The organism is Curvibacter microcysteis (genome assembly GCF_028649455.1).
Taxonomy (GTDB): Bacteria; Pseudomonadota; Gammaproteobacteria; order Burkholderiales; family Burkholderiaceae_C; genus Curvibacter; species Curvibacter microcysteis.
In genome coordinates this window covers 1-55,988 of sequence record NZ_JAQSIO010000006.1, presented here as the reverse complement: position 1 = coordinate 55,988, position 55,988 = coordinate 1, and the positions used below count along the sequence as shown (strand labels likewise).

Sequence of the window (55,988 nt, the reverse complement as noted above, 5' to 3'; positions counted from 1 at the left end):
CCAACATCGTGGCCGCCCTCAAGCGCTTGTTCCGGCGCGATGGCTACCGCATCGTCACCGCCGCGAGCGGCCTCGAAGGCCTGCAGCGCATGGCCGAGTACGAGGTGGATGTCGTGCTGTCGGACCAGCGCATGCCGGGCATGACCGGGGTCGAATTTCTGCGCCGCGCCAAGGAGCTGTACCCCGACACCGTGCGCATGGTGCTGTCGGGCTACACCGAGCTGCAGTCCATCACCGACGCGGTCAACGAAGGGGCCATCTACCGCTTTCTGACCAAGCCCTGGGACGACGAGCGCCTGCGCGTGCATGTGCAGGAAGGCTTCCACCAAAAAGGCCTGGCGGACGAGAACCGCCGCCTGGCCCTGGAGGTGCGCGGGGCCAATGAAGAACTGGCTGTGCTCAATGGCCGCCTGGAGCGCGTGCTGAGCACCCAGCAAGCGCAATTGGGTCTGGAAGCGTCGCGTGCCACGGCCGCCCGCGACATGCTGGATTTGCTGCCGGTTCCCGCCATGGGCATCGACCCAGCGGGCCTGGTGGTGATGGCCAACCTGGCGGCTCAGCAGTGCTGGGGCGCTGAGCGTCTGCTGCTGGGGCAGTGCGCCGCGAGCGTGCTGCCTGCCGAGCTGGCCCCCCTGTGGGCACAACCGGGTGAGCAGAGCCTCGATTTCGACTGGTCAGGCCGCCGCTGGCGTGCCCGCACCCGGCCTTTTGGCGCATCTGCCCCCCAAGGGCATTTGCTGGTACTCAACGAGTTGGCTTGAAGATCCATGAATGCGGTCATTCCCCCCCCTGTTGACGATGCGGCGGTGCTGCCGGAGGCCCCTGGGCCCGCTGATGCGCCAGCCGCCCCAGAGGACCGTCTGGCCTACCTGTTTCGCCATTGCCCCTCGCACCCCCTGCGCCAGATCCTGGCCGACCACCGCGGAGTCCAAGCATGAAGCTGCCCACCGCCTTGCCACTGGACCGGGCGCATTGCATCCAGCAGGTGCGCGCCTTGCCCTCGCTGCCTGCCGTGGTGGTTCAGCTCATGTCCTTGCTGCAACAGCAGGACGTGAACCTGGACCCCATCGCGGAAACCCTGTCGCTGGACCAGGCCCTGGCCGCCAAGGTCTTGCAACTGGCCAATTCACCTTTCTATGGGATGTCGGGACGCATCACCTCGATCCGGGACGGCATCAACATCCTGGGTTTGCGCCCCGTGGGCACCCTGGTGCTGGCGGCGGTGCTGACCATGCAGTTCGACCAGATGCATGGCAAGGCCCTGCATTTGGACGAGTTCTGGCGCCATTCCATCGCCAGTGCGGTGACGGCGCGCGCCCTGGCCGAGTGCCAAGGCCTGGATGAGGCCTCCGCCTTCACGGCCGGCCTGCTGCACGATGTGGGTCTGTTGGTCCTGGACAGCCTCTACCCCGTCGAGATGGCGCAGGCCCTCGCCTGGGCCACCGAGCACGATGCCCCACACCTTCAGGCCGAGCAGACCTTGCTGGGGGTGTCGCATGCCGAAGTGGGCGCCTGGCTGGCCCAGCATTGGCATTTCGCCCCCGAGGTGGTGGAGGCCATTGCCAGGCACCACAACCCGCCTGACTCGGCACAGCCGAGCCTCACGGACCTGGTCCACGCGGCCAATGCGCTGGCGCATGCCCTGGACCTGGCCGGCGTGGCCCAGGAGGTCGTGCCCGCGCTGCAGCCGCAGGCCTGGGAGCGGCTGGCCCCCATGCGGGCGCAACTGCCCCGCCTGCTGCCGCGCATCGAGCAAGAATTCGAACAACTGCGGGCGATCCTGCGCCCCACTGAGGAGACTCCGGCATGAACACAGCATCCCTCGACAAGGGCCTGCCCGAAGACCTGCTGGACCAGATGTCCATGGCCCAGGTCCGGGCCATGGTGAGCGAACTGCTCAAGGCCAACGAAGAACTCAAGGAGCTCAACGGCAAGTTGTCCGATGCCCGCACCAAGCTGATCCAGTCCGAGAAGCTGGCGTCCATCGGGCAGCTGGCCGCCGGCGTGGCGCATGAGATCAACAACCCGATCGGCTTCATCTTCTCGAACTTCGGCACGCTCGAGAAATACCTGCAGGACCTGTTCCAGATGCTGTCCGCCTACGAGCAGGCCGAGAGCGAACTGGGCAACAGCCCGGTGGCGGGTCGCCTGCGCGCGCTGTACAAAGAGCTGGAGATTGAATACCTCAAGGACGACATTCCCAGCCTGATGAGCGAGTCACGGGACGGCATCCAACGGGTGCGCAAGATCGTGCAGGACCTGAAGGATTTCTCCCGCGTGGATGCACGCCAAGAATGGGAATGGGCCAGCCTGCACAACGGCATCGACTCCACGCTCAACATCGTCAACAACGAAATCAAATACAAGGCCGATGTGGTCAAGCTCTACGGCGAATTGCCGGAGGTCCAATGCCTGTCCTCCGAGTTGAACCAGGTGTTCATGAACCTGCTGGTCAATGCCGCCCATGCGATTGGGACGGAGCGCGGCACCATCACCATCCGGACCGGCGTCTCCGGCCCGGACGTGTGGGTGGAGGTGGCGGACACTGGCTGTGGCATCGCCCCTGAAAACCTCGGGCGCATCTTCGATCCGTTTTTCACCACCAAAGCGGTGGGGCAAGGCACGGGCTTGGGTTTGTCCCTGTCTTATGGCATCGTGCAAAAACACGGTGGCCAGATGACGGTGGCCAGCCAACCCGGGGAGGGCACCACCTTCCGGGTCAAGGTGCCCATCAGCCAGCCCGTCCAGACCTGACAGGAGCGTGACATGAGCAAGGTCGATGACATCGGCGCCGAAGAATCCCTGATGGATGCGCAATCGGGCCTGGCCACTGTGGAAGTGCCCTCGCTGGCCACCCTGGGGGCGGCCGAGGTCCAGCCCTGGACGGTTTTGTGTGTGGATGACGAACCGAGCATTCTGTCGGCACTGCGCCGGGTGCTCCGGGCGGAAGGGTGCCGCCTGCTGGTCGCCCAAGGCGGTGCCGAGGCCTTGGCCGTGCTGGCCACGGAGTCCGTGGATGTGGTGGTCAGCGACATGCGCATGCCTGGCATGGATGGCGCCCAACTGTTGGCCCAGGTGCGCGAGAAGTGGCCTGGCACGGCCCGCATCCTGTTGACCGGCTATGCCGACATCGATGCCACCATCGCCGCCATCAACAACGGCCAGATCTACCGCTACATCCACAAGCCCTGGGATGAACATGAGTTGCGTCTGACGGTGCGTCAGGCGGCCGAGCGTCAACAGCTCGAGCGCGAACGCCAGCGCCTGCAAGACCTGACCCAGGAGCAGAACCAGGCGCTGCAAGAGCTCAACGTGTCGCTGGAGGCCCGCGTCGCCGAGAGGACGGCAGAGCTCAGCGTGGCCAATGACCGCCTCAAGCGCAACTACCTGACCATCATCCGCACCTTCTCAGGCCTGCTCGAGCTGCGCGGCGGTGTGCTGGCGGGCCATGGCAAGCGCGTGGGCGACCTGGCACGGCGCATGGGCGTGGCCTTGGAGCTGCCGACCGAGCAGATCCAGGACCTGTTCGTGGCCGGCTTGCTGCATGACCTGGGCTTCACCGCCATCCCGGAAAACGTGCTGACCATCCCCCAGATGCTGCTGGCCCCGGCAGAGATGAATGCCTACCGCCGGCACCCGGTGCTGGCGGCCCAGGCGCTCATGGCACTGGAAGACATGCAGGGGGTGATCCCCATTGTCCGGGGCCATCACGAGCGTTTTGACGGCAAAGGCTTCCCCGACCGCCTGATGGGCGCCGACATCCCGCTGGGCGCGCGCATTCTGGCCGTGGCAGACCACTACGACGACCTGGTGCATGGACACATCACCGGCAAGCCGCTGAAGCCGGACCAGGCCAAAAGCCTGCTGCAACGGGGCGCTGGGGAGCAATTCGACCCCGAGATGCTGGCCTTGCTGCTGCGTCTGACCGACGAGCAACCCACCCAATACCCGCTCAAGGAAGTGGCCGCCCGTGAACTCAAGCCCGGCATGGTCATCGGGCGTGACCTCAAAACCGCCGAAAACGTGGTGCTGCTGGCCATCGGCCAGGTCCTGAGCACCGGCTTGATCCAGCGCATCCAGCGCTTTGAAGAACGCGAAGGCACCCCCGTGACCTTGTGGGTGCGCGGCAGCTCGGCCCCAGCCAAGGCGCCGGCCAAGGCCACCAGCGCGGCCCGTTGACGCGGCCCGTGACCGGCGGGCCTGCGCGGCTCAACCGCGCAGCAGCTTGTCCTCGGCCAGGGCCAGCGGCTCGGGCCGGCCCGACAGCACCAGGGTGTCGCCCCCGCTGAGCACGGTGTCGTCGGCCACCGTGACCGGGTGGCCATTGCTGCGCCGCAAGCTGACCACCCGCACGCCCATGGCATGCAAGGCCAGCGAGCCCAGCGGACGCCCCACCGTGCGCGCGGCCTCAGCCAGGCTGACGGTGTGCAGGCGCTCGTGGTCTCGCTCGTGGCCGCCGTCGTCGTCAGCGCCGTGGAAGTAACCGCGCAGCATGTTGTAGCGCGCATCCCGCTGGTCCTGCACCACCCGGATCACGCGCCGCATGGGCACGCCCACCAAGGCCAGCGCGTGGCTGGCCAGCATCAGCGAGCCCTCGATCGCCTCGGGCACCACCTCGGTAGCGCCCGCCGCCTGCAGCTTCTCCAGGTCATGGTCGTCCTGGGTGCGCACGATCACTGGCACATGGGCCGCATGGGAGCGCGCATTGGCCAGCACCTTCATGGCACCGGGCACGTCGAGGTAGGTCACCACCACCGCACTGGCGCGCGCCAGACCGGCGGCCATCAGGGCCTGCAGCCGAGCGGCATCGCCAAACACCACCGAGTCACCTGCGGCCGCGGCCTTGCGCACACGGTCTGGGTCCAGGTCCAGCGCCATGTAGGGAATGCCTTCGCGCTCCAGGATGCGGGCCAGGTTCTGGCCGCAACGCCCGTAACCGCAAATGATGACGTGCTTGCTGGTGTTGATGGACTTGCGCGCAATGGTGGTCATCTGCAGCGACTGCTGCAGCCACTCGCTGGACACCAGCTTCATCACGATGCGGTTGCTGTACATGATGAGGAAGGGCGTGGCCAGCATGGACAGCACCATGGCCGCCAGGATGGGGTTGATCAGCTCGGGCGCCAGCAGGTTGCGGTTCTGTGCCAGCGACAACAGCACAAAGCCGAACTCCCCCGCCTGCGCCAGGTACAGGCCCGTGCGCAGCGACACCCCGGTGGTGGCGCCCAGGCTGCGCGCCATCAGCGTCACCAGGCCCAGCTTGAAGAACACCGGCAACAACAACAGCGCCAGCACCAGGCCCCAACGCTCCAGCACGATGTGCCAGTCCAGCATCATGCCGATGGTGATGAAGAACAGGCCCAGCAGCACGTCGTGGAAGGGTCGGATGTCGGTCTCCACCTGGTGCTTGTACTCGGTCTCGGAGACCAGCATGCCGGCGATGAAAGCGCCCAGGGCCAGGCTCAGGCCGGCTATTTCGGTCAGCCAGGCCAGGCCCAGGGTGATCAGCAACAGGTTGAGCATGAACAGCTCGTCGCTCTTGCGCCGTGCCACCAGGGTCAACCACCAGCGCATCACCTTCTGGCCGCCAAACAGCAGCAAGGTGACCAGCACCGCGGCCTTGAACAAGGCCAGGCCCAATTCGGCCAGCAACTGGTTGGGCGGGCTGCCCAGGGCCGGGATCAGCACCAACAAGGGCACCACGGCCAAATCCTGGAACAACAGCACGCCCATGACACGCTTGCCGTGCTCGCTTTCCAGCTCCAGGCGCTCGGACATCAGTTTGACCACGATGGCCGTGCTGCTCATGGCCATGGCGCCGGACAAGGCCAGCGCGGTCTGCCAGCTCATCTTCCACAAGGTGGGGGCCATGACGCTCAAAAACACCGAACCCAGCGTGGCCAGGCCAATGGTCAGCATCACCTGCAGCAGGCCCAGCCCAAACACATGGCGGCGCATGGCGCGCAGCTTGGGCAGGCTGAACTCCAGGCCGATGGCAAACATCAGGAACACCACGCCAAACTCGCCCAGGTGGCGCACGCCTTCGGAATTTTGAGCCAGGGCCAGGGCGTGCGGGCCAATCAACACCCCCGCGATCAGGTAGCCCAGCATCGGGGGCAGCTTGAGGGTGCGACAGCCGACCACGCCCAGCACTGCCGCCAACAGGTAGAGCAGGGTGAGTTCGAGTGAGGTCATAGCCATTGATACTAGCCCAGTGGTCAAGGCTTACGCAGCTTTCAGGCCAGCTTTTGCGGGGGGCGCCGATAGAATCGCCGCATGACTTTCGACCCCACCCAGGTGCTGCGCCGGGCTCAGCAGACTTACGACATCGAGGCCGCGGCCGTGCTAGGCCTCAAGGCCCGCACCGGCGACAGCTTTGTGGAAGCGGTGCGCCGCGTGCTCGCCAGCCAGGGCCGCGTGGTCGTGACCGGCATGGGCAAGAGCGGCCATGTGGGCCGCAAGATCGCCGCCACCCTGGCCTCCACCGGCACACCGGCCCTGTTCGTGCACCCGGCCGAGGCCAGCCATGGCGACCTGGGCATGATCACCGCCGCCGATGTGGTGCTGGCCATTTCCAACAGCGGCGAATCGGCTGAACTCGACGCCATCTTGCCCGTGGTCAAACGCCTGGGCGCCTTGCTGATCGGCATGACCGGGGGCGCCCAGTCCTCGCTGGCGCGCCACGCCGACATCGTGCTCGACAGCGGCGTCGAAAAAGAAGCCTGCCCGCTCAACCTGGCCCCCACCGCCAGCACCACCGCCCAAATGGCGCTGGGCGACGCCCTGGCCGTGGCCCTGCTGGAAGCGCGCGGTTTTGGCACCGAAGACTTCGCCCGCTCCCACCCGGGCGGCGCGCTGGGCCGCAAGCTGCTGACCCATGTCAGTGACGTGATGCGCAGCGGCGCTGCCGTGCCCCAGGTGGCGCCCGACACCCCCTTCATCGAGTTGATGCGCGAGATGAGCGCCAAGGGCCTGGGCGCCTCCGCCGTGGTCGACGAAGCCGGCCGGGTGCTGGGCATCTTCACCGACGGCGACCTGCGCCGCCTGATCGAAAACGGGGTTGACCTGCTCAGCATTCGCGCCCGCGATGTGATGCACCCCCAGCCGCGCCGCACCCGCGCCGATGCCCTGGCCGTGGACGCCGCCGACCTGATGGAACAGCACCGCATCACCTGCGTGCTGGTCTGCGACAGCGACGATCGACTGGTGGGCGTGGTGCACATCGGCGACCTGATGCGCGCCAAAGTGATTTGAAAGCCCCCATGAGCCAGCCCAACGCCTCCCCTGCGCTGCCCCCGCTGCGGCCCGCCCTGCAGTTCGACCCCGAGCTGCTGCTGGCGGCCCAAAACGTGAAAGTGGCCTTTTTTGACGTCGACGGCGTGCTCACCGACGGCGGCCTGTACTTCTCCGAACACGGCGAAAGCCTCAAGCGCTTCCACACCCTGGACGGCCACGGGCTGAAGCTGCTGGCCCGCGTGGGCATCACGCCGGTGGTGATCACCGGGCGGGACTCCAAGCCGTTGCGCCACCGCCTGCAGGCCCTGGGGATCGAGCATGTGCATTACGGCACCGAAGACAAGCGCCCAGCCGCAGAACACACCTTGCAGGCCCTGGGCCTGGACTGGTCGCAAGCGGCGGCGATTGGCGACGACTGGCCGGACCTGCCCGTGCTGCGCCGCTGCGCACTGCCCGTGGCCCCGCCCAACGCCCACCCCGAGGTGCTGGCCTGTGCGCGCCATGTGACGCAAAAACGCGGCGGGGAGGGCGCCGGCCGCGAACTGGCCGACCTCCTGCTGGTCGCCAGCGGCCACTATGCCCGGCTGTTGCAGGACCACGCCGCATGAGCCCCACGGCCGCCCCCCCCCCCCCTGCGCCGAATCGCCCGCGGCCACCCGCGCTGCGCGTGGCCCGGCTGTGCGCGGACCACCTGTCCATTTACCTCCCGGTGATCCTGATGGCCGTGCTGGCCCTGGGCACCTACTGGCTGGTGCGCACCACGCCGGTCTTTGCGCCGGCGGGTCCAGCCCAAGCGGTGCGCCACGACCCGGACTACTTCATGCGCGACTTCGCCGTGAAGACCTTTGCCCCGGATGGCCGCCTGAAGAGCGAGGTGCGCGGCACCGAGGGCCGCCATTACCCCGACACCGACACGCTGGAGATCGACCAGGTCCACATGCGCTCCTACAGCGCCGAGGGCCATGTCACCGTGGCCACGGCCAAACGCGCTCTGAGCAACAGCGACAGCTCCGAAGTCCAACTGTTTGGCAATGCTGTGGTGGTGCGCGAGCCCATCACCCAGGCCAACGGGCGAGAAATCCCGCGCATGGAGTTCCGCAGCGAGTTCCTGCACGCCTTCACCGACACCGAGCGCGTCAAAAGCCACCTGCCGGTCGAACTGATCCGGGGCAACGACCGCTTCACGGGCGACGCCATGGACTTTGACAACCTGGAGCGCGTGATCGAACTGCGCGGCCGCGTGCACGGCACCCTGGTGCCCACGCCCGCCGCAGGTGCCGCGCCCAAACCCGCCCGCTGACCCGGCATGTCCGTCAACAAGCCCCTGGTCTTCATCACCGGTGCCTCCAGTGGCCTGGGTCAGGCCCTGGCCTGGCGCTACCACCAAGCGGGCTGGCGCCTGGCCCTGGTGGCGCGGCGCCGCGAAGCCATCGAAGCCTGGGCTCAAGACAAAGGCCTGCCCGCCAGCGACTGGGTGGCTTACCGGGCCGACGTGGCGCAGCGCGAGCAGATCATTGCCGCCGCCCAACAATGCCTGTTGCAACAAGGCCTGCCCGACGTGGTGATTGCCAATGCCGGCATCAGCGTGGGGGTGGACAGCGCGGAGCGCGACGACCTCGAGGTGCTGGCCCACATCTTTGCCACCAACAACCTCGGGATGGCGGCCACCTTCCATCCCTTTATTCACCCCATGGTCGCCCAGCGCCGAGGCACCCTGGTCGGTATCGCCAGCGTGGCGGGCATCCGCGGCTTGCCAGGCCATGGCGGCTACTGCGCCAGCAAAGCCGGGGTGATCAGCTACTGCGAAAGCCTGCGCGGCGAAATGCGCCCCCACGGCGTGCGCGTGGTGACCTTGAGCCCTGGCTATGTGGACACGCCGTTGACCCAGCAAAACCGCTACGGCATGCCTTTTCTGATGAGCCCCGAGGCCTTTGCCGAGCAAGCCTTTCGAGCCATCGCTGCCGGGGTCAGCTACCGCGTGATCCCCTGGCCCATGGGCGTGGTGGCCAAGCTGATGCGCGCCCTGCCCAATGCCTGGTTCGACCGCTTGCTCAGCGGCCGGCCCCGCAAGCACCGGCACGGCGAAGGCCGCTGAACCAGCCCGCCAGGCCCCCTCGGCGGCACCGCCCCCGCGAGTCGGTGTCGCCCGCGGGCTCTGCTCGGCCACGCCAGAGGCCACATCCAATCAAAAGGCGCCCATGAAAAAAGGCCCCGAGGGGCCTTTGTTATTGCCTTGGCAGCGCGCTGCCAAGGACTTAAGGGCTGTGAAGCCGAGGGCTTGATCAGTAGCCGTTGCCGCCGCCGTAGCCGCCGCCACCACCACCGTAGCCGCCGCCACCACCGCCGCCGCCGTAACCACCACGGCCACCGCCGTTACCGCCACGGGGACCCGCGCCGTAGGGGCTGCGGAAACCGCCTTCGCCACCACCGCCGCCACCGCTGCGGCCACCGCCGAAGCCGCCGCCACCACTGCGGCCACCGCCGCCGTAGCCGCCGCCACCACCACCACCGCCGAAGCCGCCACCGCTGCGCGGGGGACGGGGCTCCATCGGACGGGCTTCATTGACCACCACGCTGCGGCCACCCAGGGATTGACCGTTCATGCCATTGATGGCGGCCTGGGCTTCTGCATCGCTGCCCATTTCAACGAAACCAAAGCCCTTGGAACGACCCGTGTCGCGCTCCATCATGACCTTGGCACTGGCCACGGCACCGAACTGACCAAAAGCCTGTTCGAGATCGTTGTCGCGCACCGAATAAGGCAGGTTGCCGACGTACAGTTTGTTGCCCATCAAGGGACTCCTCAAAAACACATGAACAAAGCGATGGAGTCCCGAAAACGCACACTTCGGACGCGAACCTGACCGATCACCGCAAGCTTGCATGGCTTGAAAACCATGCTTTGATATTAAAACCGTGGAATATTCAAAAAAGCAAGCTTTTTTTCATCTGTTTCTTCGCCACCACTCAAAACCAACAAGGGCAAGGGGTTTGGCCTGCCAGCCAAGGCAAAAATACCCTTTTTCGGTGCACCGCAGCGGCCCATTTCACCGCCCGCGCCCCAGTTCAGGGCTGGCGATCGGTTGGCTCGGTGTCCCCGCCTTGGTCGGCCTGATGCCGCCACTGGGTGAAGGCATTGCGCATGGTCAGCACCTGTTTGGCGAACAGCGGACACGCCTCGCACATGGCCAGGTGCAGGCGCAGGGCCAGGCGCTCCTCCAAAGTCAGAGAGCGGTCTTCGCGGGCCAGCAACAGGGCGGCTGTTTGTTGGCAGGTTCGTTTCAGGATCATGGCTGAGTCGCTCGGGGCAGGGCAAACCAGTGGATTTCAAGGCATTCACGCAAGCGCAAACGCGCCCGGTGCAGTTGCACGTAGAGATTGGTCGCACTGAGGTTCAATTCCTTGCAAATTTCTTCGCAAGACAACTCCAGCCATTCACGCATCAGGAAAACCCGTCCCATGGTGGGTGGCAGGCGCTCCGTGCAGGTCTCCAGCACCTCGATGAATTGGCGCGACTGCAAATGCTGCTCCGGGCTGCCCCAGTCAGCAGGGCGCTGTGCGAAATGCCCATCGGCTTGGAAGGTCAGGGCCTCCAGGGCCTCGCCCTCCGGATCCGAGGCGTCCCAGGACACCTCTCGGGTGCGCTGGCGCAACTGGTCAATCACCTTGTGCTTGAGGATGCCCACCAGCCAGGTCTTGAGCTGGGACTGCTGTTGAAACGCCTGGGGCCGGTTCAATGCGGCCAACAGGGTTTCAGAGACCGCATCCTCGGCCCAAGCCTCGTTGCGCAGCTGCAAGCGCGCAAAACGCAGCAGGTAAGGGCGGTGCTCAGCGAGCTGGTGTTCAAAACTCATGGGGGGCAGTGTATTGAAAGTGCGCCGATGTGGCGGTCTGACTAAGGTGGGGCAGCGCTGTGACACCGTCAAGGCTAAAAAATTTCCGAGACCGCTGTAAGAATGCGTGCGGTGGTCTGACTAAAGCTCAACCCGACCTGCTTGGCCCTCAAGCGACGGGTTGTGAAATCCACTTCAACCTTCAGGAGATCCCCCATGAACCAACGCGCCCTCTTCGCCGCTGCTGCCGCCACCGTGCTGTCCTCCGCCCTGCTCAACATGGCTCCCGCGGCCGCCCAGGACATGGGCAAAGACATGAGCAAGGAGAAGTGCTACGGCATCGCCAAGGCCGGCCAAAACGACTGCGCCAACCTCAGCGGCAGCCACTCCTGCGCAGGCCAGGCCAAGACCGACATGAGCAAGGACGAATGGAAGTACGTGGCCAAGGGCACTTGCAAGCAAATGTCCGGGCTGAGCAGCGACGAAGCCAAGATGAGCATGACCAAGAAGATGTGATTCCCGGCCACCCCTGCCCCGCCTGCCCACCATGAGCGCCAACCCCACCGCCCAGGGCCCAGCGATGACCGAATGGGTCGGCATCGGCTGGCGCCAGCCGCACTACCGAGAAGTGCTGGAGACGCCGCCGCCCCTGGGGTTTCTGGAGGTGCACTCCGAGAACTTTTTTGGCGGGGGCGGCGCGGCGCTCGGGGTGTTGATGCAAGCCCGAGCGCACTACCCCATCAGCCTGCACGGTGTGGGGCTGTCGCTGGGCTCGGCCTGCGGGCTGGACCCCTGGCACCTGGACCAGCTCGCGCAGCTGGTCCGGCAAGTCGACCCTGTGCGGGTGAGCGAGCACGCCAGCTTCGCCCGCGCGGCCTGGCCCGGCCAAAGCACACTGACCCACGGCGCCGACCTGTTGCCCTTGCCCTGGACCCAGGCCGCACTGACGGTGATGGCCCAGCATGTGGACCAGGTTCAGGACCGCCTGCAACGCCCACTGGCGATTGAAAACCTCAGCGCCTACGTGCGCTGGCCCGAACAAGACATGGACGAGGTGGACTTCCTCGTCACCCTGTGTCGACGCACCGGTTGCCAACTGCTGGTCGACCTGAACAACCTGCATGTGAATGCGCAAAACGCCTGGCGCGCCCAACACGGCGCCCAGACGCCCGCTGCGCTCGAGGCCTTGCTGGCCCCCTCGCGCGACTGGCTGGCTGCCGTGCCAGCCGACTGCGTGGCCGAAATCCACTTGGCAGGCCACAGCGACAGCGGATCCCTGGTGATTGACGACCACAGCCGCGCCGTCGCGCCTGCCGTCTGGAGCCTGTACCGCGAGGCCCTGCAGCGCTGGGGGCCGCGTCCCACCTTGCTGGAATGGGACCACGACCTGCCCGAGCTGGCCACCTTGCTGGCCGAGGCCGACCAGGCCCGCCAGCACCTGGCCCGCCTGCCCGTGCCTGAAGAGGCTGCGCCATGAGCACCGACACCCAAGCCCTGGCCGAGCAGCAGGCCCAGCTGTTGGCCGCGATCTGGCAAGCCTCGGCGGCGGACGACCCAGGTCCCTGGAGTCCCACCGGCTTGCAGGCGTACCGAGGCAATGCCCAAGCCCTGGCCGAACGCGTGTTCAGCGCCGCCTACCCGGTGCTGCGCCAATGCCTGGGCGAGGACAGCTGGGCCGCACTGGCGCGCGATCACGGCCGGGACGTCCCGCCACGCTGCGGCGACCTGGCGCATTGGGGCGAGGGCTTGGCCGACTGGCTCGAGCCCCGGCTGCAGGCCCATGACCTGCCGCAGTGGATGCCCGAGCTGGCGCGCGCCGAATGGCAGCTGCACCGCCTGGCCGCCTGGCCCGATGGCACGGCCGACCCGGCCAGTCTGGCGCGCCTGCTGCATGAAGCCCCCGAGGCCCTGGCCTTGCGCCTGGCACCCGGCACCGCGCTGCGGACCAGCCGCTGGCCACTGGCCAGCCTCTTGCACGCGCACGGCGCGGGCACCGGCCAGGGTTCAGCCGAGCCCGCCGCCAAGCCCGATCCCCAGGCCCTGCAAGCGGTCGGTGAGTTGCTGCGCCAAGGGGTGGGCGAAACGGTGTTGTTCTGGCGGGCGGGCTGGCGACCGCGGGCCCAGGCCCTGTCCCCCAGCGAGGCCGCTTGGTTTGAGTCCTTGCTGAGCCAGCCCCACCTGGGCGCGGCGCTGGATGCCTTCGGCCAGACCGGCCTGGCGCTGGACCTGAGCGCCTGGCTGGAGCAAGCCCTTCACCAGCAATGGCTGATCGCGGTCCAGGACGCGCCCGCGTCCACGCCCCCACCCTGATACCCCTCCCCCTAAAAGGAAGCGCTATGCCCTGCCTATGGCAAATGATGTTGTCGACCCATGACCGGCTGGTGCGCGGTCTGGAAGCCCTGCGCCCCCTGGCCGCGCTGATCGCCAGGCTGTACGTGGCCCAGGTGTTTTGGCAGTCGGGGCTGACCAAGCTGCGCGATTGGGACACCACCCTGGCCCTGTTTGTCGACGAGTACCACGTCCCGCTGCTGCCCAGCCACTGGGCCGCCGTGCTGGGCACCGGGGGCGAACTGGTGCTGCCCGTGCTGCTGGTGCTGGGCCTGGGCGGCCGCATACCGGCCCTGGGCCTGAGCGTGGTCAACGCGGTGGCGGTGCTGTCGCTCAGTGAAATCGCCCCTGCGGCTTGGCAAGGGCACCTGCTGTGGGGCAGCCTGCTGGCCGCTCTGGCGATGTGGAGCGTCGGCCCCTGGAGCGCCGACGCCTGGCTGGCGCCGCGCCTGCGCGCCCGTCTGAGCGCCCGCCCTGTCGGCCGGGCCTGAACCGACGTTCAGGCCGCTGGCTGAAGCGCGCGGCTTACCAGCTGACCTCGCGGTCCGGGGTCGAGCGGATCTTGTGGATGCTCAGGTCAGCGCCTTCAAACTCTTCTTCCTGCGACAGGCGCAGGCCCACGGTGACCTTCAGCAGCCCATAGACCACCAGGCCGCCCAAAGCCGCCCACACCACGCCCAAGGCGGTGCCCATCAACTGCGCACTGAAGGCCACGCCGCCCAGGCCACCCAGGGCCTTGCTGCCGAACAGGCCTGCCGCCAAACCACCCCAGGTGCCGCACAGGCCGTGCAGAGGCCAGACCCCCAACACGTCATCGATCTTCCATTTGTTCTGCGTCAGCGTGAACATGAACACGAAGATGGCGCCGGCCACCGCGCCCACCACCAGCGCCCCCAGCGGGTGCATCAGGTCGGAGCCAGCGCAGACCGCGACCAGGCCGGCCAAGGGGCCGTTGTGCACAAAGCCCGGGTCGTTCTTGCCCAGCAGCAAGGCGGCCAAGGTGCCCCCCACCATGGCCATCAAGGAGTTCACGGCCACCAGACCGGAAATTTTGTCCAGGGTCTGCGCGCTCATCACATTGAAGCCAAACCAGCCCACCACCAGGATCCAGGCGCCCAAGGCCAGGAAAGGGATGTTCGAGGGCGGGTGGGCCGAGATGGCGCCGTCCTTGCGGTAGCGGTTGGCGCGCGAACCCAGCAACACCACCGCGGGCAGGGCAATCCAGCCGCCGACCGCGTGCACCACCACCGAGCCGGCAAAGTCATGGAACTCCTCGCCCGTCACGCTCTTGATCCAGGCCTGCACACCAAAGTGCTGATTCCAGGCGATGCCTTCAAAGAAGGGGTAAACAAAGCCCACGATGACAGCGGTTGCAATCAGTTGCGGCCAGAAGCGGGCCCGCTCGGCAATGCCGCCCGAGATGATGGCGGGGATGGCGGCGGCAAAGGTCAGCAAAAAGAAGAACTTCACCAGGTCATAGCCGTTGCGGGCCGCCAGCTCTTCGGCGCCCACGAAGAAGTGCGTGCCATACGCCACGCCATAGCCAACCAAAAAGTACACCACGGTCGAGACCGAGAAGTCGACCAGGATCTTGACCAAGGCATTGACCTGGTTTTTTTGCCGGACCGTGCCCAGCTCCAGAAATGCGAAGCCGGCGTGCATGGCCAAGACCATGACCGCGCCCAGCAAAATGAACAGCGCATCTGCGCCCTGTTTTAGTGCATCCATAGCCACCTCGTGGAGAGAATTGAATCATTCTGGTGCACCATGCCGGTGCCACACAGATTTGCACCACAACAAAGCAAAATATGCGCCAGAACAGGGTGCCCTGCCTTTTTATGGTGCCAAGGGGCGTCTTTGGTGCATGGGCGATCACTCTCTGAATCGACTAAACTCGCGGCCTGTTCAAGGGGGAGTAGCCTCCCTTCATTTCTGAGAGGGGTTTGCGTCAACAGACTTGCGCGTGCACTGCAACAGTGCCTGGGCATGGCGCAAACGGTTGTCCGGATCTGGCGAGACCTTTGACTGCGCAGCCTCCGTTTTTGGCCGGAGGGTGCTGTGCAGTCATGGGTTTTTTCCGGCCGGAGTGTTTTTTCTTGGAAGCCTTCCTCATCTCCACTGGCATCGTCGCGCTCGCCGAAATGGGCGACAAGACGCAGTTGCTGTCCCTCGTGCTCGCGGCACGCTTTCGCAAACCCTGGCCCATCGTGCTGGGCATCCTGGTGGCCACGGTGGTCAACCACGGCCTGGCCGGCGCAGTGGGCGCCTGGGTCACCACCTTCTTGGGCCCGCAGTGGCTGCGCTGGATCCTTGGCGGCTCCTTCCTGGCCATGGCCGTCTGGATGCTGATCCCCGACAAACTGGACGACGACGAGACCCCCTCCGCACCCCGCTTTGGCATCTTCGGCACCACCGTGGTGGCCTTCTTCCTCGCCGAGATGGGCGACAAGACCCAGATCGCCACCGTCATGCTGGCCGCCCAGTACCAAGCCTGGTTCGCTGTGGTGGCCGGCACCACCCTGGGGATGATGCTGGCCAATGCCCCGGTGGTCTGGCTGGGCGACCGGCTGACCCGGCGCGTGCCCATCCGCCTGGTGCACCTGGTGTCGGCCGGTATCTTTGCGGTGCTGGGCTTGGTGGCCTTGTTCGCGCCGGCCTGAAGGCTTTGGCTGAACCCGGCGCAGCAGCCGCTTGCTATACTTTGCGCACCTGGTCACAGGGCGCCGATTTGATTTCTGCTTGCGGGCGCCGGAACTTTCAAGTTCCGAAATTCAGCTAAAGACGACATCAACCCGGTTTCGTTTTTGGCGAACCGGGTTTTTTGTTGCCATGAGTTTTCTAGCCACACCACAGTTCCTGACCTTCGACGCGCCGCTGGCTTTGCAAAGTGGCGCCTCGATCCGCGACTACACGCTTGCCTACGAGACCTACGGCACGCTGAACGCCGACCGCAGCAACGCCGTGCTGATTTGCCACGCCCTCAACGCCTCGCACCATGTGGCTGGCGTCTATGAGGGCCAGCCCAAGTCCGAAGGCTGGTGGGACAACATGATTGGCCCAGGCAAGTCGGTCGACACCAACCGCTTCTTTGTCATCGGCATCAACAACCTGGGCTCCTGCTTTGGCAGCACCGGCCCCATGCACACCCACCCGGACACCGGCCGGGTCTATGGCGCTGACTTCCCGGTGATCACCGTGGAAGACTGGGTCAATGCCCAGGCCCGCTTGCTGGATGCTTTGGGCATCCAACAACTGGCCGCCGTGATGGGCGGCAGCCTGGGCGGCATGCAGGCCCTGAGCTGGACCTTGCAATACCCCGAGCGCATGCGCCACGCCGTGGTGGTGGCCAGCGCGCCCAACCTGAACGCCGAGAACATCGCCTTCAACGAGGTGGCGCGGCGCGCCATCGTGACCGACCCCGACTTCCATGGCGGGCACTTCTACGAGCACAACGTGGTGCCCAAGCGCGGCCTGCGCATCGCCCGCATGATTGGCCACATCACCTACCTCAGCGACGACGTGATGAACGAAAAGTTCGGCCGCGAGCTGCGCGAGGCCGTGGTCGACAGCGCGACCGGCTACCGCTACTCGACCCAGGACGTGGAGTTCCAGATCGAGAGCTACCTGCGCTACCAGGGCGACAAATTCAGCGAGTACTTTGACGCCAACACCTACTTGCTGATCACCCGCGCGCTCGACTACTTCGACCCCGCGCGCGCCTTCGGCGGCAGCCTCAGTGCGGCGCTGGCCCAGGCACGCTGCCGCTTCTTGCTGGTGAGCTTCAGCACCGACTGGCGCTTCTCGCCCCAGCGCAGCCGGGAAATCGTCAAGGGCCTGCTCGACAACCGCCGCGACGTCAGTTACGCCGAAATCGACGCCCCGCACGGCCACGACGCCTTCTTGCTGGACGACCCGCGCTACCTGAACGTGGTGCGCGCCTACTTTGAACGCGAGGTGGCCGCATGAGCGACGCCCAAAACCTGCGCAGTCTCGCCGCCCTGGTGCCCGAGGGCGCCCGCGTGCTGGACCTGGGCTGCGGCGACGGCGCCCTGCTCGACCTGCTGCAGCGCGAACGCGGCTGCAGCGGCTACGGCATCGAGATCGACGACGCCAACGTGCTGGCCTGCGTGAAGCGCGGCGTCAACGTGATCCAGCTCAACCTGGACGAAGGCCTGTCCATGTTCGACGACGCGTCTTTTGACGTGGTGCTGCAGATCGACACCTTGCAGCACCTGCGCAATGCCGAGGTCATGCTGCGCGAAACCGCCCGCGTGGGCAAGACCGGCATCGTGGCCTTCCCGAACTTTGGCCACTGGCCGAACCGGCTGAGCGTCCTCAAGGGCCGCATGCCCGTGACCAAGCGCCTGCCGTACCAGTGGTACGACACGCCCAACATCCGCGTCGGCACCTACGCCGACTTCATCGACCTGGCGCACAAGAACGCGCTGCGCATCGTCGACGCCTTCGGTCTGGAGCAGGGGCGCGAGGTGCGCTGGCTGCCCAATGCCCGAGCGGGCACGGCGGTGTTCAAGTTCGTGCAGCGCTGAAGCCGGCCCGACCCTGCCAACCCGGGTAAACCGCATCCTGCTCAGGGCAGACCCTGGGGTAAAGTTGTACGACCAATTTTTACCCTGTCTGTTTGTCCATGCCCTCCCGGTTCCAATCCGTCACCCCTGGCGCGCGCCTGTCTGATCAAGTCGCTGATGCGCTGGCCGCCGAAATCAAGGCGGGGCGCTTGGCCGTGGGTGCCAAACTGCCCACCGAAGCGGTGCTGGTGGAGCAGTTCGCGGTCAGCCGCACCGTGGTGCGCGAGGCCGTGTCCCGCCTCAAGTCCCTGGGCCTGGTGGACTCACGCCAGGGCAGTGGTGTGTATGTGCGGCCGCAGGGGATTGCGCCGCTGAACTTTGACGCCGGCCACACCGCCTCCAAGAGTGCCGTGGTGCAGATGGTCGAAGTGCGCCGCGCACTGGAAGCCGAAGTCGCTGGCCTGGCCGCCCAACGCCGCAGCGCCGAGGATGTGCAGCGCGTGCGCGAAGCCATTGACGCCTTGCACGCCGCCGTGCGGGCCGGCGGTGACGGGGTCAACGAGGACGTGCAATTCCACCGCGCCATCGCCGACGCAGCCAGCAACCCCTTTTTGATCAGCACGCTCGAGTACCTGAGCCAGTTCCTGCGCGGCGCCACCCAGGTCACGCGCGCCAACGAGGCACGCCGGGCCGACTTTGCGCGCCAGGTGGCCGAAGAACACGAGCGGATCTACCAGGCCATCGCGGCGGGCGACCCGGTGGCCGCCCGCGCGGCGGCCGCGGGCCACATGGACAACGCCATCGGCCGCATCGAGCAAGCCGACCCCGCATTCTGGCAACAACAAGGGGAGGCTTTGGCCCGCCCATTGACCACCGCCCTGGCCTCCGACACCCCGCGCTGAGCCGGCCGGGGACCCTGGGGTTTACCCGCTGTCTGACAATTTGTCATAATTTGTATGATAACCATATGACTTTGGCGGCCATGCCGCCACATCCCCCCTCTCTCGGAGACCTCTTTCCATGACCACCACCACCCTGGTCGGCCAGGCGTCCGCGCCCGCCGACTTTGAGCAACAGACCTACAGCAAGGTGTTTTGGCGCCTGGTGCCCTTCCTGATGCTGTGCTACGTGATCGCCTACCTTGACCGCGTCAACGTGGGCTTTGCCAAGCTGCAAATGGCGCAGGACCTGGGTTTCAGCGAAACCGTGTTCGGCCTGGGCGCTGGCATCTTCTTCCTGGGCTACTTCCTGTTTGAAGTGCCCAGCAACCTGCTGATGAGCAAGGTCGGTGCGCGCCTCTGGATCGCCCGCATCATGGTCACCTGGGGCCTGCTGTCGGCCGCTTTTGTGTTTGTGCAGACGCCCACGCAGTTCTATGTGCTGCGCTTTTTGCTGGGCCTGGCCGAAGCCGGCTTCTACCCCGGCGTGATCCTGTACCTGACGCTGTGGTACCCCGCGCACCGCCGCGCCCGCATCGTGGCCGTGTTCATGTCGGCGATCCCCGTGGCCGGCATTTTTGGCAACCCGCTGTCGGGCTGGATCATGGACAGCATGCACAGCGCCGCCTCGCTGCACGGCTGGCAATGGATGTTCCTGATCGAGGCCCTGCCAGCCCTGCTGATCGGCGTGGCCGTGCTGGTCTACCTGGACAACAACATCGCCCAGGCCAAGTGGCTCAGCGCTGACGAGAAGAAGCTGCTGCAGTCGGAGATCGACAAAGACCAGGCGCATGGCGCCAAGGGCCCCCACTCGGTGGCCGAGGTGTTCAAGGACGGCCGCATCTGGTGGATGGCCGCGATCTACTTCGCCTTCGTGATGGGCCAATACGCGCTGACTTTCTGGCTGCCCAGCCTGGTCAAGGCCACCGGCGTGCAGGGCAACCTGAACGTGGGTCTGCTGAGCGCCATTCCCTTCCTGTGCGCCATCGTGGCCATGAACCTGTTTGGCCGCAGCGCCGACCAGCGCCGTGAACGTCGCTGGCACCTGATCATTCCGGCCGCCATGGGCGCCGTGGGCTTCACCGTGGCGGCGTCCTTCGCGCACAACACCACCGTGTCCCTGGTCTTCCTGTCGCTGGCCGCCGCCGGTGTGCTGACCTGCGCACCGCTGTTCTGGTCGCTGCCCACGGCCTTCCTGTCGGGCACGGCGGCGGCGGCGGGCATTGCCGCCATCAACTCCGTGGGCAACCTGGCCGGCTTCGCCAGCCCCTACCTGATCGGCTACCTCAAGGACAGCACCGGCAGCACCGCCATTGGCATGTACGTGCTGGCCGGCGCCCTGGTGGTGGGCGCCGTGCTGGTTTGGCTGACCCCGCGCGAGCTGGTCAACCGCTGAGCCCCACCCCCTCTTTTTTCTCCCTCACCCCTCCCAAGTACAAGGACCACCGCCATGACCAAGACCATCGGCTTCATCGGTTTGGGCGCCATGGGCGCCGGCATGGCCGGCTCGCTGCGCCGCGCCGGCCACCAACTGCAAGTGTTTGACGTGCGCCGCGAAGTCGCGGACGCTTTCGCGGCCCAGGGCGGCCTGGCCTGCGCTTCGCCGGCCGAGGCCGCACGCGGCGCCGACGTGGTGGTGTCGGTGGTGGTGAACGCCGCCCAGACCGAATCGGTGTTGTTTGGCGAGGGCGGCTGCGCCGCAGCCATGTCGCCGGGCGCGGTCTTCATCATGTGCTCGACCGTGGACCCCAACTGGTCGGCCGCGCTGGAGCAACGCCTGCAGGCCCTGGGCCTGGGCTACCTGGACGCGCCCATCTCGGGCGGCGCCGCCAAGGCCGCCAGCGGCCAAATGACCATGATGACCTCGGGCCTGCCCTCGGCCTACGAGCGCTGCGGCGACCTGCTCGACGCCATGGCCGCCAAGGTCTACCGCCTGGGCGACCAGGCCGGTGCCGGCAGCAAGGTGAAGATCATCAACCAGCTGCTGGCCGGGGTGCACATCGCCGCCGCCGCCGAAGCCATGGCCCTGGGCCTGCGCGAAGGCGTCAAGGCAGAAGCGCTGTACGAAGTCATCACCAACAGCGCCGGCAACAGCTGGATGTTCGAAAACCGCATGGCCCACGTGCTGGCCGCCGACTACACGCCGCTGTCGGCGGTGGACATCTTCGTCAAGGACCTGGGCCTGGTGCTGGACACCGCGCGCGCCAGCAAATTCCCGCTGCCCCTGTCGAGCACCGCACACCAGATGTTCATGCAGGCCTCGACCGCGGGCTTTGGCCGTGAAGACGACAGCGCCGTGATCAAGATCTTCCCGGGCATCGAACTGCCCACCAAGCCGGAGTCGACGTCGTGAGCCGCGCCCCGCTCAAGCTCGGCTGCATCGCCGACGACTTCACCGGCGCCACCGACCTGGCCAACAACCTGGTGCGCGCCGGCATGCGCGTGGTGCAAACCATTGGCGTGCCCAGCGAGCCCCTGGCTGCCGACGTGGACGCCGTGGTCGTGGCCCTCAAGTCCCGCACCATCGCCCCGGCGGACGCCGTGGCCCAGTCGTTGGACGCCTTGGCCTGGCTGCAGGCGCAGGGCGCCAAGCAGTTCTACTTCAAGTACTGCTCGACGTTTGACAGCACCGCCCAAGGCAACATCGGCCCCGTGGCCGAAGCCCTGATGGACGCGCTGGGCACCGACTTCACCATCGCCACGCCGGCCTTCCCGGACAACAAGCGCACGGTGTTCAAGGGCTATTTGTTTGCCGGTGAGGGCCTGCTCAACGAGAGCGGCATGCAAAACCACCCGCTCACCCCCATGACCGACCCGAACCTGGTGCGCGTGCTGCAAGCCCAGACGAAACGCCGCGTCGGCCTGATCGACTACAGCGTGGTGGCGCAGGGCGCGGACGCCGTGCGCGCGCGCATCGCCGCGCTGCGCGCCGAGGACGTGGGCCTGGCGGTGGTGGACGCCATCTCCAACGCCGACCTGCTGCGCATGGGCCCGGCCCTGGCCGATTTGCCCCTGCTGACGGCCGGCTCGGGTGTGGCGATTGCGCTGCCGGCCAACTTTGGCCTGGCCCCCTCGCCGCAAGCGGCCGCCTTGCCGGCCGCCCAAGGCCTGCAGGCCGTGGTCTCGGGCAGCTGCTCGGTGGCCACCAACCAGCAGGTGGCGCACTTCATCGCCAGCGGTCGACCGGCCCGCGCCATCGACCCGCTGCAACTCGCCGGCGGCCCCGAAGCCAGCACCCGCGTGGTCGCCGACGCCCTGGCCTGGGCGCAACCGCTGCTGGCCAGCGGCCCGGTGCTGGTCTACTCGACCGCCGAACCGGCCGCCGTCAAGGCGATCCAGGACCAGCTCGGCGTGGCCGAAGCCGGCGCCCTGGTGGAGCACACCGTGGCAGCCATTGCGCGCGGCCTGGTGGCCCTGGGCGTGCGCCAGCTGCTGGTGGCCGGTGGCGAGACCTCGGGCGCCTGCGTGCAGGCCCTGGAGATCAGCCAGATGCAGATCGGCCCGCAGATCGACCCCGGCGTGCCCTGGTGCCATGCGGCTTCGCCCGTGGCCCCCGAGGCCGGCTTGCACCTGACGCTGAAGTCGGGCAACTTCGGCAGCGTCGACTTCTTCAGCAAGGCCTTTGGCCAACTGACCACGGCCTGAACCCGGAGACCCCGCCCATGACCGAAAACCAGGCCCGCGAGGCCATTTGCCAAGTGGGCCGCAGCTTGTTTGAGCGCGGCTACGTCCATGCCACCGCCGGCAACATCAGCGTGCGCCTGGACGACGGCTTCCTGATCACGCCCACCGACGCCTGCCTGGGCTTTCTGGACCCAGCGCGCCTGGCGCGCCTGGACGCCGGCCTGAACCAGGTCTCGGGCGACCGCGCCAGCAAGACCATCCAGCTGCACCGCCGCATCTACGAAGCGGCCGTGCCATTCGACAGTGCCACGCGCTGCGTGATCCACACCCACAGCACGCATTGCGTGGCGCTGTCGCTGCAAGACAACACCGGCCCGGAATTGCTGCCGCCGATCACGCCCTACTTTGTGATGAAAGTGGGCCGCGTGCCCGTGATCCCCTACCACCGCCCCGGGGCGCCCGCCGCCGCCGAAGCCGTGGCCCAGGCCATTGCCCAGTACGGCTCGCAAGGCCAGCCCATCCGCGCGGTCATGCTGCAGCGCCTGGGCCCCAATGTGTGGCACGACAGCCCAGGTGCGGCCATGGCCACGCTGGAAGAATTGGAAGAAACCGCTCGCCTGTGGCTGCTGTCCCAGCCGCGCCCCGCGCCGCTGGCGGCCGCCCAGATCGACGAACTGCGCACCACTTTCGGCGCCCGCTGGTGAACCCAGCCCGCACGCCCTGACCTGAACCGACCGGAGACCCCCATGCCCCGTTTTGCCGCCAACCTGTCCATGCTCTACCCCGAGCTGCCCTTCCTCGACCGCTTTGCCGCTGCCGCGCGCGACGGCTTCAAGGCCGTGGAATACCTCTTCCCCTACGCCTTCCCGGCCGAGCAAGTGCGCGAACAACTGCAAGCCAATGGCCTGCAGCAAGTGCTGTTCAACGCCCCCCCCGGCGGCACCGATGCGGCCTCCATCGCCCACGCCTGGGACGTGGCGGGCATGCGCGGCACGGCCTCGCTGCCTGGCCGTGAAGAAGAGTTCCGCACGGGCGTGCAGCTGGCCCTTCAGTACGCGGCCGTGCTGGATTGCCCGCGCATCCACCTGATGGCCGGTCTGTTGCCCGCAGGCGCCGACCGCGCCGCGCACCGCCAGGTCTATGTGGACAACCTGCGCTGGGCCGCCGCCCAAGCCGCCGAGGCCGGCCGCGATGTGTTGATCGAACCCATCAACACGCGCGACATCCCCGGCTTCTTCCTGAACCGCCAGGACGACGCCCATGCCGTGATCGCCGAGGTGGGCGCCACCAACCTCAAGGTGCAGATGGACCTGTACCACCTGCAGATCGTGGAAGGCGATGTGGCCATGAAGCTGCGCCAGTACCTGCCCACCGGCCGCGTCGGCCACCTGCAGATCGCCGGCGTGCCGCAACGCCACGAACCGGACCTGGGCGAGCTGAACTTCCCCTACCTGTTCAGCGTCATCGACGAGCTGGGTTTTGACGGCTGGGTGGGCTGCGAATACCGCCCCGCGCGCGGTCCTGTGCCCAACGGCACCTCGGACGGTCTGGGCTGGCTGCGCCAAGCCACCGGCACCTGAAAAGCGCCTCGCCAGGCCCAAAGCGGGCCTTGACCGGCCCCTCCAGCGGGGCTGTTCGACCTGTGTTGAACAGCCCTGAATTGATTTCCACCGTCAAAAATATCCGGTTAATTTATTGAAATCGATTCTTTAAAGTGATAGATTGGCTATCAAAAGACCCTTCATCGTCGGGATAAACCGCTGGTCATCCCGACCGAATCCGTCTAAATTGCCAAATATGGCGCCCATTTCGGTGCCAACGATCACAGGGAATCGCATGTCCAAGCTCAACGGTCAAAACCAATCCGTGGCCCGCCAGGTGAGCCTGCTGGCCATTGCCATGCTGGCCCTGGTGCTGGTGCTGGCGTCTTGGGGCATCAACCACATCACGGCCAAAAGCGCGCGCAACCAGGTCCAGGCCCTGGCCAAGGACAAGGCCGACAACGTGGTGGCGGTGCTGGACTCACAAGACCGCACCATGCGCGAACTGGTCAAGCGCTCGTTTCGCAGCTTCAAACTGGCCTTCCAGCCCACCATGACGCTGGAGGAAGGCTCGGGCGAATTGCAAAGCTACGGCATCGCGCTGAACAACGACTTCAGCCACGTCGACAAATTCACCAAAGACACCGCCGGGGTGGCCACCGTGTTCGCGCGCCAGGGGGATGACTTCAAACGCATCACCACCTCGCTGAAAAACGCCCAGGGTGAACGGGCCCTGGGCACCTTGCTGGACCGTGCCCATCCGGCCTACAAGCTGCTCATCAGCGGCCAGCCCTACACCGGTCGTGCGGTGCTGTTCGGCAAGCCTTACATGACGCACTACGAGCCGGTGAAGAACGATGCCGGCAAGGTGGTGGGCATTCTGTTCGTGGGCAATGACATTTCGATCTTTGAAGATGCCCTGGTCAAGCAGGTCAACGAGACCCGCTTCTTTGACAACGGCGGCCTCTACGTGATCAACCCGGGCAGCAAGCTGGAAGACGCCCGCTTCCTGGCCCACCCCACCGCGGCGGGCAAGAAAGTGCTGGAGGCCTACCCTCAGGCGGCCGAATTTCTGAGCCGCCTGGCCGAGAGCAAAGGCGAGGCGGTGCACGATGCCTTGCCGCTGCGCGGCGTGGAACTGACCCACCCCTGGGCCATCCTGGACAAGTCCGAAGCCCACGGCTGGTGGGTGGTGGCCGAGGTCTCCGACACCGAAGCCATGAGCGATCACCGTTCCACCATGGTCATGGTGTGGATCATCATCGCCGTGGCGTTGGTGGGCTTGGGTGGCGGCCTGTTCTGGCTGCTGCGCCAACGCGTGAGCCGCCCCCTGCAAGAGCTGACCGCCGCCGTCACCACCGTGGCCCAGGGCGACCTGACCCGCGCTTTCAGCACCGACCGCAACGATGAACTGGGCGCCCTGGTGCGTGAGGTGGACGGCATGCGCCAGCTCTACCTGCGCCTGCTGTTGGAGGTGCGCACCGCGGTGGAAGGCATCACCACCGCCAGCGTGGAAATCGCCACCGGCAACCAGGACCTGAGCGCGCGCACTGAGCAGACAGCCAGCAGCCTGCAGTCCACCGCCCAGAGCATGGAAGAAATCACCTCCACCGTGCAGCAGTCCGCCGACGCGGCGCGCCAGGCCACGCAAATGGCCAGCTCGGCCGCCGAGGTCGCCGCCCGGGGCGGCGCGGTGGTGGGCGAAGTGGTCAAGACCATGCAGGACATCAACCACAGCTCCAAGAAGATCGCGGACATCATCGGCGTCATCGACGGCATCGCCTTCCAGACCAACATCCTGGCGCTCAACGCCGCGGTCGAGGCGGCTCGCGCGGGCGAGCAGGGCCGGGGCTTTGCGGTGGTGGCCGGCGAAGTGCGCTCGCTGGCCGGGCGCAGCGCCCAGGCCGCACGCGAGATCAAGTCGCTGATCGGCACCTCGGTGGAACGCGTCGAAGCTGGGGCCCAGTTGGTGGGTTCGGCCGGCACCACCATGGCGGAAATCGTCCACTCGGTGCAGCGCGTGGGCGACATCATTGGCGAGATTTCCTCGGCCGCCGTGGAGCAGTCCAACGGCATTGGCCAGGTCAACGGCGCCGTCAACCAGCTGGACCAGATGACCCAACAGAATGCGGCCTTGGTGGAACAGTCCGCCGCCGCCGCCGCCAGCTTGCGCGACCAGGCCACGCGCCTGTCTGAAGCGATCCAGGCCTTCAAGCTCAGCGACGAACCAGGACAGCGCTCGCGCGCCCTGACACACGGTTGATGCTGCGCCCACTGTGGCGCGCCTGACGCTCGGCACAGACCGAAGCCACCCCCACCAGGGGCTGCCTCTACCCGCGGCAGCCTCACACATTGGCGCTGCCCCGGACCTCGGAGGCGGTGCCGCTGCGACCCTCGAAAGGAACGAAATGAACACCCCCCATGCCGGCGCCCGCCGCCCCAAGGCCCACAACGGCCACGCCCAAGACCTGCTGGGTGACCGCGTCATGCTGGCCGCCATCGGCCTGAGTGCGGTGGCGGCCCTGATCCTGGGCCAGACCTTTGACGCCCTGGGCCTGGCCTTGGGCGCCAGTGTGGGTTTGCTGCTGCTGGCCGGCCTGGGCTACGCCGGCTGGCGCGGCCAGCGACCCGCGCGCGTGGCGCTGACGGTGGCCCTGGTGGGCTTTGTGGTGCTGCACATCCAGCTGTCGCGCGGCATGTCCGAGTTTCACTTTGGCGTGTTTGTCACCCTGGCCCTGTTGCTGGTCTACCGCGACTGGCGCCCGGTGGTGCTGGCGGCCGTGCTCTTTGCCGTGCACCACATCGGTTTTGACCGTCTGCAAGCCGCCGGCTTTGGCGTGTACTGCACGTCCGAGGCCAACTTTGGACGCATCCTGCTGCACGCCACCTATGTGGTGATCCAGACGGCCCTGGAGGTGCAACTGGCCATCTGGCTCAAACGCGCGGGTGACGAGGGCGACGAACTGACCGCCTTGGTGGCCGCGGTGAACCAAAGCGACCACATCCACCTGGACTTGTCGCATGTGGACGTGCACACCCCGCCCGGCCTGGCCCTGCAATCGGCCTTGCTGCGCATGCACGAGGCCGTGACCCAGGTGCAGTCGGCCAGCGCCAACATCGAAACCGCCTGCCGCGAAATCGCCTCGGGCAACATGGACTTGAGCAACCGCACCGAGCAGACTGCCGGCAATCTGGCGCAAGCGGCGTCCAACATGGGCGAGCTGACCAACACCGTGCAACAGTCGGCCGACTCGGCCAGCCAGGCCAAGCAGCTCGCCAGCACCGCCGCCCAGGTGGCCGAGCAGGGCGGGGTGGCGGTGCGCCAGGTGGTGCACACCATGGAAGCGATCCAGACCAGCGCCACCCGCATCGCCGACATCACCACCGTGATCGACGGCATTGCCTTCCAAACCAATTTGCTGGCCCTCAACGCGGCGGTCGAAGCCGCGCGCGCAGGCGAACAAGGGCGAGGCTTTGCGGTGGTGGCGGGCGAAGTGCGGGCGCTGGCCCAGCGCAGCGCCGGCGCGGCGCGCGAGATCAAGTCGCTGATCAGCCAGTCGCTGGAGACCGTCGAGGCGGGCCGCGTGCAAGTGCATGCGGCGGGCAACACCATGGCCGACATCGTCAGCTCGGTGCAGCGCGTGAGCCACATCATTGCCGACATCTCGACCGCCGCCATCGAGCAGTCGCAAGGCATCGGCCAGGTCAATGCCGCCGTCAACGAACTGGACCAGATGACGCAGCAAAACGCCGCCCTGGTCGAAGAGTCCGCCGCTGCGGCCACCAACCTCAGCGAGCAGGCCCAGCGCCTGATGGGCTCGGTGGCGGTGTTCCAGGTGCGCTGAGGCGGCGGCGCCCCGGCGCGCCCCTGCAAAGGCCTTTACTTCAGGGCCTTGCCCACGCTGGCGCCCAGCGGCGTGTGCAGTTGCGAGGGCACAAAGCGGCCCGAATTGTCGTCACGCCCTTGCAGCAGGTAGCGCGTGCTGGGCTGGCCGTACTGCTGCACCGCCTGGGCCGAGAACTGGCCAATGGCGGACTTGGGGTCGCGCAGGCGGTTCACGATCAGCACCTTCTGGGTGTCGGCAAAATCGGCCATCATGTTCTGATCGCCTTCGCTGTCGCCGGCGATGAAGGACGGGCCGTAGCCATAGCGGCTGACCAAAAAGCGCTGGATGCTGCGCGTCTTGCCCGGGCCCTGGGTCTGGTCGTAGCCACGGCGGTATTCGGGCTGGATGCGGCCCTGGGCGTCACGCTCCAGCTCCATGGCCAGCACATTCCCTTCCTTGACGTGGTAGCCAAAGGCCGGGTTGGAGGAGATCTCCTTGATCACATCCACAAAAGACGCCGAGCAGACCCAGATGTCAAAACCAGCGGCCTTGAAGCGGGCGTACAGGTCCTGCATTTCGGGCACCAGGCGCAGGCCGTTCTTCCAGCTCACCGAGACCAGGCCGGCCCGGCCCGGCAATTCGGCTGGGGTGCTCCACTTCACCTTTTCGACCGGCTGGGTTTGCTGCCACTTCACGGTGTCGACCGTGAGCTGACGCACCTGGGCTTCGGTCATGCCGGCGAACAAATAAGTCACCCAGGGGTAGGCGGTGTCGTGGTCAAAGGTATCGCCGATCGCCTCGTAGAGGTAGCGCACCTTGGTCACGAAGGCCTGGTAGTGCGGGTTGCGCCGCACCTCGGCCAGGGATTGGGTACCTTGGAAGCCGCTGTAGTGGCGGTACAGCCAGCGGTAGCTGTCCAGGATGTCGGGAACGATGCTGTCGATGTGGACGGCCTGGCCGGCGGCGTTGTTGTTGGCGGGCTTGAAGGGCGTGCTGGGGATGTTGCGGCGCAGGGCCACTTCGAGCTGCTCGGGCGTGGCGCCAAAGCGCAGGTTTTCGAGTTGGTAGATCAGCGCGGCCTCTTCGATGTCGAGGAAGACGCTGGTGTTGTCCCAGTCGAACACCACATAGGGCGGCTTGGCCGGGTTGTAGCCCGCGCTGCCCCGGCCCAGGCGGGCGATGAGCTGGTCGATCTGCTGGCGGTTGAAGCTGTCCCACTGACCGGCGGCCAGGGGCTGCAAGGCGGGGGTCGCCGGGGTGTTGGCGCAGCCGCTGCTGAACACAGCCAGGCTGCTCACCGCGAAGGCAGCGCTCAAGGGGGCCAGGCGCAGGACTTGGCGGCGGTTGGGGGTGGGGTTCATGGGCATCTCTCCTTCAAGAAAGGGCAGGGGTCAGGGCAGGGGGGAATCGGACCAGTCGGTGGATTGGGGCGGCAGGGCCGGGCGGACGGCGTCGGCGTCCAGCGCCGCGTCGGCATCGCTTTCGTCTTTCAGCGCCACGCCGGTCTGGCCCAGTTGCAGCGCGCGCTGCATCAGCCAGGCCAGCTTGAAAGCGGCTTGTTCGTAGGACAGGCCCTCGGGGCGCACATTCGAGATGCAGTTGCGCTCGGCGTCGTGGCGGCCCCGGCGCGGGCCGTGGGTCAGGTACAGGCCCAGGCTGTCGGGGGAGCTGAGGCCGGGGCGCTCACCGATCAGGATCACGCACTGGCGCGCGCCCAGCAGCTCGCCCACCTCGTCGGCCACGGCCACCCGGGCCTGCTGCACCAGCACCAAGGGCGCCAGCCGTGTGCCTGGCGCCAGGCGCGGCTGCAGCGCCGCCAGCAAGGGCGCGGTGTGGCGCTGCACCGCCAGCGAAGACAGGCCATCGCCCACCACCACGCACAGGTCGGGGGCGGGGCCGGCCTGGGCGGCCCAGGCGCGCAGCGACTCGGCGGCGGCGGGGTCCAATTGGCGGCCCAGATCAGGCCGTCGCAAGTAGGTGGTGCGGTCGCTGGCGCGGCTGTGTGCGCGCAGGGTGGCGTGGCCGGCGGCGTGCAGCTCGGCCTCCAGCGCGGCCAGGTCCAGCGGGGTGTGAATCGCGTCGCGCGCCATGGCGTGGGCCCAGCCAAAGCGCAGCGCCTCGTCGGTGGGGATGGCCACGCCGGCGCGGCCCAGGGCAATGCGTGCCGAGGTGGCACGGCGCCAGTCCTGCCAGGGCATGGCGGTGACCGGGGACTCGCTGGCCTCGCCCGGGTAGCGCTCGGGGGCGTCGGGCCGGGCCTCAGGCGACCGGGGCGGCGGGGCCCTCATGGCGCATCTGCCTGGCCGAACTGGCCCAGGCCTGCCAGCAAGGGGTGGCCCGCGCCTGGGCTCAACAGCCGCGCGTCACCCGCAGTGATGTGCTGAGCCTGCAGCCAGGCCTCGAATTCGGGGGCGCGCTGCAGGCCCAGGGTCTCACGCAGGAACAGCGCGTCATGGAAGGAGGTGCTCTGGTAATTGAGCATGATGTCGTCCGCGCCGGGCACGCCAATCATGAAGTTGAGCCCGGCCGTGGCCAGCAGCACGCTCAGGCTGTCCATGTCGTCCTGATCGGCCTCGGCGTGGTTGGTGTAGCAGATGTCGCAGCCCATGGGCAGGCCCAGCAGCTTGCCGCAGAAGTGGTCCTCCAGACCGGCCCGGATGATTTGCTTGCCGTCGTACAGGTACTCCGGGCCGATGAAGCCGACCACGGTGTTGACCAGCAGAGGCTGGTAGCGCCGCGCCAGGCCATAGGCCCGGGCCTCGCAGGTCTGCTGGTCCACGCCACCGTGGCCGTTGGCCGACAGGGCGCTGCCTTGGCCGGTCTCGAAGTACATGACGTGATCACCCAGCGGGCCACGGCCCAGGGAGCGGGCGGCGGCGCAGGCCTCGTCCAGCACCTCGGGCGTGACACCAAAAGAGCGATTGGTGATCTCGGTGCCGCCAATCGACTGGAACACCAGGTCCACCGGCACGCCGCTGTCCATCAGCTGCAAGGTGTTGGTGACATGGGTCAGCACACAGGCCTGGGTAGGGATCTGAAAGCGCTGGATCAGCTCATCAAACAGATGGCACAGGCGCGCCAGCGTGGCCATGCTGTCGGACACCGGGTTGATGCCCAGCACCGCGTCACCCGCGCCCATCATCAAGCCGTCGAGCAAAGACGCGGCCACGCCGCGCACATCGTCGGTGGGGTGGTTGGGCTGCAGGCGCACCGCCAAGGTGCCGGGCAGGCCCAGGGTGTTGCGAAAACGGGTCACGACGCGGCATTTGCGCGCCACCGCGATCAGGTCCTGCTGGCGCATGAGCTTGCTCACTGCGGCCACCATTTCGGGCGTCAGGCCGGGTGCCAGGCGCGCCAGCACCGCGCTGCTGGCCGCCGGGCTGAGCAACCAGTTGCGGAAGTCGCCCACTGTCAGGTGCGCCACCGGGGCAAAGGCCTGGGCGTCGTGGCTGTCCAGGATGAGGCGGGTGATGTTGTCCTGCTCGTAAGGCACCAGGGCCTCGTTCAAAAAGGTCTTCAGCGGCAGGTCGGCCAGCACGTGGCGCGCGGCCATGCGCTGCTGCGCGCTGTCGGCCAGCAAACCGGCCAGGGCGTCGCCCGAGCGCGGCGGGCTGGCACAGGCCATGAGCTGCTTCAAATCGGCGAAGGCAAAGCCCTGGCCGCCCAGGGTGGTGTGGTAGCGCATGGGGTGGGGCTCCGCTCAGGGGGCGCTGTCCAGCAGGGCGTCGGGCGCCGCGGCGGCGCGCTGGTCGGCGGTGCAGGCGAAGTAGACCCAGCCCACGCCCATCAGGCCAACGAAGATCGCCGCCAGCACCGGGTTGAACCACACCATGGCGCCCAGGCAGACCAGGCCCAGCCCCAGGGCCACCAACGGAAACACCGGGTAGCAGGGCGCGCGGTAGCTGCGCGGCAGGTCGGGCTCGGTGTGGCGCAGGCGCAGCAGGGCGGCCATGGACATCACGTACATCACGATGGCACCAAACACGGACATGGTGACGATGTTGGCGGTCAGGGTCTGGCCCCCGAACTGGATCCACTGATCACTGAACACCGCCGCCACGCCCACCGCCCCCCCCGCCAACAAAGCCCGGTGCGGGGTCTGGAAGCGGGGGCTGAGCACCGCGAAGCTGCGCGGCAGGTAGCCCGCGCGGGCCAGCGCAAAAATCTGCCGCGAGTAGCCCATCAAAATGCCGTGGAAGGAAGCCACCAGGCCGAACAAACCGATCCACACCATCATGTGCAGCCAGCCGCTGTTGCCGCCCAGCACGGCCTTCATGGCCTGGGGCAGCGGGTCGTTGAGGTTGGCCAAGGTACGCCAGTCGCCCACGCCGCCGGCCATGATCATCACGCCAAAGGCCAGGGTGACCAGGGTCAGGATGCCGGCGATGTAGGCACGCGGGATGGTGCGCTGCGGGTCGCGCGCTTCTTCGGCCGCCATGGCCGCGCCCTCGATGGCCAGGAAGAACCAGATGGCAAAGGGAATGGACGCCAGGATGCCCGCCAAAGCCGCGCCACTGAACTGGTCCGAGCCCGCCCAGCCCAGTGCCGTGAACTGCGCCCAGGACCAGCCGGGGCTGACCACGCCCATGAACACCAGCAGCTCAAAAATGGCCAGCAAGGTGACCACCAACTCAAAGGCCGCCGCGATGCCCACGCCCACCCAATTCAGGGCGATGAAGACGATGTAGGCGCCCAAGGCGATGTATTTGGGGTCGATGGCCGGGAACTGCACGTTCAGGTAAGACCCAATCGCCAGCGCGATGGCGGGCGGCGCAAACACAAACTCGATCAAGGTGGCAAAGCCCGCCACAAAGCCGCCCAGAGGCCCGAAGGCGCGGCGCGCATAGGCAAACGGCCCGCCCGCATGGGGGATGGCCGTGGACAGCTCGGTGAAGCTGAAGATGAAGGTGGTGTACATGGTCGCCACCAGCGCCGTGGCCACCAAAAAGCCCAGCGTGCCGGCGCTGGCCCAGCCGTAGCTCCAGCCAAAGTACTCGCCTGAAATCACCAGGCCCACGGCAATGCCCCACAGCTGGAAGGTGCCCAGAACTTTGGGCAGGTGCGTCGCAGAAGGAGTGGTCATGGCGGGCTCGCTGGCTGGTGAACAACAGAAGCCCGATTGCAGCAAAGGCCAGGCCACGGTCCTATCCCGAATCGGCAATTGCGCAGCCAGGGGGCCGGACAGGCGTGTTTTTTTCCGATTTGGGACAGGCACCCCGGGACGGGCCCCCTGTTGGCCTTGGCATTTTTCTTGCACGATCGCCCGCAACTTGCACTGCGCGGGCTGCGGCCTGCACCTGTTTCGCCCATGGCATCCCTTTTTGGCCCCGGTGGCCACGCCTGTCCCGACGCGCCCGCTCTGGCCTCGCCCGAGCGGGCCCGGTTTCGCCTGCGCCACAGCGCGGACGTGGACGAGCACGCCGCGCAGCTGTCGGCCTGGGACCAGGAGTACGACCAGCTCTCCAGTGGGCGGTTTGCCGGACGGGTGCGCGAGCTGTGGCTGGACGGGCCGCGCCTGCAGGTCTTTCACGAACACACGTCGCAAGAGACCAGCCAGCAATGCGCCCCCTGGCAGGGCTCGGTGTGGTTTGGCCTGCCCGACCTGCGCTGCCAGCAGCCGCTGCACTTTTGCGGCCACGCCCAGGACGCCCAACGCGGCCACGCCCTGCTGAGCGCGCGCGCCAGCGACGGCTTTGCGCTGCGCACCCCGGCCGACTTCGGCATTTACGGCGTGGTGCTGGACCAGACCTGGCTGCAGGAACAAGCCGATGCCCTGGGCCTGAAGCTGAGCCCCCGCCTGGACCGCCCCGCCCAGGCCACGCCACTGAGCGCCAGCCGCCACGCCGAGCTGTGCCAGACCCTCGAAACCCTGCTCAGCCTGGCCCAGTCCGGCGACGCCCAGCAGCGCTGGGGCCAGGCCACCTTGCAAGCCCTGCTCACGCAGCTGTTGCAAGGCCTGTGCGGCGACCTGGCCGAGGCCGGCCCCAGCCCAGCGCAGCGCGCCAGCCAACGCCGCCTGGCCCTGGTGATGGCCGCGCGCGAGCTGGCCCGCCAGCCCAGCGGCGAAGCCCTCAGCGTGGACGCGCTGTGCCAACAGCTGCACCTGACCCGGCGCACCTTGCAAAACCACTTCCAGAGCGTGCTGGGCGAGTCGCCGGCCGACTTCCTCAAGTCCGTGCGCCTGAATGCCTGCCGGCGCCGCCTGCGCGAACCCAGCGCGCCCGACAAGGTGCAGGACGTGGCCGCGCAATGGGGGTTTTTCCACATGGGCCACTTCTCACAAGACTACAAAGACCTGTTTGGCGAGCTGCCCTCACAGACCCTGCGCCAACGCGCGCCCAGCCACGGCCACGCCTGAAAGCCCCACCGCCCGGCATGGCGCACCTGGGTGACCGCCCCGCGATGCGCCCCTCAGGCAAAATCAAACCCGCTGCGCCCCGGCCCCAGCCAGGAGGCGCCCGCCCCGATTTCAGGAGAGCCCCATGAACGCCCGCATTCCGAACCTTGCCTTCCAAGCCGACACCGCCCTGACCGAGGTCAGCGAGCGCTGGGACCGCGACCTGGTGCGCCAGATCAGCGACTACATCGCCATCCCGGCCAAGTCGCCCGCCTTCGCCAGCGACTGGGCTGCGCAAGGCCTGCTCGACACCGTGCTGCGCAACGCCGCCACCTGGGTGGAAGCGCAAAAAGTGCCGGGCCTGACGCTGGAAATCATCCGCCTGCCGGGCCGCACCCCGGTGCTGTTCTTTGAAGTCGAAGCCACCCAGGCCCACAGCAGCCAGACCGTGCTGATGTACGGCCACCTGGACAAGCAGCCCGAGTTCAGCGGCTGGCGCCGCGACCTGGGCCCCTGGACGCCCAAGTACGAGGACGGCAAGCTCTATGGCCGCGGCGGCGCCGACGACGGCTACGCGGTCTACGCCAGCATCGCCGCCATCCAGGCCCTGAAGAGCCAGAACACGCCACACCCGCGCATCGTCGGCCTGATCGAAACCTGCGAAGAAAGCGGCTCCTACGACCTGCTGCCCTATGTCGATGCGCTGCGCACACGGCTGGGCGAGGTGGCGCTGGTGATCTGCCTGGATTCGGGCGCCGGCAACTACGACCAGCTGTGGCTGACCACCAGCCTGCGCGGCATGGCCAGCGGCACGCTGAAGGTCGAGATCCTCACCGAAGGCGTGCACTCGGGCGATGCCTCGGGCCTGGTGCCGTCGAGCTTTCGCATCATGCGCCAGGTGCTGGACCGCCTGGAAGACAGCGCCACGGGCCGCCTGCTGCCGGCCAGCTTCCACTGCGAAGTGCCAGCCGAGCGCCTGGCCCAGGCCCAAGCCACCGCCGCCATCCTGGGCGAAGAGCTGTACAAGCGCTTCCCCTGGGCCCACTACGACTGCGGCGGCGCCACCGCCTTTGCCCTGCCCACCACCACCGACCCGGTGCAGGCCCTGCTCAACCGCACCTGGACGCCCACCCTCAGCGTGACCGGTGCGGACGGCTTTCCGACGCTGGAAAACGCCGGCAACGTGCTGCGCCCTTACACGGCCTTCAAGCTCAGCCTGCGCCTGCCGCCCCTGGTCGAAGCCGACCAGGCCGTGGCCGAGATGAAGCGCCTGCTCGAAGACAACGCGCCCTACCAGGCCCGCGTCACCTTCGAGAGCAACGGCGGCGCCACCGGCTGGAACGCCCCCAGCACCGCACCTTGGTTTGAACAGGCCCTGAACGCGGCCTCACAGTCGCACTTTGGTGCCTCCTGCGGCTACATCGGCCAGGGCGGCACCATCCCGCTGATGAACATGCTGTCGGCCGGCTTCCCGAAGGCGCAGATGATGGTCTGCGGCGTGCTGGGCCCCAAGAGCAATGCGCACGGCCCCAACGAGTTCCTGCATGTGCCCTATGCCAAGAAGCTGACCGCGGCCGTGGCGCAAGTGATCGCCAGCCTGCCGGCCAGCCCTTCGGCAGAGGCCACCCCCGCCTGAGTGCGCCCCGCACCGCCCCCGCCATGGACCCCGAAAGTCGACTCTCCACCTTCACCGCCAGCGATGGCGACAACCTGGCGGTGCAGGACTGGCCGCTGGCCGAGGACGCGCCCTTGCGCGGCCAGGTGCTGCTGGTGCACGGCCTGGGCGAGCACGCGGGGCGCTACGCCGCCCTGGCCCAGCGGCTCAACCAGTGGGGTTTCGCCGTGCGCGGTTACGACCATTACGGCCACGGCGAATCGGGCGGCCCACGCGGCGGGCTGAACCACGATTTACGCCTGCTGGAAGACCTGGGCGACGTGATCGAAAGCACCCGCAGCCGCACGCCGCGCGACACCCCGCTGATCCTGCTTGGCCACAGCCTGGGCGGCCTGGTGGCCAGCAGCTTTGTGGCGCGCCGACTGGCCCAGGTCGACGGGCTGGTGCTGTCCTCGCCCGCGCTGGACATCGGCCTGAGCCCACTGCAAACCTGGCTGCTGCGCGGCCTGGCCCGGGCCCTGCCTGACCTGCGCGTGGCCAACGGCCTGAAGCTGAAGTACCTGTCGCACGACGCCGCCACGGTGCGCGCCTACCAGGCCGACCCGCACTGCCACAACCGCATCTCGACGCGCCTGGTGCGCTTCATGGCCGAGCACGGCCCGGCCACCGTCGCGGCCGCCTCGCGCTGGCGCGTGCCCACCTTGCTGCTGTACGCGGGTGACGACCACCTGGTGCGACCTGCCGGCAGCCAGGCTTTTGCCGCGGCCGCCCCCTCCTGCGTGGAAAGCCGCTGCTTTGACACGCTCTACCACGAGCTGTTCAACGAATCGCCCGAGCTGGCCGAACCCGTCTTCGAGCGCCTGCGCGAGTGGCTGGACAAGCACTTCGCGCCGCTGCCGGGTTGAGCCAACAACCGTCGCCGAGTGACCTCAGGCCGGGGCGACCGGGCGGCGACGCCACAGCGCCAGCCAACCCAAGGCCAGCGCGGTGATGACGATGGGCAGGGTGGAGCCCCAGTTCAGCCAGGTCCAACCCTGGGTGGTGACCAGGGCGCCCGAGGCGAACGAGGTCACGGCCATGGTGCCAAAAACACAGAAGTTGATCGCCGCCTGGGCGCGGTCTTTTTCTTCGGGGCGGTAGGCCTCGAGCGCCAGCGTGGTGCTGCCGGTGAAGAGGAAGTTCCAGCCCACGCCGAGCAGGAACAAGGCCACCAGGAACTGGTGCAGGTCCACGCCGCTGAGCGCCACCACGACACAGGCCACGTTCAGCAACACGCCCACCCCCATGACCGACAGCACGCCGAAGCGCTTGATCAGGTGGCCGGTGAAAAAGCCGGGGGCAAACATGCCGATCACATGCCACTCCAGCACCAGGGCCGCGTCGTCAAACCCCAGGCCGCAGACCTGCATGGCCAGCGGCGTGGCGGCCATCAGCAGGTTCATCACGCCATAGCCCAGGGCGGCACTGAGCGCTGCCACCACAAACACTGGCTGGCGCATGATCTCGCCCAAGGGCCGGCCTGGGCCGACCGGGACGGCGCCCGGCGCCGGGCGGGTGTCGGGGAAGCGGATCAGCGCCATGCAGCCCATGGACAGCAGCGCCACCCCCATCAAGGCCACATAGGCGCCCATGAAGGGCAGCTCGGTCAGGGTACGGGTGTACTTGGCCAGGTTGGGCCCGGCGATGGCGCCAATCAAGCCGCCAGCCAACACCAGGGAGACGGCTTTTTCACGGAAGGCGGGGGCTGCCAGCTCGGCCGCCGCAAAGCGGTACAGCTGGCCATTGGCGCTGTAGTAGCCAGCCACCAAGGTGGCGCAGCACAGCAGCCAGAACTGCCGCATGGCCAGGGCCAGCACGCACAGCCCGGCCGACCCCAGGGCCACCGCCAACCCGATCAGGAACGAGCGCTGCCGCCCCCAGCGCGCCTGGGCCCGTGCCACCAGGGCCGTGGACAAAGCCCCGCCTACCACATAGCCCATGACGGGCAAGGTGGCCATCCAGCTGACCGGGGCCAGGCTCAGGCCGACCAGGCCATTGATGGCAATGAAGACCACGTTGTTGGTCAAAAACAAGCCCTGGCACAGGGTGAGCAACAACAGGTGGCGGTTCATCAGGTGAGCACTCAAAGAGGGGCGTAACCCACCATCGTAGCGGCTATCGCCACCCCAATGCCGTCCCGTGGCGACACCCCAGGCCCGCGGGCGTCGCTCAGCCCAGCCCCCCGGTCCACCCGGCTCAGGCCGGCGCGGCCGCCCCCTCGGCCTGGACCTCCGCCAGCAACCAGGCCTGGAAGGCCTGCACCAGGGGGTTGTGGGCGCGCGCATCGGGCACCACCAGGTGGTAGGCCTCGGGGCCTTGCAGCTGCGGGCCGGGCAGCACGACCAGGGCCCCGCTGCTGATCTCGTCCTGCACCAAAAAGCGCGGCAGCAAGGCCGCCCCCAGGCCATGCACGGCGGCCTGGGCCATCATGGCGAACTGCTCGAAGCGCGGGCCGCGCGCGGCCTGCTCCACGGGTTGTCCGGCGGCGGCAAACCACTCGGCCCACAGCAGGGGGCGGGTGGTCTGTTGCAGGCGCACCGCGCGCGCCAGGTCGGCGCTGCGGCGCAGGCGCTGCGCGCGCTGGTAGGCCGGGCTGCACAAAGCCACCACCTCCTCGTGCATCAGTGGGTGGCACGCCGCACCGGCCCAGTGCGGGGCCCCGAAGTGGATGGCGGCGTCAAAAGGCTCGGTGTCAAAGTCAAAGGGCTCGGTGCGCGTGGCCACGTTCAGGCCGGCCTGCGGGTGCAGGGCCAGAAAGCGGCCCAGGCGCGGCGCCAGCCAGCGCGTGCCAAAAGTGGGCAGCACGGCCAGGTTGAGCACACCGCCCGCACCGGCAAAACTCATCACCTTCTGCGTGGTTTCGCCCAACTGGCGCAGCAGCGGGCGCAGCTCGCCGGCGTAGATGCGGCCTGGGTCGGTCAACACCACACGCTGGCGCACCCGGTGGAACAATGCCACGCCGAGCTGCTCTTCGAGCTGGTGGATCTGGCGCGACACCGCGCCCTGGGTCAGGTGCAGCTCGGCCGCCGCGCGCGAGATGCTGGCGTGGCGCGCCGCCGCTTCAAAAGCCAGCAGGCCGGGCAGGGCGGGGAGCAGGTTGCGACGCAGCATGTGATGACCTCGGGGCATGAAGCAAGCCGCTACCTTAGCGCAGATCACAGGGCCTGCCACCCTGCGGGCGGGGCACTTGATGTTGAAACGGCATCAAGTCTTCAGGTTTTTTCAGTATCGCGCCGACCCGTTTTGCCCCACCATCGCCCAGCCGCCACCCGGCCGGGGGCGCGCTGTCCTGTTGTTTTCAAAAGCCCTTATGACAAGCCCTCAAGCCCTCACTCCCCGCACCGGTGGCCAGGTTCTGGTGGACCAGCTGATCCTGCACGGGGTGCAGCAACTGTTTTGCGTGCCCGGCGAAAGCTACCTGGCTGTGCTGGATGCCCTGCACGACGCCGACATCGCGGTCACTGTGTGCCGCCAAGAAGGGGGCGCGGCCATGATGGCCGAAGCCCAGGGCAAGCTGACCGGCCAGCCGGGCATCTGCTTTGTGACACGCGGCCCCGGCGCCACCAACGCCGCCGCCGGGGTGCACATCGCGCACCAGGATTCCACGCCGCTGATCCTGTTCGTTGGCCAGGTGGCGCGTGAGGCCCTGGGGCGTGAGGCCTTCCAGGAACTGGACTACGGCGCCGTCTTCGGCACCATGAGCAAGTGGGTGGTGCAGATCGACGACCCGGCGCGCCTGCCCGAGCTGATCTCGCGCGCCTTCCACGTCGCCACCTCAGGCCGCCCCGGCCCCGTGGTGGTGGCCCTGCCCGAGGACATGCTGACCGAGGCCTGCAGCGTGGCCAACGCCCAGCCGTACCGCGTGGCTGAGACCCACCCCGGCGCGGCCGACCTGGCCGAGCTGCAGACCCGCTTGCAGGCCGCAGAACGGCCGGTGCTGATCGTCGGCGGCAGCCGCTGGTCGGCCCCAGCGGTGCAGGACCTGGCGCGCTTTGCCAGCGCCTGGCAGCTGCCAGTGTTTTGCTCCTTCCGCCGCCAGATGCTGTTCCCGGCCGACCACCCCTGCTACGGCGGCGACTTGGGCCTGGGGGCCAACCCGCAGTTGCTGGCGCGCATCCGCGACTCCGATCTGGTGGTGCTGCTGGGCGGGCGCCTGTCCGAGGTGCCGTCGCAGGGCTACACCCTGCTGGACATCCCCAACCCGCGCCAAGCCCTGGTGCACGCCCACGCCGACGCCGACGAGCTGGGCCGCCTGTACCGCCCCAGTCTGGCCCTGCACGCCACGCCCCAGGCCCTGGCCGCCGCGCTGGCCGCCCTGCCGGCCCCTGAACAACGCCCCTGGAGCGCCCAGACCGAGGCCATCCACGCCGACTACCTGCGCTGGAGCGACCCGGCCGCCATCCGCATTCCCGGCCCGCTGCAAATGGGCGAGGTGATGCAGCAGCTGCGCGCCGAGCTGCCCGCCGACACCATCTTCTGCAACGGCGCCGGCAACTTTGCCACCTGGGTGCACCGCTTCTGGCCCTTCCGCCACTACGCCAGCCAGCTGGCCCCCACCAGCGGCTCCATGGGCTACGGCCTGCCCGCCGGGGTGGGCGCCAAGCGCCTGTGGCCACAACGCGACGTGGTGGTGTTTGCCGGCGACGGCGACTTCATGATGCACGGCCAGGAGTTCGCCACCGCCGTGCAGTACGGCCTGCCCCTGCTGGTGGTGCTGCTGGACAACGCCATGTACGGCACCATCCGCATGCACCAGGAACGTGAGTACCCGGGCCGCGTCAGCGCCACCGCACTGAAGAACCCGGACTTCTGCGCCTATGCCCGCGCCTTTGGCGGCCACGGCGAGCGCGTGGAACGCACCGAAGACTTTGCCCCCGCCCTGGCGCGCGCCCGCGCCAGCGGCCTGCCCGCCGTGCTGCACTGCCTGCTGGACCCCGAAGCCATCACGCCCACGGGCACTTTGCAGGGCCTGCGCCAGGCCGCGCTGGCGCGGCGCTGACCCGCCCCAGCGCCCCCGCTGGCCCCCTGCGCGGGTTGGGCCGGCCGGGGGCGGACGGGGTGCGAAGCCGGTCTGGCTACACTGCAAGGCCCGAACTCCTGCCCCGATTGCCCCATGCGTGTTTTGCTTGTGCTGCTGCTGTGCAGCCTGGGACCTGGCGCCTGGGGCGCCATGACCGCCGTGCGCGGCCCCTGGCCGCTGCGCCCCATGCCGCAGCCCGACAGCCGCGCCACGGCGCACGCCGAAGCGCCCCGCCATTGGTGGCGCAACGAACAGGGACAGTACTTTGTCGGCACCGTGGCCCGCGGTCACCCAGGCCCCGAGCAGCCCAGCCCTGCCCAGCTGTGGGCGCTGGAGCCGCCCAGCAGCCCACGCGCCTGCCCGGCGCTCAAGCCCTGGGCCGCTGAGCGCCTGCTCGAGGCCGAGCTGCTGCCCTGGCCCGACACCGAACGCGCCCTGCCGGCCGACTGCCTGAGCGGCCTGCAAGGCCAGTGCCTGAGCCACGACGGTGCCCTGCGCCTGCGCCTGAGCTTTGAAGGCCAGACTCGGCGCGTCCCCCCCAGCAAAGTGGCGGACAGCGCACTGCGCTACAGCGGGCAGCGGCGCCTGGTGATCGAACATGTGCTCAGCGGGGTGCAGGCGGTGTTTGAAGAGACGCTCAAGGACAGCCCGCACTACAGCGCGCTCGGCCCGGCCAGCGTGGTCTACCTGCCCGAGCTCGGCAGCGTGGTGCTGCAAGGCCTGGCGCCCGCCACCTCGGCCCGGGGTGCGCCCAGCGCACTGCACTGCCTGCCCATGCCTTGAGGTCACCCCCGGCTCATTGCCACAGCCGGTAGCTCCAAAAGCCTTCGTCGTGCGTCATGCGCTGCATCAGCTCCTGCGGTGCAAAGCCAGTGATGCGTCGGGTTTCACGGCACAGGTGGGATTGATCGGCGTAGCCGCTGGCCTCGGCCAGCTCGGCCCAGCGCGGGCGTTGGCCTTCGTCGGCTTCGGCCAGGGCCTGGAAGAAAACCTGCTCGGAGCGCCCAAAGCCACGCAGCTCGCGCATGGGCTGGCCCGCCCAGTGTTTGATGCGGCGCTCCACCTGGCGCAGGCTGCGCCCGACCGATGAGGTGGCGGCGCGCATCGCCATCGACTGCGCCCAGTCTTGGTAGCGCTGGGCCTGCAAAAGCCGCTGGGGCCGCACCGCCTGCCAGCGCGGCTCAAGGAAGTCCTCCACACAGGCCACGCGGCGTGCGTCGTCGGGCTGGGCCAGCACGGCTTCGGCCATGGCCACCCAGTCAGCGGGCAGGGCTTCGCGCAGGTCGCCGATGCGGTCCACCCAAGCCCCCACGTCCAGCCCGGTGAGACTTTGCAACGCGTCCGGCATGATCATCACCATCATGCCGTGGGCGGGACCAGGGTTCCAGGTGATGGAGGGGCCGGTCTGCGGCCCGCCAAACACCAGGCGCGAGCCATAGGGCCGACGCGGTGAGTGCAGGGCCGCCGGTGCGCCCCGCGCCAGCAGCTCGCCACTGCCTTCAAACCACCAGCCCAGGCTGCACAAGGGGGTGGCCGGGAAGTGGTTGAAACGCTGCTCATCGGCCCAGTCCAGGCCCACGGTGCTGCGCACCATGGTGCCGCGAACGCAGGCCACCAGCGAAGGGCGGGGCAGGTACAGGCGGGTCGGCGCGCCCAGCAAGGAGGGGGTTGGCAGCATGAGCGGAGTCTAAAACGGCGCCGCCGCCCGGGCCACCAAGCCCCTGCGATGTCGAATTTGTTCTATACCCCCGGCGCCGGTGCCGGCACGCTGGCGGACATGAACCACGCCACATCGACCTCCCACCCCACCCGCACCGCCCCTACCCAGGCCCAGCCCGCCCCACGGGCCGGTGATCCGCCCGGCCCCCGCGCCGGTTGGTTCGGTCTGCCGCTGCTGCGCGCCATGCGCCGCGACTACCTGGGCTTTGTCACCGGCCTGCAGCGCGACCATGGCGACCTGAGCCTGATGCACATCGCCAACGAACGCGCCTACGACCTGAACAGCCCGGAGCTGGTGCGCGAGGCCCTGGTCGACCAGGCCGAGCACCTGGTGCGCTGGGAGCGCGGGGTGGCGGTGTTCGAGCAGGTGTTCGGCCGCAGCGTGCTGGTCACCGAGGGGGCCACCTGGCAACGCCAGCGCCGCCTGCTGATGCCGGCCTTCACCCCCAAGCGCGTGGCCGGCTATGCGCGGCTCATGACCGAGGCCGCCGCCCAAGGCCTGGACCAGGCCCTGCCCGCAGGGCAGCAGCAGGGCACGGTGGCGATGGACGCGTTGTTCTCGCAGCTGACCATGGATGTGATCATGCGCACCCTGTTCAGCCACGCGGCCACGCCGGAGGAGGTTCACAGCGCCAGCGGGGCGACCCAGACCCTGAGCGAAACCGCCATGCGCGAGATGTTCTACCCCCTGACCCTGCCCGACTGGCTGCCCCTGCCGGGCAAGGCCGCCAAGCGGCAGGCCCTGCACCGCCTGCGCAGCCTGATCGGGCGCCACATCGAGGCGCGCCGCCAGGCCCCGGCCGCGCCCGAGCGCGAGGACCTGCTGGCCCGGCTGCTGGCCGCGCGCGATGAGAGCGACGGCGCCGCGCTCAGCCCGCGCGAAGTCTTTGACCAGTGCATGGTGAGTTTTCAGGCCGGCCATGAAACCTCGGCCACGGCCTTGCTGTGGTGGAGCCTGCTGCTGGCCCGCCACCCCGAGCTGGCGCAGCGCCTGCACGCCGAGGTGGACCAGGTGCTGGGCACGCGCGAGCCCACGGCAGACGATGTGCCGCAACTGGTCTGGCTCAACGCCAGCCTGAAGGAGGCGCTGCGCCTGTACCCGCCCGTGGGCGCGCTGATGAGCCGACGCACCACGGCCAACATCACCCTGGGCGGCTGGCAGATCCCGCGCGGCGCGCTGCTGCGCATCAGCCCCTGGGTGCTGCACCGCGATCCGCGCTGGTTCAGCGAGCCCGAAGCCTTCCGCCCCGAACGCTTTCTGCCCGACGCGCCACCGCTGCCGCGCAGCGCCTGGATGCCTTTTGGCGTGGGCCCCCGGGTCTGTCTGGGCCAGCACTTTGCGCTGATGGAGATGGGCCTGGTGGCGGCCATGCTGCTGCAGCGCTACACCCTGGCGCTGGGCCAGCCCGAGCCCCAGGGCCTGCCGGACATGAATGTGACCCTGCGCCCCCGGGGGGGTGTCCGCTTGCGGCTGCAGCGGCGTCAGGGGGGGGCGGGGGGGCGCGTGGGCTCATCCGACCCGGCGGCCATTTCCGCCTGCGCCTGAGCCACCCATTGGTCCAGCAAGGCGAGGCTGGCGGGGCTTTCGAGCAGGGCGTCCCAGTCCGGGGCCTTGGGGGCGGCCAGGGTGTCGGGCTCAGCCGGGGCTGGGGGTTGGGCTTGGGATGGGGGTTGGGGTGGAAGCGGGCTCATGGTCTCAGCCCAAAAGGCGTTCCATGCGCCGCGCCACGCTTTCCTTGGGGTGGCAGCTGAGCAGGCGCGCCTGCTCGGCCGCCGGCGGGTAACCCAGGTCGCCGTGTTCAAAGGTCAGCACAAAAGGCGCTTGCCCTTCGACCGGGGCCTGAAGCCGGCGCGCCGGCACCTGCCACTCGAAGAATCGGATCTGCACCGACAGCCCACTGAGCCCCGCCTGGGTACACAGGCGGTCGGCCAGCGCCGGGGTCAAGACCATGCCCGCCTCGGGCAGCACGGCCTGCCAACAACGCAGCAGCTGGCGCGTGGCCTGCTCGGCGGGACTGGCGCGCCAGCGCTGACGCAGCGCGAACACGCCCACGCCCAAGGCCAGCGCCCACAGGCACCAGCCCACAAGCAGCAACGCCTCTTGGTACGGGAACAGCACGCGGACCATGGCCGCCAAGCGGGGCATCAGCACGGGCCAAAGCCAGGCCGCCAGCCACAGGGCGCCGGCCACACGGGCCGGGGTGCGCGCGCGGTCACGGCGGGCGTCGCGCAGCGCTTGCAGCTTGTCCTGCAGCCAGCCCAGCGCCTGGGCCGTGCTTTGGCAGCACAGGTCTGGCATCGGGGTCGGGACAGGGGCGGCGCTCGGCGCTGGCGCCTGCGAGCGCAGGCGGGTGGGGTGAGGCACCGGCGCGCTGCCCGAGGGGCTGGGTTGGGCCTGGGCTTCGTCCGCCCGGCCTTGGTCCTCTGCTTGCTGGTGTTCGCGCCGCAGCACGTTGTCCATGGCGACCACGGCCAGGGCCGTGGGCATGCCGGGCATCACGCCCGCGCGCACTTGCAGCGACGTGTCGGTGTAGTGGCCCCACAGCGGCAACTCGGGCAAAGGGGGCGGGGGCGGCGCACAGTCGAAAGTCGACGGGGTGTAGGGCGTGGCGCCCTGCGCGTCCAAAGGGTTGTGCTCTTGAAAGCCCGACATCGGCCTTCTCCTGGTTCAAATGGAATGAGGTGAAAGATCGATGGGCCCGCACGCGCTGGCGCAGCGCAAACGAAGTGGGCCTCAGCCACCTGGCTGACACCCCATCTCGGCGACGATTGTGCCAGGGTTGCCCCCCACCCTGACCGGTGTGAAGGGGCAGGCTGGCCTCGCCCCTGTCAAGCCGAGGTCGGTGCCTGCCCCCAGGGCTGCAGCAAGCGCGCCAGTTGCCGTGCCAGCGGGGTGATGAGGTAGCGGCGCTGCCCGCCTTCCCAGGCCAGCAGGCCACTGACGCGCAGGCGATGGAGCGCCCGGTCCAGGGCTTCATGGGGCTGGTCCGGGCAGAGCTGTGCGATCTGCGCTCGGCTGAGCCGGGGGCCATCTTGCTCGGCCAGGGTCAGGAACAGGCCCATGCGCTGCGGCAAGCCTGCCGCAGGGCCCTGGCACAGCCGCCGCCAAGCCTCCAGCACGGCGGCCTGCCGCGCCAGGCGGGGGGCCCAAGGCGCCTGTGGCTCGGCGGGGGCGGACGCAAAGAACTCGGATTGCGGCGCGCTGGTGGCCCGGGGCAGGTCGGCCCCCACAGCGGCCTGGCTGGCCGGGGGCTGGTGGGTCAGCGTGGGCAGGTTCAGGTCGGGAAGGTCAAAGTCAAGCAGCGAAAAATCAAGCATCAGTCTGGCAGGCCCGCCAACACCGCCAGGGGCGCGGTTTCGGCGCGCAGTACGCGCGCGCCCAGGGTGACGGGCACAAAGCCGGCGGCCACGGCGGCGTCTTCTTCTTCGCGGTTGAGCCCGCCCTCGGGCCCGTTGAGCACGGTCAGCGCGCCTGGGTGCTGGGCCCAGGGCAGGGCCGCCAGGGGGCGGGTGCCTTCGCGCAGCGAGAGCAGCACGCGGGTCTGCTCGGGCGCCACGGGGCCGGCGCGGCGCAGCCAGTCGGCCAGGTCCAGCACCGGGTGCAGCAGGGGCACGCGGTTGCGCCCGCACTGCTCGCAAGCGCCCACGGCCACGGCCTGCCAATGCGCCACCTTTTTGTCGGCGCGCTCTCCCTTGAGGCGCAGCACGTTGTGCGCCGCCATCACGGGCTGGATGCTGGCCGCGCCCAGTTCGGTGGCTTTTTCGACCAACCAGTCCATGCGGTCGTTGGCGGGCATGGCCACCACCAGGTGCACGGCGCGGCTCAGCTCGCGTTCGATGGCGTGGTGGAGACCCACCTCCACGTCGACGTCGGAGCGGCCCATGCGGGTCACGGTGGCTTCGAACTCGCCGCCCTCGCCGTTGAAGAGGATGATGGTGTGGCCCGGTTGCAGGCGCAGCACCTGCACATGGCGCGCGGTGCCGGCCGGCAGGCTCAGGGCAGTGCCGGTGGCGAGGGGGGCAGGGCAGTGGAAGCGGGGCATGGTCAACAGCAGTCAGAAAGCCGCCGGCCGCCCCAGGGGCAGCCGGCAGCAGGGGCTGGAAATAGAAGCGGCGGTGCCCGCCGGGGCAGCGCCGCAGAACCGAATCAGACGCTCAACAGGCTGGCTGGGCTCAGACCCGGCCATAAGCGTAGCCGCTGACGGTCTGGATGTTCTCCACCTGGTCAATGAACTTGAGCAGGGGGCCCAGGGCGCGGTAGCGGTTGGCGGTGGAGCGGATGTAATGGATGAAGCGCGGCGTGTCGGCCAGGTAGCGCGGCTTGCCGTCGCGCAGGGTCAGGCGGGCAAAGATGCCGGCCACCTTGAGGTGGCGCTGCAGGCCCATCCATTCGACGCCACGGTAGAAGGCGCCAAAGTCGCTGTGCCAGTCTTCAAAGTCCATCAGGCCGGCCTTGCGGGCCTTTTCCCAGTAGCGCACGGTGACGTCGATGACGAAGTCTTCTTCCCAGGTCAGGAAGGCGTCGCGCATCAGGCTGGCGATGTCGTAAGTGATGGGGCCGTAGACCGCGTCCTGGAAGTCGAGCACGCCCAAAGGCCCGGGCAGGGCGCCGGGCTCGGCCTGGCCCAGCATCAGGTTGCGCGCCATGAAGTCACGGTGCACAAACACCTGGGGGGCGGCCAGGTTGTGCTGGACGATGGTGCTGAAGGCCTTGTCCAGCACGTTGCGCTGGCTGTCGTCCATCTGGAACTGGCGGTACTGACCCAGGTACCAGTCGGGGAACAGGGCCAGTTCACGGCGCAGCAAGGCCTCGTCATACACCGGCAGCACGCCCGGACGGGAGGCTTTTTGCCACTGCACCAGGGCGTCGGTGGCCTGGCTGTAGAGCGGGGCGGCGGCTTGCGGCTGCTGCGGGTCGAGCACGCTCATCATGGTGTGCGCGCCCAGGTCGCTGAGCAGCATGAAACCCTGGGCCTGTTGCCAGGCCAGCACCTGGGGCACGTTCAGGCCGGCAGCGGCCATCAATTCGGCGACCTGCACAAAGGGAACGCAGTTCTCCTTGTCGGGCGGCGCGTCCATGATGATGCGGGGGCCCGCGACGCTGTCCACCCGCAGGTAGCGGCGGAAGCTGGCGTCTGCCGAGGCCAGGCTCAGGCTGGCCGGGTGCAGGCCGTGGCGGGGCGCCTCGTCAGCCAGCCAGGCCGTGAAGGCAGCGGCTCGGGCCGGGTCGGCCCAGGTCACGGGCTGGGGATGTGTGGGGGCGGGGGAGGAAGTCACAGGCTGGGTCATGGATAATCGAATTCTACAAACCCGGCTGCGTCCTGCGCGGCTCGGGCCGCCCCTTGAGCGCCAGCCCACCCCCCAATTGCCTGCGATGGATGTCCCGAACGATGCGTGAACCGAGACCTGTAGCCCGGCGGCCGTTCGTTCGGACCCCCTTGGCCGTGCTGGCCGCCCTGTTGTGCCAAGGCACTTGGGCCCAGAGTGATGCCGCTGACACGGCCTCGCCCCGGCTCAAAAGCAGCATTCAGCTGCAAGACAAAATCCCGCCGCTGTCCCGCCCTGAGCGCCCGACCTTCGTCACAGGGGACCAGATCACCGGGCAAAACGAATTGCAGACCGCCGTCGAAGGCCATGGCGAACTGCGCCGGGCCGACACCGTGATCCGCGGCGACCGGCTGGAGTACTTCCAGTCCACCGACACCGCCAAGGCGCGTGGCAATGTGTTCATCAACCGGGCCGGCAACACCTACCGGGGCAAGGAGCTGGAACTGAAGGTCGACGCCTTCGAAGGCTTCTTCACCGAGCCGCACTACGAGTTTCTGGCCACCAAGGCCTACGGCGATGCGCAGCGCATCGACTTCGTCGGTGAGAACAACATGGTGGTGCAAAACGGCACCTACAGCACCTGCCGGCCCACCGGCGGCCCGGACTGGATGCCGGCCTGGCTGCTACGCGCCGATGCGGTCAAGCTGGACCAGGAAAACAGCATTGGCGTGGCGCAAAACGGGGTGCTGGAGTTCTACGGCAAGCCGGTGCTCAGCGCCTCGTCCCTGAGCTTCCCGCTGAGCGACGCGCGCAAATCGGGCTGGCTGCCGCCCTCGGTGGGCATGTCCTCGCGCGACGGCTTGGAGTACACCCAGCCCTACTACTGGAACATCGCGCCCAACCGCGACGCCACCTTCTACCCCACGCTGATGTCCAAGCGCGGCCTGGACCTGGCGGGTGACTTCCGCTACCTGGAAAACGGCTACCGCGGCCAAATGTGGGGCAATTACATGCCCAGCGACAAGCTGCGCGAAAGCTCGCGCTGGGGCTATGCGGTGACGCATAACGGGGCCATCGACACCGGGATCACCAACATCGGCGCGCTGGGCCTGGGCTTGAACCTGAACCGGGTCAGCGACAACAACTACTGGCGCGACTTCAACCGCAGCATCCCCACGCTGACCCAGCGCCTGCTGCCCAACGACGTCAGCCTGAGCTGGAGCCGGGACGAGTTCTTCGCCCAGTTCCGCCGCCTGAAGTGGCAGACCCTGCAAGACGTGACCTCGCCGATCACGCCCCCGTATGACCAGGCGCCCAAACTGTTGGGCCGCTACACGCGCAACAACCTGGCGGGTTTTGACGTGATGATCGAAGGCGACCACACGCAGTTCCAGGCCGACCCCACGCTGACCAACCAGCCCAACACCCAGCGCCGCTACGCGCAGGCCGTGGTCAGCCGCCCGGTGCTGGCGCCCGGCTGGTTCATCACGCCCAAGCTGCAGCTCTACCGCAGCGACTACAGCTTCAGTGCGCCGCTGGCCAATGGCATGAGCCAGGCCTCGGTGTCCGTGCCCACCTTCAGCCTGGACGGCGGCCTGTTCTTTGAACGCGACGCCAGCTTCTTCGGTCGCGCCTACCGCCAGACGCTGGAGCCGCGGGCCATGTACGTCAACACCCCGTACCGCAACCAGAGCGCGATCCCGGTGTACGACACGGCGCTCAACGACTTCAACTTCGCCACCATCTACACCGAGAACGCCTTCGGGGGCCGCGACCGGATTGCCGACGCCAACAAGCTCACGCTGGGTGTGACCAGCCGCCTGCTGGCGCCCGAAACCGGCGCCGAAATCGCCCGCTTCGGGGTGGCCCAGCGCCTGCTGTTCCGCGACCAACTGGTCACCCTGCCCGGCGGCACCCCGGTGACCAACCGCGCCAGCGACCTGCTGCTGGGGGCGGCCATCAACTGGACGCCGCAGTGGATGTTCGACTCCACGGTCTCGGTCAGCCCGGAGTCCAAGACCACCAACACCTCGTCCATCAGCGCGCGCTACAGCCCCAGCAATTACCGCGTCATCAACGCGGCCTACCGCTTCCAGCGCGACAACAGCGAGCAAATCGACATCGGCTGGCAATGGCCGCTCAACGATTTGTGGGGCGACAAAGGCGTGGACAAAGGTCCGGGCCGCGGTTTGGGCCCGGGTCGCTGGTACGGCGTGGGTCGGCTCAACTACGACATGATGAACAAGCGCATGGTCGACGCCATCGTCGGCTTTGAGTACGATGCCGACTGCTGGATTGGCCGCGTGGTGCTGGACCGCTTGAACACCACCCTGGTGACCGCCAACACCCGCATCCTGTTCCAAATTGAATTCGTGGGCTTCTCCCGCATCGGGGCCAGCCCGCTCCAGACCTTGCGGCAAAGCATCCCGCGCTACCAATACCTGCGCGAGCAGGTCACGGCGCCGAGCCGCTTCAGCAACTACGACTAAGGCCTTGGCCAGAGCTTTTTCCCATGACGATCAAACGTGTTTCTGTGCTGGCGCTGGCTTGCCTGACCCTTCTGACCACCCAGAGCCAGGCCCAGGGCATCCGCTTGAAAAACAGCGCCCAGCCGAGCTCCATCGGCATGCCGGCCCCCAATGCAGCGCCTGCACTCAGCGGCCCGCAGCCAGCCGACTTCATCGTGGCGGTGGTGAACTCCGAACCCATCACCAACAACGAAGTGCGCGCACGCGCCGCGCGCGCGCTGCAACAACTGGCCCAACAAGGCGTGAGACCTCCGCCCGAGTCGGAACTGATCGCCCAGGTGTTGGAACGCATGATCAGTGAAAAGGCCCAGGTTCAGTTGGCAGTCGAGCAAGGCTTGAAGGTCGAAGACGGTGCGGTGGACCAGGCGTTTCAAACCATCGCGCGGCAAAACCAGCTGAGCGTTGCTGAACTGCAGCGCCGCATGGAGGCTGACAACGTCAGCGTCAAGCAGATGCGTGAAGACTTGCGCAACCAGATCCTGCTGTCGCGCTTGCGCGAGCGCGAAGTCGAACCGCGCGCCAAGGTGACCGAGCTGGAGATCGACCAACTGCTGGTGGAACAGGCCACGCGCCAATCGCTGGCCCAACAGGAAATCAACCTGGCCCAGGTGCTGATCGCCGTGCCCGATGAAGCGCCGGCCGATACCGTGGCCAACCTCAAGGCCCTGGCCGACCGCGTGGCGGCCCAAGCCCGTGCCGGGATCGACTTTGCCAGTCTGGCCCGCGATTACTCCAACGGCACCGACCGCGCCCGGGGTGGCGAAATGGGCTTGCGCGCCGCCGAGCTCTACCCGGAACTCTTTGTCATGTCGGTGCAAGGCGTGCCGGTCAATGGCATCGCCGGCCCCATCCGCTCGGGCGCGGGCTTTCACGTGCTCAAGGTGATTGATCGCCAAGGCGCCAAGCCGGCCGCGATGATGGTGCCGCAAAGCCGGGCCCGTCACATCCTGCTGCGCACCGGTCCCAAGCTCAACGAAGCAGCCGCCATCAACCTGATCAAGGGCTACCGCCAGCGCATCGTGTCGGGCGCGGCCTTGTTCGCCGACCTGGCCAAGGAACACTCGCAAGACGGCAGCGCCAAGCAAGGCGGCGACCTGGGCTGGGTCAACCCCGGCCAGTTCGTGCCCGAGTTCGAAGAAGTCATGAACAGCCTGGAGCCGGGCCAGATCAGCGAGCCGGTGGTGTCGCGTTTTGGCGTCCACCTGATCCAGTTGATGGAGCGCCGCGAGGTGCCCATGTCGCAGCGCGACCAACGTGACCTGGCGCGCAATGCGCTGCGCGAAAAGAAGATGGAAGAAGCCTACGTGAACTGGTCCAAGGAAGTGCGCGACCGCGCCTATGTGGAGATGCGGGAAGCGCCCCTGTGATGAAGCACATTCCCCGCAAACGCTTTGGTCAGCACTTTCTGTCTGACCGCCTGATCATCGAAGGCATCGTCGACGCCATCGCTCCGGCCCCCGGCCAGCCCATGGTCGAGATCGGCCCGGGCCTGGCGGCCCTGACCCAGCCCCTGGTGGAGCGCGTGGGCCAGCTGACCGTGATCGAACTCGACCGCGACCTGGCGCGCCGCCTGCGCGAGCACCCGCAGCTCAAGGTGATCGAGTCCGACGTGCTCAAGGTCGACTTCACCGCCGTCGCCCAAGACCTTCAAGTGCCCAAGCTGCGCGTGGTCGGCAACCTGCCCTACAACATCTCCACGCCCATCCTGTTCCACCTGCTGGAGCACGTGGACGTGGTGCAAGACCAGCACTTCATGCTGCAAAAAGAGGTCATCGACCGCATGGTGGCCTCACCCTCGACCTCGGACTACGGGCGCCTGAGCGTGATGCTGCAATGGCGCTACGCGATGGAGAACGTGCTGTTCGTGCCGCCCGAGAGCTTTGACCCGCCCCCGCGCGTGGACAGCGCGGTGGTGCGCATGGTGCCGCGCGAAACGCCGGCCGCCCTGCCGCCCAAACTGCTCGAAGAACTGGTGCAAGTGGCCTTCAGCCAACGCCGCAAGCTGCTGCGCCACACCCTGGGCCGCTGGCTGGAAGCCCGTGCCTTTGCCGGCCAGTTCGACACCCAGCGCCGCGCCGAAGAAGTGCCCGTGGCCGAGTACGTGGCCTTGGCACAAGCCCTTTAAGGCGACATGAGGCCCACGCCGGTGTGACCGGCACAGGCCCCCATCGCGCCCGTCAGTTAAAACGTTTCCCAATCGTCCTCGCGCCCAGCGCCTGCGGCGAGTGCAGCCGCCGGGGCGGCCCGGGTGCTGCCAGAAGGCGCTTGCAAAGACGCCGTCGCCTTGACCTTGGGCAGAGCCGAGGCACCTGTAGCCGCCCGCTGCGGGGCCGGCACAGCGCGCGGCGCGGGCATGCTCACCGGTCCAGCCGCTGAGCGCCGCGGCAGGGCCTGCAAATCACCAGCCCCCAGGCGGAAGCGCCGCACCAGCTGCTCCAGTTGCTCGGCCTGGCTTTGCAGGGACTGCGCCGCAGCCGCAGACTCTTCCACCAGGGCCGCGTTTTGCTGCGTGACCTGGTCGAGCTGGGCCACGGCCTGGTTGACCTCGCTGATGCCGCTGCTTTGGTCGCTGGCCGCATGGGTGATGTCGGCCACGATCTGCGCCACGCGCTGCACCGAGACCACCACCTCGTTCATGGTGGCGCCCGCCTGCTGAACCAAGGCGGCGCCGGACTCCACCTGGGCTTCGGAGGCGCCAATCAAGGTCTTGATCTCCCGCGCGGCCTGGGCGGCACGCTGGGCCAGCGAGCGCACCTCACCGGCCACCACGGCAAAGCCGCGCCCTTGCTCACCCGCCCGCGCGGCCTCGACCGCGGCGTTGAGCGCCAGGATGTTGGTTTGAAAAGCAATGCCGTCAATGACGCCCGTGATGTCGCCAATCTTGCGCGAAGCGCCACGGATGTCTTCCATGGTGCTGACCACGCGCGACACCACCTGACCGCCTTGCTCGGCCACCTCGGAGGCTGAACTGGCCAGGCTGCTGGCCTGGCGCGAGGACTCGGCTGACTGCTGCACGTTGTGGGTCAGCGACTCCATCGAAGAAGAGGTCTTTTGCAGGTTGGCTGCGGTCTGCTCCGTGCGGTGCGACAGGTCGTTGTTGCCGCTGGCGATCTCGGTGCTGGCCGTGGCAATGCTTTCTGTGGCCTGCAACACCTGCTTGACCAGGTCGCGCAAGGACTGCTGCATCTGCCCCATGGCGCTGACCAGTTGGCCGAGTTCGTCGGTGGACTGACTGGAGACCTCATTGGACAGGTCGCCCTGGGCAATGCGCTCGGCCAGGTCGCGCGCCTGGGTGATGGCGCCGGCCAGGCCACGCACACTGAACACGGTCAGCGGTATCAGCACCACCAGGGCCACCACCAGCAAAGCCACCATCAAGGCAATCTGGCGGTTGATGTCTTGCTGCATGGCTTCCTGCGAGCTCTGCATGGCTTCACGGGCCTCGCGTACCAGGCCTGACAGGCCTTGGTCAGCGGCCTCGATGTGCTTCTTTTGGCGGTCGGCATAGGCGCCAGCGGCGGCGCCATCGATTTGAGCGCGCTCGACCTGCTCCAGGATCGGGGTCAGTCCGGCCTGGTATTCCTTGAGTGAGGCCTGGACTTTCTTCAGGGCCTCGGTCAGCTCGGTCTCGTCGCTGTGCTGAGCGCCAAAGGTCTGGGTGGCGCCGAGCAAACCATTGAGTTGCTTGGTCCAGTTTTCCCGCAGGCTGGCCACCTCCACCGAGTTGTTGAAGCTGATGATGATGTCTTTTTCGCTGCGCCGCACGTCGGCCGCCTGCAAGCGCAACTCATCCAGGGTGGTGAGGGCCTGCACCTTTTGGTCCAGCAAAATTTTCAGCGTGCGGTCGGTGCTGTGCAGGGCCCAAAAGCCGGTCAAGCCGATGATGGTGAGCAGGAGCAGGGAAAAACCGGTCCCAAAGTACAGCCGGTTGCGGATAGAGAGACGATTGAGCAAGTTCATGGCAAAAGCCCCAGAGAAGTCGGCCAAATGAGGCAAGACGCGCGCCACCTTGCCGACCAAGGTCTTCATCTTGAAGGGCAGGACACCACCCGCCCATCCTCAGGAACCCTCATTTCAGCGGAATTCATGGGCACGCTGTGCCGCGAATACAGCGCAGTCCCATGAAAAAAGGCCCGCCAAGGCGGGCCCTCTGGGGGCGGTGTGGCAACCAGGGCTTCGTCAGGCCGCCGACAACCAATAACCCGAGTTGAAGGGGCTGCTCATGCGCAGGGCCTGCGCAGACACATCCACCAACTTGTCCGTGGGCATTTTCTCGCCCGCTTCGTGGTTCACGGCAAACCCGGTCAGGGTGCTGCCGATTTGAGCCTCTGTCGCCCGTTCTGCTTGGCCAGCTTGTGCAGAACGGGCTACAGAAAAGAATAGAAACAGCGGAAGGAAATCTTGCGGTCGGCCCAGTAGTCGGCGGCGTCGCGGAAGATGTCGAGCAGTTGCTCGCGCGCTTCCTTGTCAAACTTGGCATGCGCAGGAATCTGCTCCAGCACCACCACAAAACCGGGCTGCGGGCCCGATTTATGCAAGGGATCGGTCATGCAGTCGTACAGCGCGTCAAAATTCTTCCCGAAATGCGACGGAAAGGTGAACTGCGCCGCAATGGTGTCCAACACGTCCTGCTTGGACTGGGCGTTGGCCAGGTTGGCATACAGAAAGTGCTGACCCAGATGCCGTGCGGCTTCCTGAAGGTCCTGTACCCGAAAGGCCCGAATCGACTGAACGATGTTGGTTCGAACGGTACGAAGTGGCGTATCCATCTCCGCGTCTCTTTCTCTAAGGTCAAAAAAAATAGGCCGGCTGCCGCCCAAGACCCGAGGGCCTGCGGATGCCGCAAGAAGGGAACCGGTGGCTTCGGGGATCATTCGACAAGGCGGCGAAAGCTCGCGTAGTGGTCGTTGCTGTAGTAACAGGCTTGCGGCGCTGTGGGCTGCAAACCGCCGCAGACCAAACGCCGGGCGCCCCGGTCACGTGACCCGGGTGTCCGAACGGTGTATTCGCGGTAGTAGCCACGCTTGTGAGACGGCAAAATGCGCTCGCGGTTCCCAAAGACCACGCCGTCCTTGTCATAGGGGAAGGGCCCCCCTTGCAGGATCAACTGGTAGGTCTCGCGCCCCTGAACAGGCAGTTCCGCCAGGGTGACCGTGGGCAAGCCATCGGTCGCGGGCGCCTCTCGGGAATGCACCAAAGCAGTGCCAAAGAGGGCCGCTGCCATCATCAGACAAGCCACTGAAAACCGGCTTGTTCTGGCGGCAACGTTTTGCAGCATGAAATTACACCTTTCAGAAACCTCGGGTAAACCCCAAAATTTCAAGCCGTGAGTTTGACGTATTTACCCCTGAAATGCAAGCGGCTGCCCAAAGTTTGGGCAGCCGCCAAGGGGTTTAGCGCCTCTAAAAGTTAGCGCTCGCTCTGAGTGAGGCCCTTACCGAGCCGCATTGGCATCGGCCACCGTCAACGCCGTCATGTTCACGATACGGCGCACCGTGGTGCTGGCCGTCAGGATGTGCACCGGCTGGGCCGAACCCAGCAGCACCGGGCCAATCGCGATGTTGCCGCCAGCCGCCGTCTTCAGCAGGTTGTACGAGATGTTGGCCGCA

Annotated in this window: 52 protein-coding genes and 1 riboswitch (1 of these 53 running past the window's edge); of the genes, 32 read left to right on the top strand and 20 right to left on the bottom strand. The window is 67.6% G+C overall.

Annotated elements, in window-relative coordinates; translation table 11 throughout:
- The 4 genes from PSQ39_RS15680 to PSQ39_RS15665 all read left to right on the top strand — a co-directional run.
- On the top strand, positions 1-761 hold the end of the coding sequence (locus tag PSQ39_RS15680; protein WP_273927773.1) for an EAL domain-containing protein. It extends 2,119 nt beyond the left edge of the window; only the last 761 of its 2,880 coding nucleotides appear in the window; the start codon falls outside the window, past its left edge; the stop codon is at positions 759-761.
- 173 nt (positions 762-934) lie between these two features.
- Positions 935-1,810: an HDOD domain-containing protein gene (locus tag PSQ39_RS15675; RefSeq protein ID WP_273927772.1), complete on the top strand. Its 876-nt coding sequence runs from the start codon at positions 935-937 to the stop codon at positions 1,808-1,810.
- Positions 1,807-2,754: an ATP-binding protein gene (locus tag PSQ39_RS15670; RefSeq protein ID WP_273927771.1), complete on the top strand. Its 948-nt coding sequence runs from the start codon at positions 1,807-1,809 to the stop codon at positions 2,752-2,754. The genes PSQ39_RS15675 and PSQ39_RS15670 overlap by 4 nt, the downstream gene beginning before the upstream one ends.
- A 12-nt stretch (positions 2,755-2,766) precedes the next feature.
- Positions 2,767-4,179, top strand: coding sequence for an HD domain-containing phosphohydrolase (locus PSQ39_RS15665; RefSeq protein WP_273927770.1), 1,413 nt, complete (start codon positions 2,767-2,769; stop codon positions 4,177-4,179).
- Positions 4,180-4,209: 30 nt separating this feature from the next.
- On the opposite strand, the gene PSQ39_RS15660 is transcribed toward PSQ39_RS15665, so the two are convergent.
- A complete protein-coding gene (locus PSQ39_RS15660) occupies positions 4,210-6,195 on the bottom strand; it encodes a monovalent cation:proton antiporter family protein (RefSeq protein ID WP_273927769.1) in 1,986 nt (661 codons plus the stop codon).
- Positions 6,196-6,276: 81 nt separating this feature from the next.
- Between PSQ39_RS15660 and PSQ39_RS15655 the strand changes: the two genes are divergently transcribed.
- The 4 genes from PSQ39_RS15655 to PSQ39_RS15640 are packed head-to-tail and all read left to right on the top strand — an operon-like array spanning position 6,277 to position 9,331.
- A complete protein-coding gene (locus tag PSQ39_RS15655) occupies positions 6,277-7,254 on the top strand; it encodes a KpsF/GutQ family sugar-phosphate isomerase (protein WP_273927768.1) in 978 nt (325 codons plus the stop codon).
- Positions 7,255-7,262: 8 nt separating this feature from the next.
- A complete protein-coding gene (locus tag PSQ39_RS15650; protein ID WP_273927767.1) occupies positions 7,263-7,844 on the top strand; it encodes a KdsC family phosphatase in 582 nt (193 codons plus the stop codon).
- The gene (gene lptC, locus PSQ39_RS15645; protein WP_273927766.1) at positions 7,841-8,536 is read left to right on the top strand and encodes an LPS export ABC transporter periplasmic protein LptC; all 696 of its coding nucleotides are present in this window, start codon (positions 7,841-7,843) and stop codon (positions 8,534-8,536) included. Before PSQ39_RS15650 ends, lptC begins: the two co-directional genes overlap by 4 nt.
- A 6-nt stretch (positions 8,537-8,542) precedes the next feature.
- On the top strand, positions 8,543-9,331 hold the full coding sequence (locus PSQ39_RS15640; protein ID WP_273927765.1) for an SDR family oxidoreductase: 789 nt from the start codon (positions 8,543-8,545) through the stop codon (positions 9,329-9,331).
- 187 nt (positions 9,332-9,518) lie between these two features.
- On the opposite strand, the gene PSQ39_RS15635 is transcribed toward PSQ39_RS15640, so the two are convergent.
- From PSQ39_RS15635 to PSQ39_RS15625, 3 genes are all read right to left on the bottom strand, one after another.
- Complete coding sequence (locus PSQ39_RS15635; RefSeq protein ID WP_273927764.1) at positions 9,519-10,028, bottom strand: RNA recognition motif domain-containing protein; 510 nt, start codon at positions 10,026-10,028, stop codon at positions 9,519-9,521.
- A gap of 274 nt (positions 10,029-10,302) precedes the next feature.
- On the bottom strand, positions 10,303-10,527 hold the full coding sequence (locus PSQ39_RS15630; protein WP_273927763.1) for a zf-HC2 domain-containing protein: 225 nt from the start codon (positions 10,525-10,527) through the stop codon (positions 10,303-10,305).
- Positions 10,524-11,090 carry a sigma-70 family RNA polymerase sigma factor gene (locus PSQ39_RS15625; RefSeq protein ID WP_273927762.1) on the bottom strand — a complete coding sequence of 189 codons (567 nt, stop codon included), beginning with the start codon at positions 11,088-11,090 and terminating at the stop codon, positions 10,524-10,526. Before PSQ39_RS15625 ends, PSQ39_RS15630 begins: the two co-directional genes overlap by 4 nt.
- 195 nt (positions 11,091-11,285) lie before the next feature.
- Here PSQ39_RS15625 and PSQ39_RS15620 point away from each other — a divergent pair, with 195 nt between their 5' ends.
- Genes PSQ39_RS15620 through PSQ39_RS15605 form a run of 4 tightly spaced genes read left to right on the top strand, consistent with a single transcriptional unit; the run spans position 11,286 to position 13,888 of the window.
- On the top strand, positions 11,286-11,585 hold the full coding sequence (locus PSQ39_RS15620) for a BufA1 family periplasmic bufferin-type metallophore (protein ID WP_273927761.1): 300 nt from the start codon (positions 11,286-11,288) through the stop codon (positions 11,583-11,585).
- A 31-nt stretch (positions 11,586-11,616) separates the two neighbouring features.
- A complete protein-coding gene (locus PSQ39_RS15615) occupies positions 11,617-12,546 on the top strand; it encodes a DUF692 domain-containing protein (RefSeq protein ID WP_273927760.1) in 930 nt (309 codons plus the stop codon).
- Positions 12,543-13,379 (top strand): DNA-binding domain-containing protein, encoded by an 837-nt coding sequence (locus tag PSQ39_RS15610; RefSeq protein WP_273927759.1) that lies wholly within the window; start codon positions 12,543-12,545, stop codon positions 13,377-13,379. The genes PSQ39_RS15615 and PSQ39_RS15610 overlap by 4 nt, the downstream gene beginning before the upstream one ends.
- A 26-nt stretch (positions 13,380-13,405) precedes the next feature.
- Positions 13,406-13,888, top strand: coding sequence for a DoxX family protein (locus tag PSQ39_RS15605; protein ID WP_273927758.1), 483 nt, complete (start codon positions 13,406-13,408; stop codon positions 13,886-13,888).
- 34 nt (positions 13,889-13,922) lie between these two features.
- Here PSQ39_RS15605 and PSQ39_RS15600 read toward each other — a convergent pair whose 3' ends face one another.
- On the bottom strand, positions 13,923-15,125 hold the full coding sequence (locus PSQ39_RS15600) for an ammonium transporter (RefSeq protein WP_273927757.1): 1,203 nt from the start codon (positions 15,123-15,125) through the stop codon (positions 13,923-13,925).
- Between the two features lie 164 nt (positions 15,126-15,289).
- Positions 15,290-15,489, top strand: a riboswitch (yybP-ykoY riboswitch).
- Between the two features lie 4 nt (positions 15,490-15,493).
- Between PSQ39_RS15600 and PSQ39_RS15595 the strand changes: the two genes are divergently transcribed.
- The 11 genes from PSQ39_RS15595 (at position 15,494) to PSQ39_RS15545 (ending at position 27,871) form a co-directional block, all read left to right on the top strand.
- Positions 15,494-16,057, top strand: a complete 564-nt coding sequence (locus PSQ39_RS15595) for a TMEM165/GDT1 family protein (protein WP_273927756.1) — start codon at positions 15,494-15,496, stop codon at positions 16,055-16,057.
- A 169-nt stretch (positions 16,058-16,226) separates the two neighbouring features.
- Positions 16,227-17,363 (top strand): homoserine O-succinyltransferase MetX, encoded by a 1,137-nt coding sequence (gene metX, locus PSQ39_RS15590; RefSeq protein ID WP_273927755.1) that lies wholly within the window; start codon positions 16,227-16,229, stop codon positions 17,361-17,363.
- Positions 17,360-17,944 carry a methionine biosynthesis protein MetW gene (gene metW / locus PSQ39_RS15585; protein WP_273927754.1) on the top strand — a complete coding sequence of 195 codons (585 nt, stop codon included), beginning with the start codon at positions 17,360-17,362 and terminating at the stop codon, positions 17,942-17,944. The genes metX and metW overlap by 4 nt, the downstream gene beginning before the upstream one ends.
- A 98-nt stretch (positions 17,945-18,042) precedes the next feature.
- Positions 18,043-18,825 carry a FadR/GntR family transcriptional regulator gene (locus PSQ39_RS15580; RefSeq protein WP_273927753.1) on the top strand — a complete coding sequence of 261 codons (783 nt, stop codon included), beginning with the start codon at positions 18,043-18,045 and terminating at the stop codon, positions 18,823-18,825.
- Positions 18,826-18,943: 118 nt separating this feature from the next.
- The gene (locus PSQ39_RS15575) at positions 18,944-20,257 is read left to right on the top strand and encodes an MFS transporter (protein ID WP_273927752.1); all 1,314 of its coding nucleotides are present in this window, start codon (positions 18,944-18,946) and stop codon (positions 20,255-20,257) included.
- Between the two features lie 54 nt (positions 20,258-20,311).
- A complete protein-coding gene (gene ltnD / locus PSQ39_RS15570) occupies positions 20,312-21,214 on the top strand; it encodes an L-threonate dehydrogenase (protein ID WP_273927751.1) in 903 nt (300 codons plus the stop codon).
- Positions 21,211-22,506: a 3-oxo-tetronate kinase gene (gene otnK, locus PSQ39_RS15565; protein WP_273927750.1), complete on the top strand. Its 1,296-nt coding sequence runs from the start codon at positions 21,211-21,213 to the stop codon at positions 22,504-22,506. Before ltnD ends, otnK begins: the two co-directional genes overlap by 4 nt.
- Positions 22,507-22,523: 17 nt before the next feature.
- Entirely contained in the window at positions 22,524-23,189 is a 666-nt protein-coding gene (locus PSQ39_RS15560; RefSeq protein WP_273927749.1) for a class II aldolase/adducin family protein, read from the top strand.
- 42 nt (positions 23,190-23,231) lie between these two features.
- A complete protein-coding gene (otnI, locus tag PSQ39_RS15555; protein ID WP_273927748.1) occupies positions 23,232-24,065 on the top strand; it encodes a 2-oxo-tetronate isomerase in 834 nt (277 codons plus the stop codon).
- 256 nt (positions 24,066-24,321) lie between these two features.
- Positions 24,322-26,289 carry a methyl-accepting chemotaxis protein gene (locus tag PSQ39_RS15550; RefSeq protein ID WP_273927747.1) on the top strand — a complete coding sequence of 656 codons (1,968 nt, stop codon included), beginning with the start codon at positions 24,322-24,324 and terminating at the stop codon, positions 26,287-26,289.
- Positions 26,290-26,434: 145 nt separating this feature from the next.
- Complete coding sequence (locus PSQ39_RS15545) at positions 26,435-27,871, top strand: methyl-accepting chemotaxis protein (protein WP_273927746.1); 1,437 nt, start codon at positions 26,435-26,437, stop codon at positions 27,869-27,871.
- A gap of 35 nt (positions 27,872-27,906) precedes the next feature.
- Here PSQ39_RS15545 and PSQ39_RS15540 read toward each other — a convergent pair whose 3' ends face one another.
- From PSQ39_RS15540 to eat, 4 genes are read right to left on the bottom strand one after another with little or no spacing between them, the layout of a single operon-like run.
- Positions 27,907-29,214: an HAD family hydrolase gene (locus PSQ39_RS15540; RefSeq protein WP_273927745.1), complete on the bottom strand. Its 1,308-nt coding sequence runs from the start codon at positions 29,212-29,214 to the stop codon at positions 27,907-27,909.
- Between the two features lie 30 nt (positions 29,215-29,244).
- Positions 29,245-30,141 (bottom strand): ethanolamine ammonia-lyase subunit EutC, encoded by an 897-nt coding sequence (gene eutC / locus PSQ39_RS15535; protein ID WP_273927744.1) that lies wholly within the window; start codon positions 30,139-30,141, stop codon positions 29,245-29,247.
- Positions 30,138-31,538, bottom strand: a complete 1,401-nt coding sequence (locus tag PSQ39_RS15530) for an ethanolamine ammonia-lyase subunit EutB (protein ID WP_273927743.1) — start codon at positions 31,536-31,538, stop codon at positions 30,138-30,140. The genes eutC and PSQ39_RS15530 overlap by 4 nt, the downstream gene beginning before the upstream one ends.
- A 15-nt stretch (positions 31,539-31,553) precedes the next feature.
- Complete coding sequence (gene eat / locus PSQ39_RS15525; RefSeq protein ID WP_273927742.1) at positions 31,554-32,936, bottom strand: ethanolamine permease; 1,383 nt, start codon at positions 32,934-32,936, stop codon at positions 31,554-31,556.
- 225 nt (positions 32,937-33,161) lie between these two features.
- Here eat and PSQ39_RS15520 point away from each other — a divergent pair, with 225 nt between their 5' ends.
- From PSQ39_RS15520 to PSQ39_RS15510, 3 genes are all read left to right on the top strand, one after another.
- Positions 33,162-34,211 (top strand): helix-turn-helix domain-containing protein, encoded by a 1,050-nt coding sequence (locus tag PSQ39_RS15520; protein WP_273927741.1) that lies wholly within the window; start codon positions 33,162-33,164, stop codon positions 34,209-34,211.
- A gap of 124 nt (positions 34,212-34,335) precedes the next feature.
- A complete protein-coding gene (locus PSQ39_RS15515; RefSeq protein WP_273927740.1) occupies positions 34,336-35,826 on the top strand; it encodes a M20 family metallopeptidase in 1,491 nt (496 codons plus the stop codon).
- A gap of 23 nt (positions 35,827-35,849) precedes the next feature.
- A complete protein-coding gene (locus tag PSQ39_RS15510) occupies positions 35,850-36,710 on the top strand; it encodes an alpha/beta hydrolase (RefSeq protein WP_273927739.1) in 861 nt (286 codons plus the stop codon).
- Between the two features lie 24 nt (positions 36,711-36,734).
- Here PSQ39_RS15510 and PSQ39_RS15505 read toward each other — a convergent pair whose 3' ends face one another.
- Complete coding sequence (locus tag PSQ39_RS15505) at positions 36,735-37,916, bottom strand: MFS transporter (protein WP_273927738.1); 1,182 nt, start codon at positions 37,914-37,916, stop codon at positions 36,735-36,737.
- A gap of 124 nt (positions 37,917-38,040) precedes the next feature.
- Positions 38,041-38,955 carry a LysR family transcriptional regulator gene (locus PSQ39_RS15500; protein ID WP_273927737.1) on the bottom strand — a complete coding sequence of 305 codons (915 nt, stop codon included), beginning with the start codon at positions 38,953-38,955 and terminating at the stop codon, positions 38,041-38,043.
- A gap of 199 nt (positions 38,956-39,154) precedes the next feature.
- Here PSQ39_RS15500 and PSQ39_RS15495 point away from each other — a divergent pair, with 199 nt between their 5' ends.
- A complete protein-coding gene (locus tag PSQ39_RS15495) occupies positions 39,155-40,843 on the top strand; it encodes a thiamine pyrophosphate-binding protein (protein ID WP_273927736.1) in 1,689 nt (562 codons plus the stop codon).
- A gap of 114 nt (positions 40,844-40,957) precedes the next feature.
- On the top strand, positions 40,958-41,647 hold the full coding sequence (locus PSQ39_RS15490; RefSeq protein ID WP_273927735.1) for a hypothetical protein: 690 nt from the start codon (positions 40,958-40,960) through the stop codon (positions 41,645-41,647).
- Between the two features lie 13 nt (positions 41,648-41,660).
- Here PSQ39_RS15490 and PSQ39_RS15485 read toward each other — a convergent pair whose 3' ends face one another.
- Positions 41,661-42,542, bottom strand: coding sequence for a helix-turn-helix domain-containing protein (locus PSQ39_RS15485; protein WP_273927734.1), 882 nt, complete (start codon positions 42,540-42,542; stop codon positions 41,661-41,663).
- 48 nt (positions 42,543-42,590) lie between these two features.
- Between PSQ39_RS15485 and PSQ39_RS15480 the strand changes: the two genes are divergently transcribed.
- Entirely contained in the window at positions 42,591-44,129 is a 1,539-nt protein-coding gene (locus tag PSQ39_RS15480; protein ID WP_273927733.1) for a cytochrome P450, read from the top strand.
- Positions 44,130-44,279: 150 nt separating this feature from the next.
- Here PSQ39_RS15480 and PSQ39_RS15475 read toward each other — a convergent pair whose 3' ends face one another.
- The 4 genes from PSQ39_RS15475 to PSQ39_RS15460 all read right to left on the bottom strand — a co-directional run bounded on the left by PSQ39_RS15475 (position 44,280) and on the right by PSQ39_RS15460 (position 47,872).
- A complete protein-coding gene (locus tag PSQ39_RS15475) occupies positions 44,280-45,236 on the bottom strand; it encodes a hypothetical protein (protein WP_273927732.1) in 957 nt (318 codons plus the stop codon).
- Between the two features lie 176 nt (positions 45,237-45,412).
- Positions 45,413-45,901, bottom strand: coding sequence for a hypothetical protein (locus tag PSQ39_RS15470; protein ID WP_273927731.1), 489 nt, complete (start codon positions 45,899-45,901; stop codon positions 45,413-45,415).
- Entirely contained in the window at positions 45,901-46,626 is a 726-nt protein-coding gene (locus PSQ39_RS15465; protein ID WP_273927730.1) for a 16S rRNA (uracil(1498)-N(3))-methyltransferase, read from the bottom strand. Before PSQ39_RS15465 ends, PSQ39_RS15470 begins: the two co-directional genes overlap by 1 nt.
- A 130-nt stretch (positions 46,627-46,756) precedes the next feature.
- Entirely contained in the window at positions 46,757-47,872 is a 1,116-nt protein-coding gene (locus tag PSQ39_RS15460) for an aminoglycoside phosphotransferase family protein (RefSeq protein ID WP_273927729.1), read from the bottom strand.
- Positions 47,873-47,961: 89 nt separating this feature from the next.
- On the opposite strand from PSQ39_RS15460, the gene PSQ39_RS15455 reads away from it, so the two are divergent.
- Genes PSQ39_RS15455 through rsmA form a run of 3 tightly spaced genes read left to right on the top strand, consistent with a single transcriptional unit; the run spans position 47,962 to position 52,504 of the window.
- Positions 47,962-50,340: an LPS-assembly protein LptD gene (locus tag PSQ39_RS15455; RefSeq protein ID WP_409242045.1), complete on the top strand. Its 2,379-nt coding sequence runs from the start codon at positions 47,962-47,964 to the stop codon at positions 50,338-50,340.
- A gap of 23 nt (positions 50,341-50,363) precedes the next feature.
- Positions 50,364-51,746, top strand: a complete 1,383-nt coding sequence (locus PSQ39_RS15450; protein WP_273927727.1) for a peptidylprolyl isomerase — start codon at positions 50,364-50,366, stop codon at positions 51,744-51,746.
- Positions 51,746-52,504: a 16S rRNA (adenine(1518)-N(6)/adenine(1519)-N(6))-dimethyltransferase RsmA gene (gene rsmA, locus PSQ39_RS15445; RefSeq protein WP_273927726.1), complete on the top strand. Its 759-nt coding sequence runs from the start codon at positions 51,746-51,748 to the stop codon at positions 52,502-52,504. The genes PSQ39_RS15450 and rsmA overlap by 1 nt, the downstream gene beginning before the upstream one ends.
- A 56-nt stretch (positions 52,505-52,560) precedes the next feature.
- On the opposite strand, the gene PSQ39_RS15440 is transcribed toward rsmA, so the two are convergent.
- The 4 genes from PSQ39_RS15440 to PSQ39_RS15425 all read right to left on the bottom strand — a co-directional run.
- Positions 52,561-54,339: a methyl-accepting chemotaxis protein gene (locus PSQ39_RS15440; RefSeq protein WP_273927928.1), complete on the bottom strand. Its 1,779-nt coding sequence runs from the start codon at positions 54,337-54,339 to the stop codon at positions 52,561-52,563.
- A 407-nt stretch (positions 54,340-54,746) separates the two neighbouring features.
- Entirely contained in the window at positions 54,747-55,148 is a 402-nt protein-coding gene (locus tag PSQ39_RS15435; protein ID WP_273927725.1) for a barstar family protein, read from the bottom strand.
- A gap of 101 nt (positions 55,149-55,249) precedes the next feature.
- Complete coding sequence (locus tag PSQ39_RS15430) at positions 55,250-55,606, bottom strand: ribonuclease domain-containing protein (protein WP_409242044.1); 357 nt, start codon at positions 55,604-55,606, stop codon at positions 55,250-55,252.
- A gap of 207 nt (positions 55,607-55,813) precedes the next feature.
- The coding region (locus PSQ39_RS15425; RefSeq protein WP_273927927.1) for a phosphate acyltransferase at positions 55,814-55,988 on the bottom strand (175 nt) is incomplete at its 5' end.

Bases quoted from the DNA above. Each gene is read 5' to 3' on its own strand.
- PSQ39_RS15450 (WP_273927727.1), top strand. From the start codon at position 50,364: ATGACGATCAAACGTGTTTCTGTGCTGGCGCTGGCTTGCCTGACCCTT.
- PSQ39_RS15500 (WP_273927737.1), bottom strand. From the start codon at position 38,955: ATGCTGCGTCGCAACCTGCTCCCCGCCCTGCCCGGCCTGCTGGCTTTT.
- eat (WP_273927742.1), bottom strand. From the start codon at position 32,936: ATGACCACTCCTTCTGCGACGCACCTGCCCAAAGTTCTGGGCACCTTC.
- PSQ39_RS15650 (WP_273927767.1), top strand. From the start codon at position 7,263: ATGAGCCAGCCCAACGCCTCCCCTGCGCTGCCCCCGCTGCGGCCCGCC.
- PSQ39_RS15505 (WP_273927738.1), bottom strand. From the start codon at position 37,916: ATGAACCGCCACCTGTTGTTGCTCACCCTGTGCCAGGGCTTGTTTTTG.
- PSQ39_RS15620 (WP_273927761.1), top strand. From the start codon at position 11,286: ATGAACCAACGCGCCCTCTTCGCCGCTGCTGCCGCCACCGTGCTGTCC.
- PSQ39_RS15440 (WP_273927928.1), bottom strand. From the start codon at position 54,339: ATGAACTTGCTCAATCGTCTCTCTATCCGCAACCGGCTGTACTTTGGG.
- PSQ39_RS15660 (WP_273927769.1), bottom strand. From the start codon at position 6,195: ATGACCTCACTCGAACTCACCCTGCTCTACCTGTTGGCGGCAGTGCTG.
- PSQ39_RS15560 (WP_273927749.1), top strand. From the start codon at position 22,524: ATGACCGAAAACCAGGCCCGCGAGGCCATTTGCCAAGTGGGCCGCAGC.
- PSQ39_RS15430 (WP_409242044.1), bottom strand. From the start codon at position 55,606: ATGATGGCAGCGGCCCTCTTTGGCACTGCTTTGGTGCATTCCCGAGAG.
- PSQ39_RS15635 (WP_273927764.1), bottom strand. From the start codon at position 10,028: ATGGGCAACAAACTGTACGTCGGCAACCTGCCTTATTCGGTGCGCGAC.
- PSQ39_RS15640 (WP_273927765.1), top strand. From the start codon at position 8,543: ATGTCCGTCAACAAGCCCCTGGTCTTCATCACCGGTGCCTCCAGTGGC.
- rsmA (WP_273927726.1), top strand. From the start codon at position 51,746: ATGAAGCACATTCCCCGCAAACGCTTTGGTCAGCACTTTCTGTCTGAC.
- metX (WP_273927755.1), top strand. From the start codon at position 16,227: ATGAGTTTTCTAGCCACACCACAGTTCCTGACCTTCGACGCGCCGCTG.
- PSQ39_RS15465 (WP_273927730.1), bottom strand. From the start codon at position 46,626: ATGCCCCGCTTCCACTGCCCTGCCCCCCTCGCCACCGGCACTGCCCTG.
- PSQ39_RS15520 (WP_273927741.1), top strand. From the start codon at position 33,162: ATGGCATCCCTTTTTGGCCCCGGTGGCCACGCCTGTCCCGACGCGCCC.
- PSQ39_RS15630 (WP_273927763.1), bottom strand. From the start codon at position 10,527: ATGATCCTGAAACGAACCTGCCAACAAACAGCCGCCCTGTTGCTGGCC.
- PSQ39_RS15540 (WP_273927745.1), bottom strand. From the start codon at position 29,214: ATGAACCCCACCCCCAACCGCCGCCAAGTCCTGCGCCTGGCCCCCTTG.
- PSQ39_RS15435 (WP_273927725.1), bottom strand. From the start codon at position 55,148: ATGGATACGCCACTTCGTACCGTTCGAACCAACATCGTTCAGTCGATT.
- PSQ39_RS15550 (WP_273927747.1), top strand. From the start codon at position 24,322: ATGTCCAAGCTCAACGGTCAAAACCAATCCGTGGCCCGCCAGGTGAGC.
- PSQ39_RS15675 (WP_273927772.1), top strand. From the start codon at position 935: ATGAAGCTGCCCACCGCCTTGCCACTGGACCGGGCGCATTGCATCCAG.
- PSQ39_RS15510 (WP_273927739.1), top strand. From the start codon at position 35,850: ATGGACCCCGAAAGTCGACTCTCCACCTTCACCGCCAGCGATGGCGAC.
- PSQ39_RS15455 (WP_409242045.1), top strand. From the start codon at position 47,962: ATGTCCCGAACGATGCGTGAACCGAGACCTGTAGCCCGGCGGCCGTTC.
- ltnD (WP_273927751.1), top strand. From the start codon at position 20,312: ATGACCAAGACCATCGGCTTCATCGGTTTGGGCGCCATGGGCGCCGGC.
- PSQ39_RS15610 (WP_273927759.1), top strand. From the start codon at position 12,543: ATGAGCACCGACACCCAAGCCCTGGCCGAGCAGCAGGCCCAGCTGTTG.
- PSQ39_RS15475 (WP_273927732.1), bottom strand. From the start codon at position 45,236: ATGTCGGGCTTTCAAGAGCACAACCCTTTGGACGCGCAGGGCGCCACG.
- PSQ39_RS15460 (WP_273927729.1), bottom strand. From the start codon at position 47,872: ATGACCCAGCCTGTGACTTCCTCCCCCGCCCCCACACATCCCCAGCCC.
- PSQ39_RS15615 (WP_273927760.1), top strand. From the start codon at position 11,617: ATGAGCGCCAACCCCACCGCCCAGGGCCCAGCGATGACCGAATGGGTC.
- PSQ39_RS15625 (WP_273927762.1), bottom strand. From the start codon at position 11,090: ATGAGTTTTGAACACCAGCTCGCTGAGCACCGCCCTTACCTGCTGCGT.
- PSQ39_RS15605 (WP_273927758.1), top strand. From the start codon at position 13,406: ATGCCCTGCCTATGGCAAATGATGTTGTCGACCCATGACCGGCTGGTG.
- PSQ39_RS15575 (WP_273927752.1), top strand. From the start codon at position 18,944: ATGACCACCACCACCCTGGTCGGCCAGGCGTCCGCGCCCGCCGACTTT.
- PSQ39_RS15485 (WP_273927734.1), bottom strand. From the start codon at position 42,542: ATGCTGCCAACCCCCTCCTTGCTGGGCGCGCCGACCCGCCTGTACCTG.
- eutC (WP_273927744.1), bottom strand. From the start codon at position 30,141: ATGAGGGCCCCGCCGCCCCGGTCGCCTGAGGCCCGGCCCGACGCCCCC.
- PSQ39_RS15665 (WP_273927770.1), top strand. From the start codon at position 2,767: ATGAGCAAGGTCGATGACATCGGCGCCGAAGAATCCCTGATGGATGCG.
- PSQ39_RS15480 (WP_273927733.1), top strand. From the start codon at position 42,591: ATGTCGAATTTGTTCTATACCCCCGGCGCCGGTGCCGGCACGCTGGCG.
- metW (WP_273927754.1), top strand. From the start codon at position 17,360: ATGAGCGACGCCCAAAACCTGCGCAGTCTCGCCGCCCTGGTGCCCGAG.
- PSQ39_RS15600 (WP_273927757.1), bottom strand. From the start codon at position 15,125: ATGGATGCACTAAAACAGGGCGCAGATGCGCTGTTCATTTTGCTGGGC.
- PSQ39_RS15580 (WP_273927753.1), top strand. From the start codon at position 18,043: ATGCCCTCCCGGTTCCAATCCGTCACCCCTGGCGCGCGCCTGTCTGAT.
- lptC (WP_273927766.1), top strand. From the start codon at position 7,841: ATGAGCCCCACGGCCGCCCCCCCCCCCCCTGCGCCGAATCGCCCGCGG.
- PSQ39_RS15495 (WP_273927736.1), top strand. From the start codon at position 39,155: ATGACAAGCCCTCAAGCCCTCACTCCCCGCACCGGTGGCCAGGTTCTG.
- PSQ39_RS15655 (WP_273927768.1), top strand. From the start codon at position 6,277: ATGACTTTCGACCCCACCCAGGTGCTGCGCCGGGCTCAGCAGACTTAC.
- PSQ39_RS15530 (WP_273927743.1), bottom strand. From the start codon at position 31,538: ATGCGCTACCACACCACCCTGGGCGGCCAGGGCTTTGCCTTCGCCGAT.
- PSQ39_RS15490 (WP_273927735.1), top strand. From the start codon at position 40,958: ATGCGTGTTTTGCTTGTGCTGCTGCTGTGCAGCCTGGGACCTGGCGCC.
- PSQ39_RS15545 (WP_273927746.1), top strand. From the start codon at position 26,435: ATGAACACCCCCCATGCCGGCGCCCGCCGCCCCAAGGCCCACAACGGC.
- PSQ39_RS15470 (WP_273927731.1), bottom strand. From the start codon at position 45,901: ATGCTTGATTTTTCGCTGCTTGACTTTGACCTTCCCGACCTGAACCTG.
- otnI (WP_273927748.1), top strand. From the start codon at position 23,232: ATGCCCCGTTTTGCCGCCAACCTGTCCATGCTCTACCCCGAGCTGCCC.
- PSQ39_RS15670 (WP_273927771.1), top strand. From the start codon at position 1,807: ATGAACACAGCATCCCTCGACAAGGGCCTGCCCGAAGACCTGCTGGAC.
- PSQ39_RS15515 (WP_273927740.1), top strand. From the start codon at position 34,336: ATGAACGCCCGCATTCCGAACCTTGCCTTCCAAGCCGACACCGCCCTG.